The sequence below is a fragment of the Saccharopolyspora sp. NPDC000995 genome (assembly GCF_053599315.1).
Genome location: NZ_JBSFLZ010000009.1, coordinates 1 through 57,671, shown reverse-complemented (window position 1 = coordinate 57,671; position 57,671 = coordinate 1). Strand labels below are relative to the sequence as shown.

The 57,671-nt window shown below is 69.7% G+C and carries 50 protein-coding genes and 3 pseudogenes (1 of these 53 running past the window's edge); 17 read left to right on the top strand and 36 right to left on the bottom strand.

What is annotated here, in order from left to right; all coding sequences use genetic code 11:
• From ACWDKQ_RS05415 to ACWDKQ_RS05395, 5 genes and pseudogenes are all read left to right on the top strand, one after another.
• Nucleotides 1-1,052, top strand: partial view of a LuxR C-terminal-related transcriptional regulator gene (locus tag ACWDKQ_RS05415; protein WP_450137525.1) — the final stretch only. It extends 1,282 nt beyond the left edge of the window; 1,052 of the gene's 2,334 nt are visible here — the last part of the coding sequence; its start codon lies beyond the left edge, outside the window; its stop codon occupies nt 1,050-1,052.
• 116 nt (nt 1,053-1,168) lie between these two features.
• Complete coding sequence (locus ACWDKQ_RS05410) at nt 1,169-1,963, top strand: transglycosylase SLT domain-containing protein (RefSeq protein WP_450137524.1); 795 nt, start codon at nt 1,169-1,171, stop codon at nt 1,961-1,963.
• A 151-nt stretch (nt 1,964-2,114) separates the two neighbouring features.
• Nucleotides 2,115-2,696: pseudogene (locus tag ACWDKQ_RS05405) on the top strand (GntT/GntP/DsdX family permease); the annotation flags it as partial.
• A gap of 143 nt (nt 2,697-2,839) precedes the next feature.
• Entirely contained in the window at nt 2,840-5,128 is a 2,289-nt protein-coding gene (locus ACWDKQ_RS05400; RefSeq protein ID WP_450137523.1) for a HelD family protein, read from the top strand.
• 259 nt (nt 5,129-5,387) lie between these two features.
• Nucleotides 5,388-7,805, top strand: coding sequence for a helicase-associated domain-containing protein (locus ACWDKQ_RS05395; RefSeq protein ID WP_450137522.1), 2,418 nt, complete (start codon nt 5,388-5,390; stop codon nt 7,803-7,805).
• Between the two features lie 120 nt (nt 7,806-7,925).
• On the opposite strand, the gene ACWDKQ_RS05390 is transcribed toward ACWDKQ_RS05395, so the two are convergent.
• Nucleotides 7,926-9,428: a glutamate synthase subunit beta gene (locus ACWDKQ_RS05390; RefSeq protein WP_450137521.1), complete on the bottom strand. Its 1,503-nt coding sequence runs from the start codon at nt 9,426-9,428 to the stop codon at nt 7,926-7,928.
• The gene (gene gltB, locus ACWDKQ_RS05385) at nt 9,421-13,971 is read right to left on the bottom strand and encodes a glutamate synthase large subunit (protein WP_450137575.1); all 4,551 of its coding nucleotides are present in this window, start codon (nt 13,969-13,971) and stop codon (nt 9,421-9,423) included. The genes ACWDKQ_RS05390 and gltB overlap by 8 nt, the downstream gene beginning before the upstream one ends.
• Nucleotides 13,972-14,434: 463 nt before the next feature.
• On the opposite strand from gltB, the gene ACWDKQ_RS05380 reads away from it, so the two are divergent.
• Genes ACWDKQ_RS05380 through ACWDKQ_RS05370 form a run of 3 tightly spaced genes read left to right on the top strand, consistent with a single transcriptional unit; the run spans nt 14,435 to nt 17,336 of the window.
• Nucleotides 14,435-15,538 (top strand): ABC transporter substrate-binding protein, encoded by a 1,104-nt coding sequence (locus tag ACWDKQ_RS05380; RefSeq protein WP_450137520.1) that lies wholly within the window; start codon nt 14,435-14,437, stop codon nt 15,536-15,538.
• Nucleotides 15,535-16,566, top strand: a complete 1,032-nt coding sequence (locus ACWDKQ_RS05375; RefSeq protein ID WP_450137519.1) for a FecCD family ABC transporter permease — start codon at nt 15,535-15,537, stop codon at nt 16,564-16,566. Before ACWDKQ_RS05380 ends, ACWDKQ_RS05375 begins: the two co-directional genes overlap by 4 nt.
• The gene (locus ACWDKQ_RS05370; RefSeq protein WP_450137518.1) at nt 16,563-17,336 is read left to right on the top strand and encodes an ABC transporter ATP-binding protein; all 774 of its coding nucleotides are present in this window, start codon (nt 16,563-16,565) and stop codon (nt 17,334-17,336) included. The genes ACWDKQ_RS05375 and ACWDKQ_RS05370 overlap by 4 nt, the downstream gene beginning before the upstream one ends.
• A 140-nt stretch (nt 17,337-17,476) precedes the next feature.
• On the opposite strand, the gene lgt is transcribed toward ACWDKQ_RS05370, so the two are convergent.
• The 6 genes from lgt to ACWDKQ_RS05340 form a co-directional block, all read right to left on the bottom strand.
• Complete coding sequence (lgt, locus tag ACWDKQ_RS05365) at nt 17,477-18,562, bottom strand: prolipoprotein diacylglyceryl transferase (protein WP_450137517.1); 1,086 nt, start codon at nt 18,560-18,562, stop codon at nt 17,477-17,479.
• Between the two features lie 147 nt (nt 18,563-18,709).
• A complete protein-coding gene (gene trpA, locus ACWDKQ_RS05360) occupies nt 18,710-19,504 on the bottom strand; it encodes a tryptophan synthase subunit alpha (RefSeq protein WP_450137516.1) in 795 nt (264 codons plus the stop codon).
• Nucleotides 19,501-20,769, bottom strand: a complete 1,269-nt coding sequence (gene trpB, locus ACWDKQ_RS05355; protein ID WP_450137515.1) for a tryptophan synthase subunit beta — start codon at nt 20,767-20,769, stop codon at nt 19,501-19,503. The genes trpA and trpB overlap by 4 nt, the downstream gene beginning before the upstream one ends.
• A gap of 51 nt (nt 20,770-20,820) precedes the next feature.
• Nucleotides 20,821-21,630 (bottom strand): indole-3-glycerol phosphate synthase TrpC, encoded by an 810-nt coding sequence (gene trpC / locus ACWDKQ_RS05350; RefSeq protein ID WP_450137514.1) that lies wholly within the window; start codon nt 21,628-21,630, stop codon nt 20,821-20,823.
• 276 nt (nt 21,631-21,906) lie between these two features.
• Nucleotides 21,907-22,527 (bottom strand): Trp biosynthesis-associated membrane protein, encoded by a 621-nt coding sequence (locus tag ACWDKQ_RS05345; RefSeq protein ID WP_450137513.1) that lies wholly within the window; start codon nt 22,525-22,527, stop codon nt 21,907-21,909.
• On the bottom strand, nt 22,505-24,082 hold the full coding sequence (locus ACWDKQ_RS05340; protein WP_450137512.1) for an anthranilate synthase component I: 1,578 nt from the start codon (nt 24,080-24,082) through the stop codon (nt 22,505-22,507). The genes ACWDKQ_RS05345 and ACWDKQ_RS05340 overlap by 23 nt, the downstream gene beginning before the upstream one ends.
• A gap of 89 nt (nt 24,083-24,171) precedes the next feature.
• Here ACWDKQ_RS05340 and ACWDKQ_RS05335 point away from each other — a divergent pair, with 89 nt between their 5' ends.
• Nucleotides 24,172-24,795, top strand: a complete 624-nt coding sequence (locus tag ACWDKQ_RS05335) for a TetR/AcrR family transcriptional regulator (protein WP_450137511.1) — start codon at nt 24,172-24,174, stop codon at nt 24,793-24,795.
• 3 nt (nt 24,796-24,798) lie between these two features.
• Here ACWDKQ_RS05335 and hisI read toward each other — a convergent pair whose 3' ends face one another.
• The 7 genes from hisI to ACWDKQ_RS05300 are packed head-to-tail and all read right to left on the bottom strand — an operon-like array spanning nt 24,799 to nt 29,254.
• Nucleotides 24,799-25,149 (bottom strand): phosphoribosyl-AMP cyclohydrolase, encoded by a 351-nt coding sequence (gene hisI, locus ACWDKQ_RS05330; RefSeq protein ID WP_450137510.1) that lies wholly within the window; start codon nt 25,147-25,149, stop codon nt 24,799-24,801.
• The gene (gene hisF / locus ACWDKQ_RS05325) at nt 25,146-25,919 is read right to left on the bottom strand and encodes an imidazole glycerol phosphate synthase subunit HisF (protein ID WP_450137509.1); all 774 of its coding nucleotides are present in this window, start codon (nt 25,917-25,919) and stop codon (nt 25,146-25,148) included. The genes hisI and hisF overlap by 4 nt, the downstream gene beginning before the upstream one ends.
• A gap of 55 nt (nt 25,920-25,974) precedes the next feature.
• Nucleotides 25,975-26,706 carry a bifunctional 1-(5-phosphoribosyl)-5-((5-phosphoribosylamino)methylideneamino)imidazole-4-carboxamide isomerase/phosphoribosylanthranilate isomerase PriA gene (gene priA / locus ACWDKQ_RS05320; protein ID WP_450137508.1) on the bottom strand — a complete coding sequence of 244 codons (732 nt, stop codon included), beginning with the start codon at nt 26,704-26,706 and terminating at the stop codon, nt 25,975-25,977.
• Nucleotides 26,707-26,738: 32 nt separating this feature from the next.
• Nucleotides 26,739-26,939, bottom strand: a complete 201-nt coding sequence (locus ACWDKQ_RS05315) for a hypothetical protein (RefSeq protein ID WP_450137507.1) — start codon at nt 26,937-26,939, stop codon at nt 26,739-26,741.
• On the bottom strand, nt 26,936-27,592 hold the full coding sequence (gene hisH / locus ACWDKQ_RS05310) for an imidazole glycerol phosphate synthase subunit HisH (protein ID WP_450137506.1): 657 nt from the start codon (nt 27,590-27,592) through the stop codon (nt 26,936-26,938). Before hisH ends, ACWDKQ_RS05315 begins: the two co-directional genes overlap by 4 nt.
• Before the next feature lie 25 nt (nt 27,593-27,617).
• Nucleotides 27,618-28,550, bottom strand: a complete 933-nt coding sequence (locus ACWDKQ_RS05305; protein WP_450137505.1) for a transketolase family protein — start codon at nt 28,548-28,550, stop codon at nt 27,618-27,620.
• Nucleotides 28,547-29,254: a transketolase gene (locus ACWDKQ_RS05300; protein WP_450137504.1), complete on the bottom strand. Its 708-nt coding sequence runs from the start codon at nt 29,252-29,254 to the stop codon at nt 28,547-28,549. The genes ACWDKQ_RS05305 and ACWDKQ_RS05300 overlap by 4 nt, the downstream gene beginning before the upstream one ends.
• Before the next feature lie 64 nt (nt 29,255-29,318).
• On the opposite strand from ACWDKQ_RS05300, the gene soxR reads away from it, so the two are divergent.
• Entirely contained in the window at nt 29,319-29,807 is a 489-nt protein-coding gene (gene soxR / locus ACWDKQ_RS05295; protein WP_450137503.1) for a redox-sensitive transcriptional activator SoxR, read from the top strand.
• A gap of 80 nt (nt 29,808-29,887) precedes the next feature.
• On the opposite strand, the gene ACWDKQ_RS05290 is transcribed toward soxR, so the two are convergent.
• Together ACWDKQ_RS05290 and ACWDKQ_RS05285 are read right to left on the bottom strand one after the other, a co-directional pair.
• On the bottom strand, nt 29,888-30,568 hold the full coding sequence (locus tag ACWDKQ_RS05290) for a response regulator (RefSeq protein WP_450137502.1): 681 nt from the start codon (nt 30,566-30,568) through the stop codon (nt 29,888-29,890).
• Complete coding sequence (locus ACWDKQ_RS05285; protein ID WP_450137501.1) at nt 30,565-32,184, bottom strand: sensor histidine kinase; 1,620 nt, start codon at nt 32,182-32,184, stop codon at nt 30,565-30,567. The genes ACWDKQ_RS05290 and ACWDKQ_RS05285 overlap by 4 nt, the downstream gene beginning before the upstream one ends.
• A 142-nt stretch (nt 32,185-32,326) precedes the next feature.
• On the opposite strand from ACWDKQ_RS05285, the gene ACWDKQ_RS05280 reads away from it, so the two are divergent.
• Nucleotides 32,327-33,697, top strand: coding sequence for a cation:dicarboxylate symporter family transporter (locus tag ACWDKQ_RS05280; RefSeq protein WP_450137500.1), 1,371 nt, complete (start codon nt 32,327-32,329; stop codon nt 33,695-33,697).
• 476 nt (nt 33,698-34,173) lie between these two features.
• Here ACWDKQ_RS05280 and ACWDKQ_RS05275 read toward each other — a convergent pair whose 3' ends face one another.
• From ACWDKQ_RS05275 to ACWDKQ_RS05255, 5 genes are all read right to left on the bottom strand, one after another.
• Nucleotides 34,174-36,264 carry a phosphocholine-specific phospholipase C gene (locus tag ACWDKQ_RS05275; RefSeq protein ID WP_450137499.1) on the bottom strand — a complete coding sequence of 697 codons (2,091 nt, stop codon included), beginning with the start codon at nt 36,262-36,264 and terminating at the stop codon, nt 34,174-34,176.
• A 135-nt stretch (nt 36,265-36,399) separates the two neighbouring features.
• On the bottom strand, nt 36,400-36,801 hold the full coding sequence (locus tag ACWDKQ_RS05270) for an Imm1 family immunity protein (RefSeq protein WP_450137498.1): 402 nt from the start codon (nt 36,799-36,801) through the stop codon (nt 36,400-36,402).
• A 20-nt stretch (nt 36,802-36,821) separates the two neighbouring features.
• Complete coding sequence (locus ACWDKQ_RS05265; RefSeq protein ID WP_450137497.1) at nt 36,822-37,361, bottom strand: DddA-like double-stranded DNA deaminase toxin; 540 nt, start codon at nt 37,359-37,361, stop codon at nt 36,822-36,824.
• A 359-nt stretch (nt 37,362-37,720) separates the two neighbouring features.
• Nucleotides 37,721-37,897: a DUF397 domain-containing protein gene (locus ACWDKQ_RS05260; RefSeq protein WP_450137496.1), complete on the bottom strand. Its 177-nt coding sequence runs from the start codon at nt 37,895-37,897 to the stop codon at nt 37,721-37,723.
• A complete protein-coding gene (locus ACWDKQ_RS05255) occupies nt 37,894-38,763 on the bottom strand; it encodes a helix-turn-helix domain-containing protein (RefSeq protein WP_450137495.1) in 870 nt (289 codons plus the stop codon). Before ACWDKQ_RS05255 ends, ACWDKQ_RS05260 begins: the two co-directional genes overlap by 4 nt.
• Nucleotides 38,764-38,917: 154 nt before the next feature.
• Between ACWDKQ_RS05255 and ACWDKQ_RS05250 the strand changes: the two genes are divergently transcribed.
• Nucleotides 38,918-39,130, top strand: coding sequence for a hypothetical protein (locus ACWDKQ_RS05250; RefSeq protein ID WP_190822402.1), 213 nt, complete (start codon nt 38,918-38,920; stop codon nt 39,128-39,130).
• A gap of 58 nt (nt 39,131-39,188) precedes the next feature.
• On the opposite strand, the gene hisB is transcribed toward ACWDKQ_RS05250, so the two are convergent.
• Genes hisB through hisD form a run of 3 tightly spaced genes read right to left on the bottom strand, consistent with a single transcriptional unit; the run spans nt 39,189 to nt 42,266 of the window.
• The gene (gene hisB, locus ACWDKQ_RS05245; RefSeq protein WP_450137494.1) at nt 39,189-39,806 is read right to left on the bottom strand and encodes an imidazoleglycerol-phosphate dehydratase HisB; all 618 of its coding nucleotides are present in this window, start codon (nt 39,804-39,806) and stop codon (nt 39,189-39,191) included.
• Nucleotides 39,803-40,921: a histidinol-phosphate transaminase gene (locus tag ACWDKQ_RS05240; RefSeq protein ID WP_450137493.1), complete on the bottom strand. Its 1,119-nt coding sequence runs from the start codon at nt 40,919-40,921 to the stop codon at nt 39,803-39,805. Before ACWDKQ_RS05240 ends, hisB begins: the two co-directional genes overlap by 4 nt.
• Nucleotides 40,922-40,949: 28 nt before the next feature.
• On the bottom strand, nt 40,950-42,266 hold the full coding sequence (gene hisD / locus ACWDKQ_RS05235) for a histidinol dehydrogenase (protein WP_450137492.1): 1,317 nt from the start codon (nt 42,264-42,266) through the stop codon (nt 40,950-40,952).
• A 205-nt stretch (nt 42,267-42,471) separates the two neighbouring features.
• On the opposite strand from hisD, the gene ACWDKQ_RS05230 reads away from it, so the two are divergent.
• Together ACWDKQ_RS05230 and ACWDKQ_RS05225 are read left to right on the top strand one after the other, a co-directional pair.
• On the top strand, nt 42,472-43,737 hold the full coding sequence (locus tag ACWDKQ_RS05230; protein ID WP_450137491.1) for a M14 family metallopeptidase: 1,266 nt from the start codon (nt 42,472-42,474) through the stop codon (nt 43,735-43,737).
• Nucleotides 43,738-43,855: 118 nt separating this feature from the next.
• Entirely contained in the window at nt 43,856-44,539 is a 684-nt protein-coding gene (locus ACWDKQ_RS05225) for a YqeB family protein (RefSeq protein ID WP_450137490.1), read from the top strand.
• Between the two features lie 183 nt (nt 44,540-44,722).
• Here the strand turns inward: ACWDKQ_RS05225 and ACWDKQ_RS05220 are convergent.
• Nucleotides 44,723-44,998, bottom strand: a pseudogene (locus ACWDKQ_RS05220) (VOC family protein); the annotation flags it as partial.
• Between the two features lie 131 nt (nt 44,999-45,129).
• Between ACWDKQ_RS05220 and ACWDKQ_RS05215 the strand changes: the two are divergent.
• A complete protein-coding gene (locus ACWDKQ_RS05215) occupies nt 45,130-46,422 on the top strand; it encodes a hemolysin family protein (RefSeq protein WP_450137489.1) in 1,293 nt (430 codons plus the stop codon).
• 146 nt (nt 46,423-46,568) lie between these two features.
• Here ACWDKQ_RS05215 and ACWDKQ_RS05210 read toward each other — a convergent pair whose 3' ends face one another.
• The 7 genes from ACWDKQ_RS05210 to ACWDKQ_RS05180 all read right to left on the bottom strand — a co-directional run bounded on the left by ACWDKQ_RS05210 (nt 46,569) and on the right by ACWDKQ_RS05180 (nt 52,834).
• Nucleotides 46,569-46,727, bottom strand: a complete 159-nt coding sequence (locus tag ACWDKQ_RS05210) for a hypothetical protein (RefSeq protein ID WP_450137488.1) — start codon at nt 46,725-46,727, stop codon at nt 46,569-46,571.
• 67 nt (nt 46,728-46,794) lie between these two features.
• Nucleotides 46,795-47,436: an ABC transporter ATP-binding protein gene (locus ACWDKQ_RS05205; RefSeq protein WP_450137487.1), complete on the bottom strand. Its 642-nt coding sequence runs from the start codon at nt 47,434-47,436 to the stop codon at nt 46,795-46,797.
• Nucleotides 47,430-48,374, bottom strand: a complete 945-nt coding sequence (locus ACWDKQ_RS05200; RefSeq protein WP_450137486.1) for an ABC transporter ATP-binding protein — start codon at nt 48,372-48,374, stop codon at nt 47,430-47,432. The genes ACWDKQ_RS05205 and ACWDKQ_RS05200 overlap by 7 nt, the downstream gene beginning before the upstream one ends.
• Nucleotides 48,371-49,288: an ABC transporter permease gene (locus ACWDKQ_RS05195; protein ID WP_450137485.1), complete on the bottom strand. Its 918-nt coding sequence runs from the start codon at nt 49,286-49,288 to the stop codon at nt 48,371-48,373. The genes ACWDKQ_RS05200 and ACWDKQ_RS05195 overlap by 4 nt, the downstream gene beginning before the upstream one ends.
• 154 nt (nt 49,289-49,442) lie before the next feature.
• The gene (locus tag ACWDKQ_RS05190) at nt 49,443-50,417 is read right to left on the bottom strand and encodes an ABC transporter permease (RefSeq protein WP_450137484.1); all 975 of its coding nucleotides are present in this window, start codon (nt 50,415-50,417) and stop codon (nt 49,443-49,445) included.
• A complete protein-coding gene (locus ACWDKQ_RS05185; RefSeq protein ID WP_450137483.1) occupies nt 50,414-52,003 on the bottom strand; it encodes an ABC transporter substrate-binding protein in 1,590 nt (529 codons plus the stop codon). Before ACWDKQ_RS05185 ends, ACWDKQ_RS05190 begins: the two co-directional genes overlap by 4 nt.
• A 153-nt stretch (nt 52,004-52,156) precedes the next feature.
• Nucleotides 52,157-52,834, bottom strand: a complete 678-nt coding sequence (locus tag ACWDKQ_RS05180; protein WP_450137574.1) for a DUF2848 domain-containing protein — start codon at nt 52,832-52,834, stop codon at nt 52,157-52,159.
• 107 nt (nt 52,835-52,941) lie between these two features.
• Here ACWDKQ_RS05180 and ACWDKQ_RS05175 point away from each other — a divergent pair, with 107 nt between their 5' ends.
• Nucleotides 52,942-54,231 (top strand): MFS transporter, encoded by a 1,290-nt coding sequence (locus tag ACWDKQ_RS05175; RefSeq protein ID WP_450137482.1) that lies wholly within the window; start codon nt 52,942-52,944, stop codon nt 54,229-54,231.
• Nucleotides 54,232-54,293: 62 nt separating this feature from the next.
• On the opposite strand, the gene ACWDKQ_RS05170 is transcribed toward ACWDKQ_RS05175, so the two are convergent.
• Nucleotides 54,294-54,920 (bottom strand): GntR family transcriptional regulator, encoded by a 627-nt coding sequence (locus ACWDKQ_RS05170; RefSeq protein WP_450137481.1) that lies wholly within the window; start codon nt 54,918-54,920, stop codon nt 54,294-54,296.
• A 218-nt stretch (nt 54,921-55,138) separates the two neighbouring features.
• Here ACWDKQ_RS05170 and ACWDKQ_RS05165 point away from each other — a divergent pair, with 218 nt between their 5' ends.
• A complete protein-coding gene (locus tag ACWDKQ_RS05165) occupies nt 55,139-55,930 on the top strand; it encodes a carbon-nitrogen hydrolase family protein (RefSeq protein WP_450137480.1) in 792 nt (263 codons plus the stop codon).
• A 99-nt stretch (nt 55,931-56,029) separates the two neighbouring features.
• Here the strand turns inward: ACWDKQ_RS05165 and ACWDKQ_RS05160 are convergent, their stop codons facing one another.
• Nucleotides 56,030-56,773, bottom strand: coding sequence for a tyrosine-type recombinase/integrase (locus ACWDKQ_RS05160; RefSeq protein WP_450137479.1), 744 nt, complete (start codon nt 56,771-56,773; stop codon nt 56,030-56,032).
• A 22-nt stretch (nt 56,774-56,795) separates the two neighbouring features.
• Nucleotides 56,796-57,095: pseudogene (locus ACWDKQ_RS05155) on the bottom strand (replication initiator); the annotation flags it as partial.
• Nucleotides 57,096-57,671: the final 576 nt, after the last annotated feature.

The window sequence follows — 57,671 nt, the reverse complement described above, 5'->3', positions numbered from 1 at the left end:
CCCGGCACTGGCTCGACCAGGCGTTGGCCATCGCGCCCACTGAAGTGCCCGAGAGGGTGCGGGCGTTGTGGGTCAGTGCGTGGTTCGCCCTGCTGCAGGGCGATCTCGACAAGGTCTTGCCGACGGCGGAGCAGGCCACGGTGCTGGCCGCCCAGCGAGGCGAGGAGACGGAGAAGGCCTACCTGGCGCTGGTGCGCGGGCTGGCGGCGTTCTTCCTGAACGACTCGCCGCGCGCCGCCGAGCTGGCGGAGGACGCGCTCAGCCGGTTCCGCAAGCACGACGTGCTCGTCGGCGAGCTGTTCGCCCTGTTCGGGCTCGGCCTGATCAAGGGCTTGGGCGGAGATCACGAGTCCGGTCTGGAGCTGCTCTCGGAAGCCATCCGGTCGTCGACCGAGCTCGGCGAGCTGTACTGGCGCTCCTACTCGCTGTGGGCCTCGGCGCAGGTCGAGGTGCGGCGGGGCGAACCGGAGCGGGCCGAGGCCGCGGCGAAGGAGGCGCTACGGCTGCAGCGCGAGCTCGACAACCGGCTGGGCATGGCTTTCAACATCGACACCCTCGCCTGGATCGCGAAGCAGCAGGGCAGGAATGACCGCGCCGCCCGGCTGTTCGGTGCGGCCTCGGCGGTGTGGGACGCCGTGCGGGCGGCACCCGGGTTCTGGGCGAGGTTCGCCGGAGACCACGACGAGCACGAGGGGCAGATCCGATCCGCGCTCGGGGATTCGGCCTTCCAGTCGGCGTTCGACCGCGGCCGCCAGCTGTCGTTGGCGGACACCATCGACTTCGCGTTGGAGGTCAAGCGGCACGCGCGGCCGCGCACCGACGACAACGTGCACCCGATGCCGTTGACGCGGCGCGAGCGGCAGATCGCGGAGCTGGTCGCGCAGGGCAACACGAACAAGGAGATCGCCGAGAGCTTGGTGATCGCGCAGCGCACCGTCGAGGGCCATGTGCAGAACATCCTGACGAAGCTCGACTTCTCGTCGCGGGCGCAGGTCGCAGGCTGGGTGGCCGCGCAGAAGACGAGTGACACGAGCGACACCATTTCCAGGTAATCTCACTTTAAGTAGTCGATGCGGCTCGAATCGTCGCCCAATTGGTCGAACCTAGGTACCGGTCTACGTACAAACCTCGGTGCGCATCCACTCTCCGTCCCGGATTCTCGGTTCTCGTGACCCCCGACCAACCGAACATCCCCGACCAGAACACCCCCGACCGAAGTACCCGCCCCGCCGACCGGCACCGCTGGGAGAGGGCAGTGCCGCAGGCGGCGAGCTGGATCCGCGCCGCGTTCGTCGGCGACTCGGCGAACCGGCAGCACCGCGTCCCCCCGAAGTCGCGGTCCCTGCAGCTCGGTGTCGCCGTGGTCGCGTTCGGCGTGATCGGCGTGTTCACCTCCGCCGCGGGCACGAAGACCGAGAACCCCCCGGTGCAGGCCGCCGCGCAGGTCACCCCGCTGGCCGCTGAGCAGCCCCCCGTCCTGGCGGCGCCCGCACAAGCCCCCGCCCTTGAGGCCGCCCCCGCTCCCGCCGCGCAGCCCGCCCCCGAAGCTGCCCCCGAACCGGCGAAGCAGGAGCTGCCCGCCGAGCAGGTGGTCGAGAAGCCCAAGGACCAGATCGGCGGCTGGATCGACGAGGCGATCGCCGTTCTGGAGAACAACGGCGTCCCGCGCGACCAGATCGACGGCGATGCGATCCGCACGATCATCATGCACGAATCCAACGGAAACCCGAACGCCACCAACAACTGGGACTCCAACGCGGCGGCCGGCACCCCGTCGATCGGTCTGATGCAGACCATCGAGCCGACCTTCCAGTCCTACGCGCTGCCCGGCCACGGCGACATCTACAACCCGGTCGACAACATCATCGCGGGCACCCGGTATGCGATCACGACCTACGGCTCGGTCGGCGACGTCCCCGGTGTCGCAGGCCTGAGGTCCGGCGGCAGCTACTCGGGCTACTGAGCCCGCGCCGGCTACTACGGCGGCGGCCAACCCTGACGAGGTTCCCTCCAGCGCTTCGGCGACCAGCTCAACGCCTCGGCGGGTGCTGCGGCATCACTCCGTGCCCGGCGCGCCAGCGCAGCAACTATTCGACGACCTCGTGCAGCTGCGGATCGGCATCCCCGCGCTGGCCTGGCTGTCGATCCTGCACGGCCTGGTGCCGCCGCACTCCGGCCCGCTGGCCGCCGTCGACGCGCTGCACGTCGACATGGGGATCACCCTCGCGCGGTCCAGCCGCAACCGGTTGTCCGACGTGGTCGGTAGCTCGCTGCCTGCGATCGCCGGGATCATCCTCATCGTCGGGGCCGGCGGCGGCTTCAAGCAGACCCTGGTCGACCCCGGCGTCAACAACATGATCACCGACGTCGCCAGCGGGGCGAACCTCTCGCCACTGGTGCTGGGCTGGCTGATCGCGGTCGGCATCCGGGTGGCGACCGGCTCGGCTACGGTGGCCACCATCTCGGCGGCAGGCACGGTCGCACCACTGGGCATCGGGCTCCCGCCCGCGCAGGGCGCGCTGGCCATCGGCTCCGGCTCACTGTTCCTGCCACACGTCAACGACGCCGGGTTCTGGCTGGTCAAGGAGTACTTTGGGATGACCTTCGGGCAGACCCTGAAGACCTGGTCGGCGATGGAAACGCTACTGTCGGTGACTTCCTTCGTCGTGATCCTGGGCCTGTCCGTGGTGCTGTGACCCGGGCATGTGCGAAGACAGGCTCCAACCGGTTTTCGCGCCCACGACCGCCCACGCCGGGCACGGTATATTGGCAGGTCGGGTCTGCGCGCAGATCGCAGAACCGTCCCCCCAACGAACCCGCCCAGGCACGAGGTGGCGAATTGTCCAACGCCCGAGTAGATCGGGACACCGTCCGCGCCCAAGAGATCGCAGCCGAGCAGCAGTACCTCTCGATGCTGTACGCGAAGCTCGACGCCCTGCGGCAGGAAACCACGCGGCGGCTGAAGGAAACGCTGCGGGACAGCGGCGGCCCGCCGCAGGCCCGAACCGAACGCGACATCTCCACCCGGATGTACACCGACAAGCTGACCCAGCTGAGCGCGGTGGAGCACGGGATGTGCTTCGGGAGGCTGGACCTCGACAGCGGCGAGACCTTCCACGTGGGACGGCTCGGGTTGTTCGACGAGGACCACGAGTACGAGCCGCTGCTAGTGGACTGGCGGGCCCCGGCGGCCCGGCCGTTCTACCTGGCCACCGCGGCAGCGCGGGACGGTGTGCGCCGCCGGCGGCACCTGCGCACCAGCTGGCGGAAGGTGCTGGACTACGAGGACGAGGTACTCGACCTCGACGCCGCCGAGCAGGGCAGCGACCTGGGGCTGGCCGGGGAGGCCACGCTGCTGGCCCGGCTCGACGCCCGCCGAACCGGGCAGATGCAGGACATCGTCGCCACCATCCAGGGCGAGCAGGACCGGATCATCCGCGCCGGGATGAACGGTGTGCTGGTGGTGCAGGGCGGCCCCGGCACCGGCAAGACCGCCGTCGCGCTGCACCGCGCCGCCTACCTGCTGTACACCTTCCGCGAGCAGCTGTCCAAGCGCGGCGTGCTCGTGGTCGGGCCGAACCCGACGTTCCTGCGCTACATCGGGCAGGTCCTGCCGTCGCTGGGCGAAACTGGCGTCCTCCTGTCCACTGTGGGCGGTCTGTACCCGGGGATCACTGCCACCGGCGAGGAATCCGCGCGGGCGGCGGAGATCAAGGGCCGCGCGAGCATGGTCGACGTGCTCGCCGCCGCGGTCCGCGACCGGCAGCAGGTGCCCGCGGACTACACCGAGCTCACCTTCGACCGCGAGGCGCTGCGCATCGACCGGCGCACCGCGACCCAGGCTCGGACCCGCGCCCGCCGGTCCCGCCGGCCGCACAACCTGGCCCGGCGGATCTTCCGCAACGAGATGTTCTCGGAACTGACTCTGCAGGTCGCCGACCGACTGGGCCGCGACCTGCTGGACCGACGTGACCTCGACGACATCAACCGCGAACTGCGCGCCGATGTGGTGGTCAGCAAGGCGCTGGACGAGCTGTGGCCGGAGATCACCCCACAGAAGCTGCTGGACGACCTGCTGTGCTCCCCCGACCGGTTGGCCACCGCAACCCGCAAGCACCTTGACGACAACGAGCGCGACGAGCTCCTGCGCCCGCCGGACACGCCGTGGACGCCCGCCGACGTGCCCTTGCTGGACGAGTTCGCCGAGCTCCTCGGCGAGGACGACGCCCAGGAGCGGGCCGAGCGCGAACGCCAGCAGCGCGAGGAACTCGCCTACGCGGAAGGCGTTCTGCACATCATGGAGCAGGACGAGGAGCTCGCCGACGAGGAACGGCTGCGGGTCTCCGACGTGCTGGACGCCGAGCTGCTGGCCGAGCGGTTCCGCGCCACCAGCGATCTGACCGCCGCCGAACGCGCGGCCGAAGACCGCACCTGGACCTTCGGCCACGTCATCGTCGACGAGGCGCAGGAGCTGTCCCCGATGGCGTGGCGGGTGCTGATGCGGCGCTGTCCGAGCCGGTCGATGACGCTGGTCGGCGACGTCGCCCAGACCGGCGCGCTGGCCGGGGCCAACTCCTGGCACGACGTGCTGCAACCGTACGTGCAGGACCGCTGGAAACTGGTCGAGCTGACCGTCAACTACCGCACCCCGGCCGAGATCATGGCCATCGCCGCCGACGTGCTGTCCGAAATGGACACCGACTTGGTGGTGCCGCGCTCGGTGCGCACCAGCGGGCACCAGCCGTGGACCCGCCGACTGACCACTAACGGGCTCGCCACCGAGCTGCCCGCGGTGATCACCGACGAGCTGCACCAGGTCGGCGACGGCCGCCTAGCGGTGCTGATGCCGCCGGAGCTGCTCGCCGGAATCGGGCCGCGGCTGGCGCAATCCCTTACGGACGCGGTGATCGGCACCCGCCCGGACGACCTGGAATCGCCGTGCGTGCTGCTGACCGTCGACCAGGCCAAGGGCCTGGAGTTCGACTCGGCCCTGGTGGTCGACCCGGCGGCGATCGTGGCGGGATCCGAGCGCGGGCTCAACGACCTCTACGTGGCGCTGACCCGAGCCACCCAGCGCCTCGGCGTGGTCCACCCCGACGAGCTCCCGGCGGTGCTGCGCGGCATGTGAGCCGGCGGTCTGGCACCGACCGCCGGATGAGAACCTGTCGGCGAATGCCGTCCACGCGGCTGCAAGCGGCGCAGCCGCTTGCAGCCACCCTGCCAAGACGACCATCGGCGGGTTCTGAGAGGTTTCCTGGCGAGGACGGCCCTCCGCCGCGTATTGGACACATAAGGAGGGGCACCCACAGTCCGGAGACTCTCTCAGGCTCCGCTAAGCGACCACCCACTCAGACCATTCACCAATATCCTCTGAGAGACTCGACCGGGTGGAATCCGATTTTGTCCAGTGGCTCCGCGACCTCGGCCAAGACGGCTTGGCAGCAGTCCTGAAGAACCGCCCCGAGTCAGCCGCCCGGTCACTGCCCCACCTGGCAGCCGTGCTCGACTCCCCTGGCGCTGTGCAGCGCGCGCTGGAGCGGCTCGACGCCGGATCCAGTGCCGTACTCGAAGCGCTCTGCATCCTCGGGGACGGCTGCACCCGCGGTGCGATCGAGGAGTTGCTCGGCAACGATCCCGAACTCGATCGCGCACTGCGGGTGCTGCAGGAACGTGCCCTCATCCGGTCTAGTTCGCGGGGAGCGTTCCAGCTTGCCGTACCGCTGCGCGATGCTCGCACTGCGGGGCTGGGCCGCCCGGTCGCGACGCTCCTCCACCCTCATGCGTCCAGTACCGTCCGTGGGATCGCCGAGGCGCTGGGATTGGCGCCCGCCAAGCGGAAGGCCGACACGGTACAGCGGATCGAAGAGTTCCTGCGGGATTCGGCGAGGGTGTCCGCTGAGCTTGCGAAAGCACCCGGCCCGACCGTTGAGCTCGCCACGCAGTTGGCCTGCGATGATTCGGTACTCGGTTACGCCTTTGGCGGCATGTCGCCGCAGCGTCCGGAGGTGCGTTGGCTGATCGACCGGGGCTTCCTGATCGGCCGGAACCAGTACGCCGGCGATGGCGGCCCGTTCGAGATGCCCCGCGAGGTCGGACTCGCACTGCGCGAATCCGGCGATCAACCGGCGCTTCGGCCCGAACCCGCGATGCCGGCGCTTCACCCGGTCGACCCCATCGAGACCGACAAGGCGGCGTTGCTGGCCGCGACCGGGTTCGTCGCCGGGGTGGCTCGACTGCTCGAATACTGCGCCGCCAACCCGCTGACGCAGCTGCAGAACGGCGGTATCGGCCTCCGGGTGCTCAAGCAGGTCGCCAAGACCCTGCGAACAGACCAGCATGAGGTTCGGCTCTGGTTGGAGACCGCCGCCGCAGCCGAGCTGCTCAGCATCGACGGAGCAGGCTGCATTGTTCCGTCGAACCTCGCCGATGACTGGCAGCAGGCATCCCCCGCACGACGCTACGTCAAGCTGGTGCGCGCCTGGTGGAAGCAGCCGGCCGCGGCCATGTTCAGCAAGGTCACGGACAAGCCTGACCCAGCGCTGCTCCCACGATCCAGCGCGTTCGACCGGCTGCTGCGCATGGACCTGCTGGCCGAGATTTCCCGTTGGGAAACCGGTTCTGCGTTGGGCGAGCCGAACCTGATCGGTGAGAGGCTGGCCTGGAAGCGACCAGTGAACTACTGCTGCGCGGACTGCCTGGTCGATCCCATCCAAATCAACTGGTCCGAGGCCGAAGCCGTCGGCGCGATCGCCCACGCAGCGCTGTCCGCGTTGGGCCGATGCGTGGACGACGAGGAAGCGCTGCTGTCGGCCGCCGCGAAACTGCTGCCCAACGCGCAGGAAACCGCACTGCTGCAGGCGGACCTGACCGCGGTGGTGGCGGGTACGCCCAGCGGCCAGCTCGCTGCAACGCTGAACCTGCTGGCCGACACCGAAGGCAGGGACACTGCCTCGACCTGGCGGTTCAGCCCCAAATCCGTCCGGCGAGCAATGGATCAGGGCTACACCGCAGAGGACTTGCTTGGCAAGCTCACCTCGATAGCCCACACAAGCGTGCCGCAACCGCTGGAATACCTGATCAAGGACGTCGGACGGCGATTCGGCCAACTTCAGGTCCGGAACGTGCGCTGCTGCGTGCTCGGCGAGGAGACCCTCCTGCTGGAACTCAGCGGAAACCGTTCGTTGCGCGAGCTGTCGTTGCACGCCTTGGCACCGACCGTGCTCGCATCGAACAAACCGGCGAAGGAGACCTTGGCCGCGCTGCGGAAGGCGGGATACGCCCCAGTGCAGCAGAAGATCGACGGCACTGTGACAGTCGAACGCACCGTCGTCGACCGCCCGCCGCTGCTCGTGGAGCAGCCTTACTACCGGGCTGTGCCGCAACCGCCGTCGCAAGCCGAACTCCGCGAACTCGCCGAGCACCTGCTAGCCCAACCGGACAAGGCTCCGTCCGGCGTTGCACTGCCTGATAATCCCTGGATCGACATCCGGATCATGCAGCCGGGCTTGCTGGAGGAAATGACGGATCCGTTCGATGACCTGGTTCCCTTCCTCGCCGAACGGACCGCGCTGACGGACCCCGAACTCGAACTCCTCGCGGAGGCACTGGAAGCAGGCACCGACGTGGAGATCGAATACCGGGACCACAACGGCCGTTGCACGTCGCGTGTCATCACGCCGGACGACGTAGACGATGTCTACCTGGACGCCTTCTGTCACCTACGCGAAGACGACCACCAGTTCAGCCTGGACCGAATCCGCTCCGTCGCCAAAGTGAAACGCCGCCGCACGAAAGGTGGAGCGTGAAGGCCCGCATCGTTGCCCGTTGGCAGCTCCTCTGACCGGCACATGATCACCCGATCGATATGAGGTGAGGGCACCCTCGAGCAACTAGGCCGCTCAAGGATGCCCCTCACCTCGGAAAAATCACACCGCCAGGGGAAGCGCGGTGGGGTGGACCGGGGACGGGAGGCGGGAGTCGCCGGTGAGGTGGGCGTCGACCGCGTTGGCCACCGAACGGCCCTCCGCGATCGCCCACACCACCAGGGACGCGCCGCGGTGCGCGTCGCCGCAGACGAACACCCCCGGCGCCGTGGTCTCCCAGTTCGAGCCGCAGCCGATGGTGCCGCGCTTGGTCAGCTCGATGCCCAGGCCGTCCAGCAGCCGCATGCGCTCGACGCCCTCGAAGCCGATGGCCAGCAGCGCCAGGTCGCAGGGCAGCTCCTGGATCTCGTCGGACACGGGCACAATCTGCCGACGGCCCTCCGCGTCGCGCTGCACCTTCACCTCGCGCAGTCGCACCGCGCGCACGTTGCCCTCGTCGTCGCCGACGAACGACTCGATCGCCACCGCGAACTTCCGCTCCCCGGCCTCTTCGTGCGCCGGGTAGGTGCGCAGGATGTACGGCCAGGTCGGCCACGGCGACCGGTCGTCGTCGCGGGACGTCGGCGGCTGCGGGTAGTTGTCCAGCTGCGTCACCGAAAGCGCGCCCTGCCGGGTCGCGGTGCCGTAGCAGTCCGCGCCGGTGTCGCCGCCACCGAGGATGATGACGTGCTTGCCCTGCGCCGAGATCGGCGTCGGGCCGTCACCCTCGCACTCCTTGTTCGCCGGCACCAGGTGCTCCATGGCCAGATGCACGCCCTTGAGGTGCCGCCCCGGGATCGTGGTGTCGTCGCGGCCGCGCAGCGCGCCCACCGCCAGCACCACGGCGTCGTAACCGGCGCGCAGTTCCTCGACGGTCAGGTCGACGCCGACCTCGCAGCCGGTGATGAACCTGGTGCCCTCGGCGCGCATCTGCGCCAATCGCCGGTCCAGGACGGACTTCTCCATCTTGAACTCGGGGATGCCGTAGCGCAGCAGCCCGCCGATGCGGTCGTCGCGCTCGTAAACGGTCACCTCGTGCCCGGCGCGGGTCAGCTGCTGAGCCGCGGCGAGCCCGCCCGGCCCGGAACCGACCACGGCCACCCGCTTGCCGGTGTGCGCCTCCGTCACCTGCGCGGTGACGTACTCGTTCTTCCAGCTGACCTCGGCGATGGTCTCCTCGACGCGCTTGATGGCCACCGCGCCGCCGGCCGCCGGCGAGATCGCCAGCACGCAGCCGGCCTCGCACGGGGCGGGGCACAACTTGCCGGTGAACTCCGGGAAGTTGTTGGTGGCGTGCAGCCGCTCGCTGGCGTCCTGCCACTGGCCGCGGCGGACCATGTTGTTCCACTCCGGGATCAGGTTGCCCAACGGGCAACCGGCCGAACCGGAGTGGCAGAACGGGATGCCGCAGTCCATGCACCGCGCGGCCTGCGTGGCAGTTTCCGCCTTGCGGTCCTCGGCGGACAGCGTGGCGTAGACCTCGTGCCAGTCGCCCAGCCGCTCGTCGACGAGGCGCTTGGGGGCGTCGGCCCGCGCGTGCTTCAGAAATCCCCTCGGGTCAGCCACGGGAAGCCTCCATGATCGCCTCGTCCACGTCCCGGCCTTCGATCTTGGCCATCCGCGTGGCATCCAGGACTCGCTGGTAGTCGCGCGGCATCACCTTGGTGAACGCCGCAGAGCGCCGCGGCCAGTCGCCGAGCAGCGAGGCCGCCACCGCCGAACCCGTCCGGTCGCGGTGCTGCTGCACGACCTCGTGCAGCCACTTCAGTTCCTTGGCGCTGGGCCGCTGCAGGTCCACCATCGCGGTGTTCACCCGCACCGGGTCCAGGTCGAGCACGTAGGCGATGCCGCCGGACATACCGGCGCCGACGTTGCGGCCGGTGCCGCCGAGCACCACCGCGCGACCCCCGGTCATGTACTCGAAGGCGTGGTCACCGGCGCCCTCGGCGACCGCGAGCGCGCCGGAGTTGCGCACGCAGAACCGCTCGCCGACCTTGCCACGCAAGAAGATCTCGCCGCTGGTCGCGCCGTAGCCGATCACGTTGCCCGCGATCACCTGGTCTTCGGCGGCGAACGCCGAATCCGGGTGCGGGCGCACGACGATCCGCCCGCCGGAGAGGCCCTTGCCGACGTAGTCGTTGGCGTCGCCGACCATGTCCAGCGTGATGCCCGGCGGCAGGAACGCACCCAGCGACTGCCCGGCCGAACCCTCCAGTTCCACGTGGATGGTGTCCGCCGGCAGGCCTTCGCCGCCGTAACGGCGGCTGACCTCGGCACCCAGCAGCGTGCCGACGGTGCGGTTGACGTTGCGCACCGGCAGCTCCAGCCGCACCGGGCGGGCGTCTTCCAGCGCCGCCTCGGCGAGCTGGATGAGCGTGCGGTCCAGCGCGTGGTCCAGGCCGTGGTCCTGCTCGCGGACCCGGCGCCGCACCTGCGAGTACGGGGTCTGCGGCTCGGTGAACACCGGGGTCAGGTCGAGGCCGCGCGCCTTCCAGTGCGCCATCGCCTCGTCCTTGCCCAGCGTCGAGACCTGGCCGATGGCCTCGTCCAGGGTGCGGAACCCGAGCTCCGCCAAGTACTCGCGGACCTCGTGCGCGATGAACTCGAAGAAGTTCACCACGTGGTCGACCTGGCCGGTGTAGCGCTTGCGCAGCTCCGGGTTCTGGGTGGCGACCCCGACCGGGCAGGTGTCGAGGTGGCACACGCGCATCATCACGCAACCCTCGACCACCAGCGGCGCGGTGGCGAAGCCGTACTCCTCGGCACCCAGCAGCGCGGCGACGACCACGTCACGGCCGGTCTTGAAGCCGCCGTCGACCTGGACCGTGATCCGGTCGCGCAGGCCGTTGAGCAGCAATGTCTGCTGCGTCTCGGCCAAGCCGACCTCCCACGGCGTGCCGGCGTGCTTCAGCGACGTCAGCGGCGCCGCACCGGTGCCGCCGTCGTGGCCGGAGATCAGCACCACGTCGGCGTGCGCCTTGGAGACGCCCGCGGCGACGGTGCCGACACCGATCTCGGAGACCAGCTTGACGTGGACCCGGGCGTGCTCGTTGGCGTTCTTCAGGTCGTGGATGAGCTGCGCCAGGTCCTCGATCGAGTAGATGTCGTGGTGTGGCGGCGGGGAGATCAGCCCCACGCCCGGCGTGGAGTGCCGTGTCTTCGCGATCCACGGGTACACCTTGTGCGCGGGCAACTGCCCGCCCTCGCCGGGCTTGGCACCCTGCGCCATCTTGATCTGGATGTCGGTGGCGTTGACCAGGTATTCGCTGGTCACGCCGAACCGGCCGCTGGCGACCTGCTTCACGGCCGAACGACGCTGCGGGTCGTAGAGCCGGTCGACGTCCTCGCCGCCCTCACCGGAGTTGGACTTGCCGCCGATCCGGTTCATCGCGATGGCCAGCGTCTCGTGCGCCTCCGCGGAGATCGCGCCGTAGCTCATGGCTCCGGTGGAGAACCGCTTCATGATCTCCGAGATCGGCTCGACCTCGTCGATGTCGATCGGCGCCCGGCCGCTGTCCAGTTTGAACAGGCCGCGCAGCGTGCCGCCCTCGGCCGCGAGCCGGTCGCACTCCGCCGTGTACTTGCGGAACACGTCGTACTTGCCGGTCTTGGTGGAGTGCTGCAGCAGGAACACCGTCTCCGGGGTGAACAGGTGCAGTTCGCCTTCGCGCCGGTAGGCGTAGTCGCCGCCGATCTCCAGCTTGCGGTGAACCCGCTCGGTCGGGTTGTCCGGGTGGGCCCGGCGGTGCCGCTGCGCGACCTCCTCGGCCAGCACGTCCAGCCCGACGCCGCCGAGCTTCGAGGTGGTGCCCTCGAAGTACTCGTCGACGATCTCGCCGGACAGGCCGACGGCCTCGAAGACCTGGGCGGCGGTGTAGGCGCCGACGGTGGAGATGCCCATCTTGGACATCACCTTCAGCACTCCCTTGACCAGCGCCTGCACGTAGTTGCGGATCGCCACCTTCGCCCGCGTGCCGGTGATCTGGCCGGTGGCGATCATGTCCTCGATGGTCTCGAACGCCAGGTACGGGTTGACCGCTGCGGCGCCGTAGCCGAGCAGCGTGGCGATGTGGTGCACCTCGCGGGCGTCACCGCTCTCCACCACCAGCGCGACCCGCAGCCGTTCCTTGGTGCGCACGAGGTGCTGGTGGACTGCCGAGACCAGCAGCAGCGACGGGATCGGCGCCATCTTGTGGTCGGAGTCGCGGTCGGAAAGCACTAGCACGCGCGCCCCGGCGGCGATCGCCTCGGACGCCTCCTGACGCACCCGCTCGATGGCCTCGGCCAGCGCCTCGCCGCCACCATCCACCTCGTAGAGGCCGGAGAGCACGGCGGAGGCGAAACCGGGCAGGTCACCGTCGTCGTTGACGTGGATGAGCTTGGCCAGCTCGTCGTTGTCGATCACCGGGTTGGGCAGCACGATGTGCCGGCAGGACGCGGCAGAGGGGGCCAGCAGGTTCTGCTCCGGGCCCATCACGCGGGCTACCGAGGTGACGATCTCCTCCCGGATGGCGTCCAACGGCGGGTTCGTGACCTGCGCGAACTGCTGCACGAAGTAGTCGTAGAGCATCCGCGAGCGCTGCGACATCGGCGCCGTCGGTGTGTCCGAGCCCATCGAGCCCAGCGGCTCGCCGCCGCCGGTGGCCATCGGCGCCAGCAGCAGGCTGAGCTCCTCCTCGGTGTAGCCAAAGGACAGCTGGCGGCGCACCACCGACTCGTGGGTGTGCACCACGTGCTCGCGGTCCGGCAGCTCGTCGAGGTTGAGCAGCCCGGAGTGCAGCCACTCGTCGTAGGCGTGCTCCCCGGCGAGACCGGCCTTGACCTCCTCGTCATCGACGATGCGGCCCTGCGCGGTGTCGATCAGGAACATCCGGCCCGGCTGCAGCCGGCCCTTGGCCACCACCTCTTCGGGCTTGAGGCTGAGCACGCCGGTCTCGCTGGCCAGCACCACCCTGTCGTCGGCGGTCCGCCACCAGCGGGCCGGGCGCAGGCCGTTGCGGTCCAGCACCGCGCCGACCAGCGTGCCGTCGGTGAAGGTGACGCACGCCGGGCCGTCCCACGGCTCCATCAGGCTGGCGTGGAACTGGTAGAAGGCCTTGCGCTTGGGGTCCATCTCGGCGTGGTTCTCCCACGCCTCCGGCACCATCATCAGCACCGCGTGCGGCAGGCTGCGGCCGCCCAGGTGCAGCAGTTCCAGCACCTCATCGAAGGAGGCGGAGTCCGAGCCGTCGCCGGTGCAGACCGGGTACAGCCGGGAGAGGTCGCCCGGGATCAGGTCGGAGGCAAGCAACGCCTCGCGGGCCCGCATCCGGTTGCGGTTGCCGCGGATCGTGTTGATCTCGCCGTTGTGCGCGACGTAGCGGAACGGGTGCGCCAGCGGCCAAGACGGGAAGGTGTTCGTGGAGAACCTGCTGTGCACCAGCGCAATCGCGCTGACCAGCCGCTCGTCGGTTAAATCCGGGAAGAAGGCGGGCACCTGCCCGGTGGTCAGCATGCCCTTGTAGACCAGGGTGCGGCTGGACAGTGACGGGAAGTACAGCTCCAGCCCTTCCCGTGCGGCCTCCCGCTCGGCGCGCTTGCGCAGGCAGAACGCCAGCCGATCCAGCTCGACGCCAGCCTCGTCGTGGTACCCGGCGACCAGCAGGATCGCGAAGTGCGGCATGCACTTCACGGCGGTGGTTCCAACGCCGGCCCGCTCCGGGGTCACCGGCACGTCCCGCCAGCCCAGCACCCGCAGGTTCTCCTCGGCGGCGACCCGCGCCACCAGCTCCTCGGCCTGACGACGCTGCTCGGCGTCGGTGGGCAGGAAGGCCATACCGGCCGCGTAGCGGTTCTGGCCGGCCTCGTCGGGCTCCGGCAGCTCGACACCGGCCTCGGCGCGCAGCAGCTCGTCCGGCAGCTGCAGCAGGATGCCAGCTCCGTCGCCGCTGGTCGGTTCGGCACCGGCAGCACCCCTGTGCTCCAGGTTCGCGAGCGCGGTCAGCGCGTCGGCGACGATGCCGTGGGAACGGCGGCCGCGGATGTCGACGACCATGGCGACACCGCAGGAATCCTGTTCCGCAGCCGGGTCGTACAACCCCTGGGCTGCTGGGACGGCGGAGAAGACCACTGCGCAGACCTCCCTCGTCATTTCTCGTGCTGGAAGCCCACGATCAATCGCTGACCTGACTTCATGACTTCTGAGCACGGGACGACGCTGGCCCGCAGACTGGCTACCGGTGACACGACAGATGTTTTCGGGCTTCCTAAAGCCCGCTCGTAACCGGAGCGTTTAAAGAACTTTAACAGCCGCGATACCCGAAAGCAGGATTCTGGACGTGATGCTGACCATCTTGTAGTAACGCACCCGGTTGGGTTACCGCACCTGCGGACGCGCGTCGTCGAACACAGTTCGTCGTCAAATTTAGCCGCTGGGTCGCACCCTGGGTAGCCCCCGTTTGGCAGCCTGGGCAGCCCCCGTGTGGCAGGCCACTTCCGCGCGGCGCGGACGGCCGATCTTCTGCTGATATCTTTCCAGCTCAGAGTGCCCCGCTACGGGTGCTCGCGGGACGCCAGCGCCAAGCGAAACCGGTGTGAACCCGGTGCTGTGCCGCAACTGCGATGGCCCGCTTCGGGCGGGCACGAGCCAGGTCGCCTTGCGCGTGGCGTCGATGTCCGCCACCCCCGGTGCAGGGGTGCGGCGTCGGCTGCCCGGCCACGCCTGCCCCACCGCACCGGCCGAACGTAGGGAAGACATGACCGGGTTCCGCCGACTCGCCGCCCTGCTGCTCGCGATGCTCGCCCTGCTCGCCGGGGTCACCGCGTGCGCCACCCGCCCCCGCTCCGATGCTCCCGCCCCGGCCGATGACCCGGCCTCTGCTTTCCCGGTCAAGGTCGAGCTGCCCGGCGCGCCGCCGGTGACTCTCCCACAGCAGCCGAAGCGGATCATCTCGCTGTCGCCGACGGCCACCGAGACGCTGTACGCGATCGGCGCCGGCGACCAGGTCATCGCGGTGGACCAGTACTCCAACTTCCCGGCGCAGGCGCCGCGCACCGACCTCTCCGGCTTCACCGCGGACGCGGCGGCCGTCGGCGCGCACACCCCCGACCTGGTCATCGCCCCGGACAACGCAGCGAAGCTGGCGGAGGGGCTGAAGGTGGTCAACGTGCCCACACTGCTCACCCCGTCGGCGGCGACGCTGGAGGACGCCTACAAGCAGATCGAGGTCCTCGGGCAGGCCACCGGGCACACCAAGCAGGCCGCGCAGCTGGTCGACCGGATGCGCTCGCAGATCGACGAGATCGTCCGCAACACCCCGCGCCCGCCGCAGCCGTTGAGGTACTTCCACGAGGTCAGCCCGGACTACTACACCGCGACCTCGCAGAGCTTCGTCGGCAGCGTCTACGGCCTGTTCGGGCTGCACAACATCGCCGACCCGGCAGGCGGGAAGTTCCCGCAGCTGTCCGAGGAGCACATCGTGCAGGCCAACCCGAACCTGATCTTCGTCGCGGACACCAAGTGCTGCAAGGTCAACGCGGCGGCGGTGGCGGCCCGGCCCGGCTGGAACACCCTTGACGCGGTCCAGCACGGCCGCATCATCGAACTCGACGACGACATCGCCGGCCGGTGGGGCCCGCGGGTGGTGGACTTGGTTCGCGCGATCGGCGACAGCGTCGCGAAGGCGCAGCACGGGTGACCGAAGCGCTCAGCCCGGGCCGCGCGCCTCTGAGGCAGACCAAGCTGCACCCGCGCCACCTGCTGCTCGCGTTGGTGGTGCTGCTGGCGAGCATCCTGCTGTCGGTGCTGCTCGGCGCCGCCGAACTGGGCTGGCAGCGGGTGCTCGGGGAGATCGTCGCGCAGCTGACCGGCGGCATGTCGCCGCTGTCCGAGCGGGAGGCGGCGATCCTGTGGCAGCTGCGGGTGCCCCGGGTAGTGCTCGGCGTGCTGGTCGGGGCCGCGCTGGCGGTGTCCGGCGCGGCCTTCCAGGGCGTGTTCCGCAACCCGCTGGCCGACCCGTACCTGCTGGGCGCCGCGTCCGGGGCCGGGTTGGGCGCCACCCTGGTGATCACCACCGCGCCGTCGGTCCCGGTGCAGCTCGCGGCGTTCGCCGGCGCGCTCGGCGGCGTGGGCCTGACCTGGCTGGTCGGCCGCTCCGCCGGCCGGGACATCGCGACGCTCGTGCTGGCCGGGGTCGCGGTCGGGGCGTTCCTCACCGCCGGGCAGACGTTCGCGCAGCAGCTGCGCGTGGAGACGCTGGAGCAGGTTTACATGTGGATCCTGGGGCGGCTGACCACCACCGGCTGGCGGGAAGTGCTGGTCGTGCTGCCCTACCTGGCGATCTCGGCGGTCGTGCTCTGCACCTGCGCGCGGCTGCTGGACCTGCTGGGCACCGGCGATGAGGAGGTGGCCGCGCTGGGCGTGCGCCCGGGGCGGGTGCGGCTGCTGGTGCTCGCGGCCGCGTCGCTGGCCACCGCCGCGGCGGTGTCGGTGGCCGGGCTGATCGGGTTCGTCGGCCTCGTAGTGCCGCACCTGGTGCGGCTGGCGGTCGGCGGCAGCTTCCGGATCATCGTGCCGCTGTCGCTGCTGTTCGGCGGGGCGTTCCTGGTCTTCGCGGACATGCTCGCCCGAACCGTGCTGGCCCCGGCCGAGATCCCGATCGGCGTGATCACGGCGTTCACCGGCGCACCGTTCTTCGCGGTCCTGCTGCACCGGAGGCGCGCATGAGCACCCTGGAGGTGCATGAGCTGTCGGCCGGATATCGCCGCAGCACGGTGCTTTCCGACGTTTCGACCACTGTGGACAACGGCGGCTGGCTGGGCATCATCGGGCCCAACGGGTCGGGCAAGTCGACGCTGTTGAAGGCCGTCGCGGGACTGGTGCGGCACCACGGTCGGGTGCTGGTCGACGGCCGCCCGCTGGCCTCGCTGCGCCGCCGCGAACGCGCCCAGGCGGTCGGCTACGCGCCGCAGATCCCCCAGCTGCCGATCGGCCTGACGGTCACCGACTACGTTCTGCTCGGACGCACCCCGCATCTGGGCCTGCTTGGCCGGGAAGGGCCCGCGGACCTGGACGTGGTCGGTTCCCTGCTGGAGCGGCTGGACCTGACGCGTCTCGCAGACCGAGCCCTGTCGACGCTGTCTGGCGGCGAACGCCAACGGGCCGTGCTGGCCCGAGCCCTCGCCCAACGGGCCGGTGTCCTGCTGCTCGACGAGCCGACCACGGGCCTGGACGTCGGACACGCCCAGGCCCTGCTCGACCTGGTCGACGAACTGCGCCGGGAGCTGGGCACGACGGTGGTCATGACGCTGCACGACCTGACCCTCGCGGCCCAGTACGCCGAGCGCCTGCTCCTCCTCGACGAGGGCCGCGTGGTGGCCGAGGGGACCCCGACGGAGGTCCTGACCCCCACGGCCCTGGCGGAGCGCTACACGGCCCGGGTCGCGGTCCTGCACACCGCCGACGGCTCCCCGGTCATCGCCCCGATCCGCGCGTGACGGGCGCCCATCACGCCAAACATCTTCTCGATTGACAGACGAAAAGCTGCCCCTCATATCCCGCGCGGCTTCGAGGCCTTCCTCCGAGCGTTCCCGTCACTGGAATTGATCGGTAGCCCTCCGGTCGCGGGCGAAGCGGGTCAGTCCTTCGCATCCTTGGCGCCGTCGGCGCTTCGTGCTTGCGCGCGCTCGTCATCCGGGCCGTCGTCCTTGCCCTCCGGGCCGTCGTCCTTGCCCTCCGGGCCGTCGTCCTTGCCTGCGTCGGCGTCGGTCGTCGCCGTCGGCTCCTCGGCATTCGCCTGCTCCGGCGTCGCGGCGGCGTCGTCATCGCCGGGCATCGGCTTGCCTCGCAGCAGCTCGGGGTCCTCGCGCTTGCCCCGCACCAGCACTAGGTACAGGACCGCGAGGGCGAAGACGATCAGGGAGGTGAAGACGTTGATTCGGATGCCGAGGATGTGCGTGGCGTCATCGGCGCGCATCATCTCGATCCACAGCCGGCCCGCCGTGTAGCCCGCGACGTAGAGCGCGAACACTCGGCCGTGGCCCATCCGGAACTTGCGGTCCGCCCAGATGACCAGGAGGAAGACACCGAGGTTCCACAGCAGCTCGTACAGGAATGTGGGGTGCACGACCGTGATCGGCGTGCTGTCCATCGCCACACCGGTGATGGGGTCCGCGAGCCCGGTCGCCGGGTCGATGCGCCGGTAGATCTCCAGGCCCCAGGGCAGGTCCGTCGGCGCGCCGTAGAGCTCCTGGTTGAACCAGTTACCGAGGCGGCCGATCGCCTGCGCCAGGATGATGCCGGGCGCGACGGCGTCGGCGAACGCGGACAGCGGCACGCCCCGGCGGCGGCAGCCGATCCAGGCGCCGACCGCGCCGAGCGCCACCGCGCCCCAGATGCCCAGGCCGCCTTCCCACACCTTGAGGGCGTCCAGCGGGTTGCGGTCCGGCCCGAAGTACTTGTACCAGTCGGTCGCGACGTGGTAGAGCCGACCGCCGACCAGCCCGAAGGGCACCGCGAACACCGCGATGTCGATGACCGTGCCCTCGCGTCCGCCGCGCGCCAGCCAGCGGCGGCTACCGATCCAGACGGCCGCGATGATGCCGGCAATGATGCACAGCGCGTAGGCGCGCAGCGGGATGGGGCCGATGAACCAAACCCCCTGCGGCGGGCTGGGGATGTTGGCCAGGAACGGACTCGCCAAGGCTGCAACCGGGGCACTCACGCCGCTAACCGTATCGGTCGCTCGACGAAAGGTGAGCACCACCCGGTCGTCTCAACGAGGTGAAGGTCCGTTCGCTCCACGGGGGAGCGAACGGACCGTTCACACCAGTCCCAAACTGCTCGGTGTTCCCGACGAACGCTCGCCAGATCAGCGCGACCGGACGCCGCAAGCGAGCTCCGCGGCGAGTTCACGGACACCCGCCGGTCCGTCCTGTTCGGCGCGGGTGACGAAGGCGGAGCCGACGATGACGCCGTCGGCGAAGCCCGCCACCTCGGCGACCTGCTCGCCGGAGCGCACCCCGAGCCCGACGCCGATCGGCAGGTCGGTGTGCGCGCGGGTGCGCTGCACCAGTCCGGCCGCGGCAGCGCCGACGCTCTCACGCGCACCCGTCACGCCCATCACGGATGTGGCGTAGACGAAGCCGCTGGTCGCCTTGGCGGTCAGCGCCAGCCGCTCCTCCGTCGACGACGGGGCGACCAGGAAGATCCGGTCCAGGCCGTGCGCGTCGGTCGCGGCGATCCAGTCCTCGCCCTCGTCCGGGATCAGGTCCGGCGTGATCACGCCGAGCCCGCCGGCCGCCTTGAGATCGCGGGCGAACGCGTCCGGGCCGTAGTGGTGCACCGGGTTCCAGTAGGTCATCACCACGGCGTGCCCACCTGCGTCGGCGATCGAGGACACCACGTCGAAGGCGTCCCGCAGCCGGAAGCCGGCGCGCAGCGCCTTGTCGCTGGCCGCCTGGATCGTGGGCCCGTCCATCACCGGGTCGGAGAACGGGATGCCGACCTCGACGATGTCGCAACCGCTCGAGCCGTCGGTACCGGTCAGCATCGCCGAGAACAGTTCCTTGGACTCCTCGACGGTCGGGAACCCGGCCGGCAAGTAGCCGATCAGGGCCGCCCGCTGCTCTTCCCGGCAGGCCTGGAAAACCTCGCGCAGGTTCACCGCGACTCCTCCTTGGTCTCGTCGACGAGCCCGAAGTACTTCGCCGCGGTGTCCATGTCCTTGTCGCCCCGACCGGACAGGTTGACCAGGATGATCGCATCTGGGCCGAGCTCCTGGCCGAGCTTGATCGCGCCGGCCAGCGCGTGCGCCGACTCGATGGCCGGGATGATGCCCTCGGTGCGCGACAGCAGCCGGAACGCCTGCATGGCCTCGTCGTCGGTGATCGAGCGGTACTCGGCGCGCCCGATGTCCTTGAGGTAGGAGTGCTCGGGCCCCACGCCCGGGTAGTCCAGCCCGGCGGAGATCGAGTAGGCCTCGATGACCTGGCCGTCGTCGTCCTGCAGCAGGTACGAGCGGGCCCCGTGCAGCGTGCCGGGGGTGCCCTCGCAGAGGGTGGCGCCGTGTTCGCCGGAGGAGATGCCGTGCCCGCCGGGTTCGAAGCCGACCAGCCGCACGCCCGGGTCGTCGATGAAGCCGTGGAAGATGCCGATGGCGTTGGAGCCGCCGCCGACGCAGGCCGCGACCACGTCGGGCAGCCGACCGGCCAGTTCGAGCACCTGCCGGCGGGCCTCGTCGCCGATGACCTTGTGGAAGTTGCGCACCATCATCGGGAACGGGTGCGAGCCGGCGGCGGTACCCAGCAGGTAGTGGGTGTGGTCGACGTTGGTGACCCAGTCGCGCAGCGCCTCGTTGATGGCGTCCTTGAGGGTCGCCGAGCCGCTGCTGACCGGGATGACCTCGGCGCCCAGCAGCCGCATCCGGGCGACGTTGAGGGCCTGCCGCTCGGTGTCCACCTTGCCCATGTAGATGACGCATTCGAGGTCGAGCAGCGCGCAGGCCGTCGCGGTGGCGACGCCGTGCTGCCCGGCGCCGGTCTCGGCGATGACCCGGCGCTTGCCCATCCGCTTGACCAGCAGCGCCTGACCCAGCACGTTGTTGATCTTGTGCGAGCCGGTGTGGTTGAGGTCCTCGCGCTTGAGCAGGATGCGTGCGCCGCCGGCGTGCTCGGCGAACCGCTTCGCCTCGGTCAGCAGGGACGGCCGCCCGGCGTAGTTGCGCAGCAGGTCGTCGAGTTCGGCGAGGTACTGCGGGTCGCCCTGCGCCTTGGCGTACTCGGCGGCGAGCTCGTCCTGGGCGGCGATCAGCGCCTCGGGCATGAACCGGCCGCCGTAGACCCCGAAGTGCCCGCGCTCGTCCGGGTCGTGTCCCTCCGGCACGGGCTTGCCCGGGCGGTGGGCGCGCGCGGTCTCTGCGCCTACGGTCATTGCCTTACCTCCTGTGCCTCGCTGGCCCCTGAACCCGTGGAACCGGTCCGACTACCGGCTCGGCCGCGGGCACGCGGGATGCGACCCGGCGGTCACCAGCTGGGTGACGGCCGTCTTGGGATTGTCGCTGGTCACCAAACCCTCGCCGACCAGCACCGCATCTGCACCGGACCCCGCGTAGGCCATCAGGTCGCTCGGCCCGCGGACCCCGGACTCGGCGATCTTGAGGATCTCCTGGGGCAGTCCCGGAGCGATCCGGCCGAACACGTCGCGGTCGACTTCGAGCGTATGCAGGTTGCGCGCGTTGATGCCAATTACTTTCGCACCGGCCTCCAGCGCACGGTCGGCTTCCTCGGCGGTGTGCACCTCGACGAGCGCGGTCATGCCCAGGGACTCGACTCGGTCAAGCAGCGCTTCCAGCGCGTTCTGCGCCAGGGCCGCCACGATGAGCAGCACCATGTCCGCGCCGTGCGCCCGGGCCTCGTGCACCTGGTACGGGCTGACGATGAAGTCCTTGCGCAGCAGGGGCGTGTTGACCCTGGCGCGGACCGCGTCGAAGTCGGCCAGCGAGCCGCCGAAGCGGCGCTGCTCGGTGAGCACGCTGATCACGCGCGCACCGGCGGCGGCATAGTCGGCGGCGAGATCGGCCGGCTCGCCGATCTCGGCCAGCTCGCCCTTGGACGGGCTGCGTCGCTTCACCTCCGCGATGACGCCCACGCCCGGCGCCCGCAGCGCGGCAAGCACGTCGTGCGGCGGCGCCGCGGCAGCTGACAACTGCTTGATCTCGTCGAAGGGGATCGCGGATTCGCGAACTGCAAGATCTTCGCGAACGCCTTCGATGATGGATTCCAGAACGGTCACGCGAACACCTCGCCGGCCGTGCCCCGAACACTCGCCTTCACGTCGGTCCGCAAACAACTGGATGCGCAGATGAACTCATTGCGCTCGATCACGACACTCCCCTTCCCGCCGTGCCGTCGCATGGCCGATGCTAAACCTCACCGGCCATGGGTCCCACCAAGGGGGTGGCCCAACGTCCCTGCACAACAAGGACCTTCGGCCCTGACGAATGGTCGGGCACCCGTTCGGAACCGTCCCGAACTGGCTTTTCCACCCTTCGATGAATTTGAAATATTTTCAACGATCCTGGTTGTCAGTTGGATCGCGCCCGTCGTCCAAGTCGTTCCACATCTGGCGGTCCGGATCGTGGGATTTCTGCTTCGCGGCCCCCGGGGCCGAATATTTCGCACCCATCGCAGGCATTCTGCCCGCGCGCAACGCCACCAGCAGCCCGGCGACGAACAGCAGCAGCGCGCCCGCAGCCATCAGCAGCGGCCCGTACGGCCGACTGAGCAGCTCACCGATCGGCGTGCTGCCCGGCGGCACGTCATCGGGCTTCCCGGCCGCGAACCAGCCGGAGGTGTAGAGCTGGACCGCCCGCCAGGCCAGCACGCCGCCCGCGACCGCGATGAGGACGCCCACCACGCGCCTGAAAAACCCGGCGGTCGCCAGCACCGCCGCGACGGCGGCGAGTGCCGCGAGCGCCATCGGCACCAGCTCCGGGCGCAGGTCCTCGCCGGTGAACCCGCCCGTGACCTCGGTGCCCAACGGCGTGCGGTAGCGCTGGCCGACCCAGGTGAGCGCGCTGGCGCCCCACAGCAATCCGGCTGCGACCAGCGCCAGCAGCACCACCGACCACAGCAGCCCCTTCGACCGCGCGGGCGGCGCAGTTGTCTCAGATCCCGGCTCGCTGGTCAACCCGTTCCCCCGTCGCCTGATCGCTGGTCGGCCGCGCCAGCGTCTCCGCCGTCGCCACCGCGTTGAGCACCGCGCGCGCCTTGTTCAGGCACTCCTGGTCCTCGGCCACCGGGTCGGAGTCGGCCACGATGCCGCCGCCGGCCTGCACGTACGCGGTGCCATCGCGCACCAGCGCGGTGCGGATCGCGATCGCGGTGTCGGCGTCGCCAGCGAAATCCAGGTAGCCCACGACGCCGCCGTACTGGGCGCGCCGGGTCGGTTCCAGCTCCTCGATCAGCTCCAGCGCGCGCGGCTTCGGCGCGCCGGAGAGCGTGCCCGCCGGGAAGCACGCGGCGATCGCGTCGAACGCCGTCCGCCCTTCGGCGAGCTGCCCGGTCACGGTGGACACGATGTGCATGACGTGGCTGTAGCGCTCAATGCGGAAGAAGTCGACGACGTGCACCGAACCCGGCTTGCAGACCCGGCCCAGGTCGTTGCGGCCGAGGTCGACGAGCATCAGGTGCTCGGCGCGCTCCTTGTCGTCGTTGATGAGCTCCTTCTCCAGCAGCGCGTCCTCGTCCTCGTCGGCACCCCGCCAGCGGGTCCCGGCGATCGGGTGCGTGGTCGCCTGCCCGTCGCGCACCGTGACCAGCGATTCGGGGCTGGAGCCGACGATGTCGAACGCCGTGCCGCCCCCCGGTGCCTCCAGCCGCAGCAGGTACATGTACGGGCTGGGGTTCGTCGTGCGCAGGACCCGGTAGATGTCGAGGGCGTCCGCGCTGGTCGTCATCTCGAACCGCTGCGAGACCACGACCTGGAACGCCTCGCCGTCCCGGATCGCCTCCTTGGCCTTCTCCACCGCTGCGTAGTGCTCGTCGGGCTGGCGCCGCCGGACGAACTGCGGGCTCGGCCGGGAGAACGAGGCGATCGTGGGCGCGGCCGGGGTGCACAGCCGCTCGGTCATCTCGTCCAGCCGGCGCACCGCGTCGTCGTAGGCCGCGTCCACCCGCTCCGGGCAGTCGTCCCAGTTCACCGCGTTGGCGATGAGCGTGATGGTGCCCTCGTGGTGGTCCAGCGCGGCGAGGTCGGTGGCCAGCAGCATCACCATCTCGGGTATCTGCAGGTCGTCCTCGGTGAGGTTCGGCAGCCGCTCCAGTCGGCGGACCGCGTCGTAGCCGAGGTAGCCGACCATGCCGCCGGTCAGCGGCGGCAGCCCGGGTAGTGGATCGGTGCGCAGCAGCCGGACGGTCTCGCGCAGCGCCTGCAGCGGATCGCCGCCCTCCGGCAGCCCCGTCGGCGGCTTGCCCGTCCAGTGCGCTTGGCCGTCGCGGACGGTCAGCGCGGCGGCGCAGTGCGCACCCACGAAGGACCATCGCGACCAGGAGCGACCGTTTTCGGCGGACTCGAAGAGGAACGTTCCGGGGCGGTCCCCGGCGAGCTTGCGGTACACCCCCAGCGGGGTCTCGCCGTCCGCGAGCAACCGCCGCACCACCGGGATCACCCGGCGGTCCGCCGCCAGGGCGCGGAACTCCTCGCGTCCAGGGCTGATAGTGCCGATTTCACCGTCGCCGACCATGTCGTCATTGTGCCGCCCACCCGTTCTGGTCCGCGCGGGACCTCCTCACCGTTTTGCTCCCGGGCCACGGCGGCGGCCAGGATGGGCGGGTGAGCAGTGGAATCGACCAGAGCGGAACCGAGCCGAAGCGCCGCGGGCGGCGGCGCGGCGGAGCCGACACCAGGGCAGCGCTGCTCGCGGCGGCGCGCGAGGTGTTCACCGAGCAGGGCTACGACTCGGCGACGGTGCGCGCCATCGCGGGCCGGGCCGGGGTCGATCCGGCGATGGTCAACCACTGGTTCGGCGGCAAGGACGGGCTGTTCACCGCGGCGGTGCACATCCCGATCAACCCGGCCGAAGTGGTGCCGGAGCTGCTGGCGGGCGATCTGGAGCAGCTGGCCGAGCGGTTGCTGCGCCGGTTCCTGACCGTGTGGGACAACGCGGAGGGCGGCCAGTTCGCGGCCCTGGTCCGCAGCATCGCGGCCAACGAGAACGCGGTGGCGATGCTCCGGGAGTTCATCCAGAACGTGATGTTCAACCGGCTGATCAAGGTTCTGGGCGTGGACCAGCCGGAGCTGCGCGCGGCGCTGTGCGGGTCGCAGATCATCGGGCTGGGAATGGCCCGCTACGTCGTCCACCTGGAGCCGCTGGCCTCGGCCGACCACGACACCGTCGTGTCAGCGATCGGCCCCAACCTCCAGCGCTACCTCACCGGCGACATCTCCGGCCGGTGACCGTCAGCCTTCCGCTTCGAGCAGCGCGTCCGCGTCGAAGCAGGTGTGGTCGCCGGTGTGGCAGGCCGCGCCTTCCTGGTCGACGACCAGCAGGATCGTGTCGCCGTCGCAGTCCAGGCGGACCTCGTGCACGTACTGGGTGTGGCCGGAGGTCTCGCCCTTGATCCAGTACTGCTGCCGGCTGCGGGAGTAGTAAGTGCCGCGGCGGGTGGTGAGGGTGCGGTGCAGGGCCTCGTCGTCCATCCACGCCATCATCAGCACCTCGCCGGTGCCGCGCTGCTGCGCGACCGCCGCGACGAGCCCGTCCGGGTTGCGCTTGAGCCGGGCCGCGATCGCCGGGTCCAGACTGCTCATCGAACCGTGATCCCTTCCGCCCGCATGGCGTCCTTGACCTCGCCGATCCGCAGCGCTGCGAAGTGGAACACGCTGGCGGCCAGCACCGCGTCGGCCCCGGCCCGCACCGCGGGGGCGAAGTGCTCGACGGCGCCGGCCCCACCGCTGGCGATCAGTGGCACGTCGACGACCTCGCGCACCGCGTGAATCATCTCCAGGTCGAAACCGGCCTTGGTGCCGTCGGCGTCCATCGAGTTCAGCAGGATCTCGCCGACGCCGAGCTGCTGGCCCTTCGCGGCCCACTCCACGGCGCAGATCCCGGTGCCGCGCCGACCGCCGTGCGTGGTGACCTCGTAGCCGGACGGCGTCGGCTGGCCGCCTTCGGGCACGCGCCGCGCGTCGACGGACAGCACGATGCACTGGGCGCCGTAGCGCTGCGAGGCCTCGCTGAGCAGCTCGGGCCGGGCGATCGCCGCCGTGTTCAGGCTGACCTTGTCCGCCCCGGCGCGCAGCAGCCGGTCGATGTCGTCGGTGCTGCGCACGCCGCCGCCGACGGTCAACGGGATGAACACCTGCTCGGCGGTGCGGCGGACCACGTCGAAGGTGGTCTCCCGGTCCGCCGAGGACGCCGTGACGTCGAGGAAGGTGAGCTCATCGGCGCCTTCCGCGTCGTATGCGCGGGCGAGCTCCACCGGATCGCCGGCGTCCCTGAGGTTAGTGAAGTTGACACCTTTGACGACCCGACCCTGATCGACGTCCAGGCAGGGGATCACACGCACCGCAACGGCCATGTCTCCAGGGTAGAGACATCACCGTGCGGTGCGGTGCCCCGGGCTGTCCGGGCGCTCAGCGCACGGCGGCGAGGGCCTCTTCGAGCGTGAAGTTCTGGGCGTAGAGCGCCTTTCCGACGATCGAGCCCTCCAGGCCGACCGGCGCGAGCTTCGACAGCTCCACCAAGTCGTCCACACTGGACACACCGCCGGAGGCGATCACCGGAGCTTCGGTACGGGCGCAGACCTCGCGCAACAGCGCGATGTTCGGCCCCTGCAGCGTGCCGTCCTTGCTGACGTCGGTTACCACGTAGCGGCGGCAACCGGCGGCGTCCAGCCGGGCCAGCACCTCCCACAGGTCGCCGCCGTCCTTGGTCCAGCCGCGCGCGGCCAGCCGGTGGCCCTGCTCAGTGATCCGCACGTCCAGCCCGACCGCGACCCGCTCGCCGTACTCGGCGACCACCCGGTCCGCCCACTCCGGGTTCTCCAGCGCGGCGGTGCCGAGATTCACCCGCGCGCAGCCGGTGGCCAACGCGGCCTCCAGCGAGGCGTCGCCGCGGATGCCGCCGGAGAGCTCCACCTGCACGTCGAGCTTGTCGGTCACCTCGGCCAGCAGCGCCCGGTTCGAGCCCCGGCCGAACGCGGCGTCCAGGTCGACCAGATGGATCCACTCCGCCCCCGCGCGCTGCCAGGCCAGCGCGGCCTCCAGCGGGTCTCCGTAGGAGGTTTCGGTACCGGCGGCGCCCTGCACGAGGCGGACTGCCTGACCGTCGGCAACGTCAACAGCGGGAAGTAGCGTGAAAGTCACGCCCCAACCCTACGACGCCGCACCTGCCCTGCTCAGCGGCGGGTGCGGTCGCCTCGGGTCACGGCGACGACGGGCACCGCAAGCACGATCAGCACCAGCAGCAGCACCGCCCACAGCGGCACCCCCGCCTGCAGCAGGTAGGGCGCGCCGAGACCTGCGATCATCCCCAACGCAAGGACCAGGGCGATCACCCGGACCGCTCGCGGCCCCAGCAGGCCGCACCGCCGCGTCACAGGCTGTCCAGCCAGTTCCGCAGCAGCCGGGCGCCCGCCTCCCCGGACTTTTCCGGGTGGAACTGGGTCGCCATCAGCGGCCCGTTCTCCACTGCGGCGACGAATGGTTCGCCGTGCTCGGCCCAGGTCACCAGCGGCGGCGCGATCGCCTCCGACGGCGGCAGCTGCCACTTGCGGACGCCGAAGGAGTGCACGAAGTAGAACCGGGTGCCCGGCTCTATCCCGGCGAACAGGGTGCTGCCCGCTGGCGGCTGCACCTCGTTCCAGCCCATGTGCGGCAAGATGTCGGCCTGCAGCCGCTCGACGGTGCCCGGCCACTGGCCGCAGCCGTTGGCCTGCATGCCGTGCTCGACGCCCTCGTCGAAGAGCACCTGCATGCCGACGCAGATCCCCAGGACCGGGCGGTCGCCGGCCAGCCGGTGGTCGATGATCTTGTCGCCGCCGACGTGGAGCAGGCCCTCCATGCAGGCGGCGAACGCCCCAACGCCGGGAACGACCAGCCCGTCGGCTTCCATCGCTGCACGATGGTCGGCGGTCACCTCTACGTCGGCCCCGACGCGCTGGAGCGCGCGTTCGGCAGAGCGGAGGTTGCCTGATCCGTAGTCCAAGATGACGACTCGTGCCACGGCCTTAAGGCTACCGGGATCGCGCATCAGGCCACGTCGCGGGCGGCACAGGTCACCTCGCCGCAGCGTCCAGGAAGTTCCGCACCGCCGCGCCGATGCCGGTCGGTCCCAGGCCGTGCGCGGCTTCGTGTTCGTCGGCCGTGCCGTAGGCCCGCAGTTCCACCTCGCGCCGGACGCCCAGCGCCAGCACCCGGTGGGGAGTGTCGGCGAGCGCGTCGTTGACCGCGTGTGTCGACGTGCCGCGCAGGTAGGGCTCCACCAGCACGACCTCGGCGGTCGCCGACCGCACCGCTGCGCGCAGCCCGACGGCGTCGAACGGCCGGATGGTGGCGGTGTAGAGCACGGTCATGTCGAGGGCCGCGGTCGCGGCCAGGACCGGGTCGAGCATCGGGCCCACGGCGAGCACCACGCCCCGGCTGCCGCTGCGGATGGTGCGCCAGCCCGGCCCAGTCACCAGCGGCTCGGCGTTGACCCGCTCAGAAAGTCGCAGGTAGGCGAGATCGTCCCCGGGTAGCGCGGACCGCAGCAGCGCTTCGGCCTCGGCCGGGTGGCCGGGAATGTGCACGGTCCAGCCGGGCAGCGTGTCGATCAGCGCGACGTCGCCCGGCGCCATGTGCGTGCGCCCCGAGGACGGGTAGTCGTAGGAGGCTCCGGTGCTGACCACGAGCGCGCCGACGTCCTGGTGGTTGAGGTCCAGCTTGAGCTGCTCGAAGGGCCGCTCGACGAGGAACGGGGCGATCGTGTGCACCACTGCCCGCAGCCCGGTCAGCGCCAGCCCACCGGCCACGCTCACCAGTGCCTGCTCCCGGATGCCTAGGTTGAGCACCCGCTCGGGGTGGCGGGCGGCGGCGTCGGCGAACCGGTCGCCGGAGATCTCGGCGAGCACGAGGGCCACCCGGGGATCGGTGTCGAGCGCTTCGGTGACGGTGTCGACGAATGCCTGCCGCATCGTCGACTCGGTCGCTTCCGCGGCCAGTGCGGTCATGACAGCTCCTCGGTCTCGACCTCGGCGACCACCGCGAGCGGGCGGTCCGGGTGGGTGTCGGTCAGCGCCTGGTGCAATGCCGCGTGGTCGCGGCCGTCGACGGTGTGCGCGGCCCAGCCCTCGCGGGCGAACCGGTCGGCGATGCCACCGGGCCAGCCGGTGCTGGACGAGCGGTTGTCCACCACGACAGTGGTCAGCCTCCCCAGCCCCCAGCGGCCGGCGACCTGGATGGCCTCGTGGTTGCTGCCTTCGTCGAGCTCGGCATCGCCGACGAGGACGACGACGCGCGGCCGGCCGCGGCCTTGCGCCCGCAGGCCGAGCACCACCCCGAGCCCGAGCGGCAGGCCGTGGCCGAGCGAGCCGCTGCCGATCTCGACGCCGGGCACCATCACGCGGTCCGGGTGAAAACCGAGGCGGGAGTCGAACTCGCCGAAGCGGGGGAGTTCCGCCGGGTCCAGGAAGCCCTTGGCCGCCAGCACGGCGTAGAAGGCCATTGGGCCGTGGCCCTTGGAGAGCAGGAAACGGTCGCGGTCGGGATCGTCGAGGCGCCGCGGGTCGACCGACAGGACCTGGTCGTAGAGCACCCACAGCACGTCGAGCGTGGAGGTGGCGGCGAAGGAGTGCTTGTCGTCGCCCGTCATTTCGCTCATCAGCAGCCGGAGATCGGCGTAGCCGAACCCGGCCGGCGGTGCGGTGATCGCCATGCCCACCAGCGTGGTACTTCAAGCACACTGGAAGTCAAGGCCGCAGAAGGGAAAAACCTGAACCATGCTCGAAGTTTCGGCTAACCTGGCGGACGTGTCCAAGCTACCGAAACTGTTGACCATCGGAGAGGTCTCGCACCGCAGTGGGGTCGCCCAGACCGCGCTGCGCTTCTACGAGCAGCGCGGCCTGATCGCCACCACCCGGACCTCCGGGAACCAGCGCCGCTACGACCGCTCGGTGCTGCGCCGGTTGGCGTTCATCCGCTCCGCGCAACGGGTCGGCCTGAGCCTGGAGCAGATCTCCGAGGCGCTGGCGACGCTGCCCGCGGACCACGCTCCGACCAAAGCGGACTGGGCTCGGCTGTCCCGCCGCTGGCGGGACGAGCTGGACGCACGGATCGACGGCCTGCAACGGCTTCGCGACCGCTTGACCGGCTGCATCGGCTGCGGCTGCCTCTCGCTGCGCACCTGCGCCCTGCACAACGCCGACGACAAGCTGGCGGATTTCGGCCCGGGAGCACCCCTGCTCCGCCCCACCTCCGACCGCCGCTGACCGTTGGGTTAACGCAATTTCAATGGAAATCGAAGGTCTCAACTTCCATTGAAATTGCGGTATCAGGAAAGGGCTTCCGGTCAGGCTTCGCCGATCCAGCGGTAGGCCATCTCGGGGCGGCCGACCGCGCCGTAGAGCGGGCGGCGCTCGGCCATGCCCTTGTTTACCAGGTATTCCAGGTACCGGCGGGCGGTCACCCGGGACACCCCGACGGCTTCGCCGACCGCACCCGCCGGCGCTCCCTCGAGGTTGGCGCGCAGCGAGGAGACGACCGCCGCGAGCGTCTCCTCGCCCATGCCCTTCGGTAACGCCGCCCGGTCGACGCCGCGCAGCGACGAGAACGCCCGGTCGATCTCGGCCTGGCTGCTGACTTCCCGATCGTGCCCCAGGCTGGCCCGGAAGCGCGCGTAGTGCTCCAGCTTCTCCCGCATCGCCGCGAACGTGAACGGCTTGAGCAGGTACTGCACCACACCGCTGGAGACCGCGGCCCGGACCACCTTGAGGTCGCGGGCCGAAGTCACCGCGATCACGTCGGCGTTGCTGCCCGCGGTGCGCAGCGCCCGCGCGACCTGCAGCCCGTCCATGTCGGGCAGCCGCAGGTCGAGCAGCACCAGGTCGACCGAGGTGCGTTCGACGAACCGCAGGGCTTCCTGGCCGGTGCGGACCCGGCCGGCCACCCGGAAGCCGGCAACCCGGTTGACATAGGTCTCGTGCGCCTCACCCACCAGCGGGTCGTCTTCGACGACGAGGACCGATATCACCGAGCCACGTCCGATCCGGCGGGCAACAGGACGGTGAACACCGCGCCGCCCTCGTTGTGCACGTCGATGCTGCCGCGGTAGCGGCGCACGCTCTGCCCGACCAGCGCGAGCCCGAGCCCGCGGCCGTCCTCCTTCGTCGACCAACCGCGCTGGAAGACCCGCTGCGCGCTTCCCGGATCGACCCCCGGCCCGTTGTCGGCGACCTGGATCAGCACACCATCCTCAGTGGACCGGATGGTCACCTCCAGACGCGGGCGCGCGCTTTCCATGGTCGCCTCGACGGAGTTGTCGATCAGGTTCCCGAGGATCGTCACCAAGTCCCGGGAGTCGATGTGTCCCACGTCGATGTCGTCGATCTCGGTGTCGGCGCTCAGCACGACCTCCACGCCGCGCTCCCCCGCCTCGGCGCTCTTGCCCAGCAGCACCGCGGCAAGCACCGACTCGCCGACCGCCCCGACCACCCGATCGGTCAGCTGCTGGGCGAGCTGCAGTTCGGCGGTGGCGAACGCGACGGCCTCCTCGGCGCGGCCCAGCTCGATCAGCGACACCACGGTGTGCAGCCGGTTCGCCGACTCGTGGGCCTGGGAGCGCAGCGACTCGGCGAACCCGCGCATCGAGTCCAGCTCGCCGCTCAACGCCTGCAATTCGGTGTGGTCGCGCAGCGTGACCACGGTGCCCAGGTCGCGCTCACCGCTGCGGATCTGCGACACGTTGACCAGCAGCACGTGGTCGTCGGTCAGGTGGACCTCGTCGCGCACCGCCCGCCCCGTCGCAAGAGTCTCCACAAGGGACTGCGGGAGGCCGAGCTCGGACACGTGCTTGCCTTCGGTTTCGACGGGATCCAGCGAGAGCAACACAGCGGCACCATCGTTGCACAAGGTGATCTGCCCGGACGGCGCCACCAGCAGCAATCCCTCGCGCACCGCGTGCAGGATCGCGTCGTGGTACTCGTACATGCGGCTGAGCTCGGCGGGCCGCAGCCCGTGGGTGTGGCGCCGGATACGGGCGCTGACCAGGTACGTCAGCAGCCCGCCGACCAGCAGCGCCCCCACCGCGACCACGACCAGCGCGGTCACCTGATCGCGCAGCTCGGCGGTGAGCATCAGCACCGTGATGCCGTCCGACACCAGTCCGACCAGCCGGTGCGCGTCGTCGTAGACCGGCACCACCGCGCGCACCGACGGGCCGAGCGTGCCGGTGTAGGTCTCGGTGAAAACCTGCCCGGCGACGGCCTGCTCGATGTGCCCGATGAACGGCTGCCCGATGCGCGTCGGGTCCGGGTGCGTGTAGCGGATGCCGGCCGGGGACATGATCGTGATGAAATCGACGCCGGTCTCGGCCCGGACGCGTTCGGCCAGCGGCTGCAGCGTGGCCGTCGGGTCTGGCGCGGTCAGCCCGTCGCGCACCGCGGGCTGCGCGGCCAGGACGCGGGCCACCGTGACGACCTTGTCCGTGGCCTTCTCCTCGTTGCGCTGCCCCGCGTCGTACCACGCCAGCAGGGCTCCGGTGAGCACCACGACGGCCACGACGACCACTTGGAGCACGAACAGCTGGCGGGCCAGGCTCCAGCGTGGCCGGACGCGGCCGAACCAGTTCCGGTCATCGGCGGAAGGCATGACGAACCCATGTCGAAGAGATGAACACAATGAACAGAAGCGTGACGTAGACGATACCTGGCGCAGATAGTCTCATCCGGCCGGACCGTGACCTGGGACACGGCTGGTACGAGTGACCCGGTATCCCAGTAGGAGTGCAACAGTGGCAAGCAAAGACGCTGCGCAGACACACCGTCGGGATCGAACGCATTACCTGTACATCGCGGTGATCGCCGCAGTCGTGGCAGGGATCGCCGTTGGCTTCCTCGCGCCCGACCTCGGCAAGGCCCTCAAGCCGCTGGGTACCGGGTTCGTCAACCTGATCAAGATGATGATCTCGCCGGTCATCTTCTGCACCATCGTGCTCGGCGTGGGCGGCGTGCGGAAGGCCGCCAAGGTCGGCAAGGTCGGCGGCCTCGCGCTGGCCTACTTCATGGTCATGTCCGTGGTGGCGCTGGTCATCGGCCTGCTGGTGGGCAACGTGCTGCACCCCGGCGAGGGCCTGCACATCACCGACTCGCTGCGGGGCCAGGGTGCCCAGCAGGCCGGTGACGGCGCCGAGAGCACCACCGACTTCCTGCTCGGGATCATTCCCCACACCCTCGTTTCCTCGTTGACCGAGGGACAGGTGCTGCAGACGCTGCTGGTCGCGTTGCTGGCCGGTTTCGCGCTGCAGGCGCTGGGCGACAAGGGCGCACCGGTCCTGCGCGGCATCGAGCACATCCAGCGACTGGTGTTCAAGATGCTGGCGATGGTCATGTGGGCGGCGCCGGTCGGCGCGTTCGGTGCGATCGCCGCGGTCGTCGGTGCGACCGGGGTGCAGGCGCTCAAGGGCCTGGCCGTGATCATGCTGGGCTTCTACACGACCTGCCTGCTGTTCGTGTTCCTGGTGCTGGGCCCGGTCCTGTGGACGTTCGCGCGGGTCAACATCTTCTCGCTGCTGCGCTACCTGGGACGCGAGTTCCTGCTGATCGTGTCCACCTCGTCGTCGGAGGCGGCGCTGCCGCGGCTGATCGCGAAGATGGAGCACCTCGGGGTGAGCAAGCCGGTGGTGGGCATCACGGTGCCGACCGGCTATTCGTTCAACCTGGACGGCACCATGATCTACCTGACCATGGCGTCGCTGTTCATCGCGAGCGCGATGGGTGACCCGCTGGCGCTGGGCGAGCAGGTCGGTCTGCTGCTGTTCATGATGGTCGCCTCGAAGGGCGCGGCGGGCGTCAGCGGCGCCGGGCTGGCCACCCTGGCCGGCGGGCTGCAGTCGCACCGGCCGGAACTGCTGGACGGTGTCGGCCTGATCGTGGGCATCGACCGGTTCATGTCCGAGGCGCGGGCGCTGACCAACTTCGCGGGCAACGCGGTCGCGACCGTCCTCATCGGCGCGTGGACGAAGGAGATCGACCGCGACCAGATGAAGCAGGTGTTCGCGGGCGAGAGCCCGTTCAACGAGCAGTCCTTCGTCGACGATGGCCACGGCGGCGCCACCACGGCCGACGAAGAACCCGAGAAGTCCCCAGTCGCAGCGAAGAGCTGACGCTCCGCAGAAGGGCCCGGTCCTCTCGGCGGGTTCTAGCGATCCCCGCAACACCCTGGATTTCAGGGAGTTGCGGGGATCGTGGTTTCTGGAGAGTTGAGGGCGAGGTTCTTCGAGGCCCTGGAGCGGGAGGACGGCAGTATCTCGGTTGCCGCTCGGGCAGTTGGGGTAAACCGCGCGACGGCGTTCGGGTGGGCGCGCAAGGCCGGTGTCCGTGGTCGTGGGAAGACGGGCACGGCTGGGCATCCGGGTCGGGCGGAGTACGACAGGTTGCGCGCGGGCGGAATGCGGCGGCGGGACGCCGCGGCGCAGGCCGGGGTCCACGAACGCACTGCCAAGGACTGGGACCGCGTTTCGCCTGATCAATCTCGTGGATCGACGATCATGCATTGCGCATATCGGTGTGCATCGCCGGGCCGTGCGTGTTTTCGGGTGCTGTAGCGCCCGAGAACACGCACAGCACCTGACCGGCGGGGTCAGCCGGTGAGGCCCGGTGCGCCGTTCTCGACGCGGCCGGTTGCGCGACGCCGGAACGACTTGTCCTGGGCGGCCGTCACCTCGACGTCGTACCAGCCCTGGTCCGTCGGCCACGCCATGGTCTCCGCGCCACCGGCGGCGAGCCGGACCTCGCGCTGCTCACCGGCAGCGTAGCCCAGGGACCGCAGGCGCAGCGTGACGGCCTCGCCGCCGTTGTTGCGCAGTTCCAGCGCCAGCCCGCCGGAACGGGCGTCGGGGTTCGTCCGCACGTCGATGCCCGCCGCCTTGCCGTTGCGGGAACCGCTGAACTCGAACCAGAGCCGGTTCGGCCCCTGCACCGCGAGCCGGTAGTCCTCGCGCACCGGCACGTCCACCACCTGCTCGCCGCGAACGTCCACATGGGACGGTTCGGGCAGTTCTCCCGCGTACGGGTAGATCGTGAAGTGCGCGGAGGCCGGACCGGCGTTGCCGAGCCGCAGCGCGACCGCTTCCCCGTTCACGGCACCGGAAACCTGCGGCTGGTACGGCAGCGCCCGCGCCGGTCGCCGGCCCTGCTCCTGCACCGGCAGCGCCTGGTCCTCCGGCGGCTTGGGGTGCCAACGCTTGATCGGCTCGGGCACCGGGCCCGGCTCCGCGGGCTTCGGCGCCTTCGCCGCGTTCTCGAAGTCGAACACGGAGATCAGGTCGCCACACGCGGAGCGCCGCCAGGAGCTGATGTTCGGTTCCTGGACACCCGTCCAGCGCTCCAGCAGCCGCAGCACCGACGTGTGGTCGAACACCTCGGAGTTGACGAAACCGCCGATCGTCCACGGCGACACCACGGTCATCGGCACCCGCGGGCCGAGCCCGATCGGCTGCCCCTCGAAGTAGTCATCGCCGTTGCCGGACTCCGGCTTCGGCGGCACCGGCGGCGGCACGTGGTCGAAGAAGCCGTCGTTCTCGTCGAAGTTGAGCAGCAGCGCCGTCTTCGACCAGATCTTCGGGTTGGCGATGGCGTCCAGCACGTCGTAGATCAGGTTCGCGCTGCCGACCGGCGTGGAGCTGCCCGGGTGCTCGGAATCGACAGCGGACGGAACCAGCCAGACCACCTTCGGCAGCCGCTTCGCATTGATGTCGTCACGGAGCCGCTGTACGAGCGTACCCGGCTCGCTGCGGTACATCGCGCGGTCGAACAGGCTGCGCTCGGCGTCGGTCAACGCCGCGCGACCGGCCTCCAGCTGCTTGAGCAGCCGCTGCTGCTCCGCGGCGGGCTTGTCGAACAGCGCGGTGTAGAACTCCTCGGTGGTGCGGAAGTTCCCGTCCACCGAGGCGAGCATCTTGTGGCCGATCGCCTTGAACGTCTTGAAGTATTCGACCGCGTTGTCGGTGAAATTGTCCCACTCCTGGTAGATCTGCCAGGAGAGTCCGGCCTTCTCGAGCCGCTGCGGGTACGTGGTCCACTCGTAGCCGGCGTGGTCGTAGCTGTAGGCGGCGTTGGTGACGGCGCGCTTGGTGCTAGCGGGCTCGTAACCGGTGGTGCCGGTCCACAGGTAGTTGCGGTTCGGGTTGGTGGAGCCGAAAACCGAGCAGTGGTAGGCGTCGCAGATGGTGAACGTGTCGGCCAGCTCGTACTGCAGCGGGATGTCCTGCCGCTCGTAGTACGTCATGGTCGCGGCTGTCTTGGCGGCGATCCAGTCGTTGTTCCAGCCGCGCGCCCACGCCTTGCCGCTGCCGTCCCAGCTGTGGTCGAGGGCGCCGAGGTACTGGATGTCCGACACCGGACGCCCCTCGCGCTCGGCACCCTGCCGCAGCGAGAACGGCAGCACCTCACCACCGACGGTGGGCTGCTGGAACACGGACCGGCCATCGGGCTGCTGCAACGGCTGCCGGTCGCCGTAACCGCGCACGCCGCGAAGCGTGCCGAAGTAGTGGTCGAAGGAACGGTTTTCCTGCGTCAGCACGATGACGTGCTCGATCGCATCCAAGCCGCCTTTGGGAGCCGGCCGCGCCATGGCCTCGTGCAGCGAAGGCGGCAGCAGCGAAGCGGCGGCAGCGCCGCCGACGACCCCGGCGGCACCGGTCAGAACCCGACGTCGAGAAACCTCAGTCACGAGCGGACATCGTCATCGACGAGGGCGAAGCGGCAAAAGACCCATCGTGACGCAACGGCAAACCACCGATGTCATCCAGACGGCGTAACCACCAGCACCCGCCCAACCACGCCGAGCGTCCGCGCGAGGCCGCGTTCACGCATCCAAATCGAACTCACGCCACTGCACATTCGTCGGCCGCTCCCGAGTCTGTAGCCACTCGGTGAGCGCAGCCGTGAATGTGTCCAAGGGGAGCCCGGCCCCAGGCGGAAAGTCGTCGTCTTCGAACTCGCACCCGGGCGACTCCGCTTCGCCCACGGGATACGCCTTGTCATGATCCCTGTCCTGATACGACAGGTAGCCGAAGCCCTCGACCACGGTGGCGTACACGTCATGGTCGAAAAAGCGTTGCTGTTCGTCCCAGAGCGGCCGCTCGCGGTGGATGAGCCGCGCGAGGTCGGCCGCCGGGTCGGCGAGCCGGTCGACTAGCCGGGGCAGAGCGGATTCGTCGGCGACGAGCATGTTCTCCCCTCGCTCCGAGCCGTCGTCGCTGAACACCGACCACCGAGCGTCGATCGTCATCGCTTGCCTTCCTCACCTCGGTACAGCCTGCCCCCGGACGTTCCATCCCTGACCCTAAGCGTGCTGCCAGGGGGCAAGAATCGCGGTAGCTGTTTGTCGCACGTATCGGACAGGTCGTCATCTTTACCCGGCCTTGTCCCGCACACCTGTCGATTGATCTCGATCTCGGCGTGCATGATGCCCTGCTCCCTCATTCGCTCGGCGAACTGGATTTCAACATGCCGGGCAATCGCTGCCTCGGCGTTCGGCCGTCCGTGCGTCAAGCCCAATTCGACAGCACGTCTCCGCGCCGCCTGGTAGTACTCGCCGCCCCGGCCGCTTTCCAACATCACGGAATACCCGTTTGGTGCGAACCAACGACCGTGGGTCTTACCCGGCCGGGGAGGCCGAGGAAGGGCGACCGAACCTGTCCCGCGGACGGCCCGGAGGCGCTGGGAGGGTCGGGCAAGGTTGCCGCCGTCGCCGCATCCGCGCCAACCCCGAGCCGTTCGAGATAACGCTGGATCTCTTGCACCGCCGCCTGTAAGAGCCTCCACGCCTCGGTGAGCTGGTCGGCACTCATCACATGCGAACCCAGCAGGTCCAACGCGTCCGGGGCGTTCGTCCCGTCTAACGCACCTCGGAGCGCCTGCCCGCTTTCCTCCCACAAATCCAGCGCCACCGACAGATGCCCGGCTGCTTCGGTGATCTTCACCTGCACCCCGGCGAGCGCGTCCCGGAGGCCTTTCACACCCGACGCCACACCGCCCCCTTCCGCGACCGTACAGTGCGCGCCGATCATGCCGAGCACCACCAGCCGGGCACTCGATCAACGAGTGGTGAGTACCCCTCGAGCTGTTACAGGTACTCAAAACCCAGCATCTTGTTGATCACTCTGCCGCAGCCGAGGAGCCGTTCAGCGGAGCCGGTTCAGGAATGCACGCCAAGCGGCGTGGCTGACCGTGATGTGGCTAGCCTCCGGGGCCTTCGAGTCCCGTACCGCCACAGCCTGGTCGGTTAATCGGACCTCGACACATGTATTGCTCGCGGCGGCACTGCGACTGCTCTTGAACCAGCCGGTGTCATAGCTCAATGCCCAAGCCCCTTCAGCTTGTCGATCAGCAGGTTGCGGGTCTGCTCCAAGTCCAACGCAAGATCTTGCACTCGCTCGAAGGCACGGAACATGGGCCCAGTATCATCTTCTTGATCGTGATAGATACCTGACCCATAGATCACCGAGACGAAGGCGATCTGCGGCGCTGCGCCCCCAAAGTCAAGAGTGATCAAGCCTCCGCCCAGCAACGGGTTGTTCCACACATTGTTCGGCAACACCTGAACCATGACGTTCGGACGCTCACCGAGTTGAAGCAGATGCAGGATTTGCCCACGCAACACGGAAATGCTGCCGACAGGCTGGTCCACCGCCGCCTCAGCCAGAACGAGGAAGACGTCCTTCGGGTCGCTGGCTTCCAGGACCCGGCGCTGCTGCTCCAGGCGAAACGCTACGCGCTTTTCCACCTCGTCCTCCGAGGAATCCCACCAGACGCCGTCACCTGACTCGATAACCGCACGAACGTAGTCGGCGGACTGGGCCAAGCCCGGCACAACGCCAGCTTCGTAGAACCCGATCGACTCGGCGTCGGCCTGGAGGTCGGCCAGGCGCTCGAACGCGAGCGGCAGTTGGTCGGCGTAAATGGGGCCGCGCTGGCGCTTCCTCGCCTGCACACCGAGGTCAAGGACCGTCTGCCGCTCAGTTGCGTTGACCCCGTAGAAGTCCAGAAGCCCGTTCAACTCCTCCGGGCTGAAGGAGCCTTTGGCCGTTTCGACCTGGCTGATGCGGGCCGTATTACGGCCGATCGCCTGGGCTGCCTGCTGCTGGGTTTTGCCCGCTCGGTCGCGGAAACGACGGAGCATCAGACCCAGTTGGCGGCGTTCCACGGTTTGACGTCCGGCTGGCACAGGATCCTCCCTCGTCGGATGATCACCCAATTCGGGCAATGTCAAAGCTCGCTAACAATCCTTATCCTCATCACAAGGCTATTGCATGAGCCTTGAAGTTTCCGTCCACTGAACCTTATCTAGTTTGGGTCTTGTGCCCGGAGGGGAGTCGGCTGTGTACCGAGGGCAAGGAGTTGAGACCGCCACGCTGGCCTGGATCTCGGAGACCGTCGAGGTCACGCACGAGTACGACGAGGGCGTCGACGAGGTGAACCTGATCTTCCGCGGTAACGACGAGCTCGTGCTCAGCTGCACGCGTCGCGGCTTTGCCGCGCTCAGCGACGCGGTCGACGCCGTCAACCGGGATCTGGTTACCCGACCGGTTTGAGGTGAGGCGTCGTGAGGGCGAAAACCGGCTATAACCGGTTTTCGCCCTCACGACCTCGCTACAGGGCGCCCTTCGTGGACGGGACCACGCCGGCGAAGCGGGGGTCGGGTTCGACCGCCGCTCGCAGGGCTCGGGCAATCGCCTTGTACTGGGCCTCGGCGATGTGGTGCGGGTCGCGGCCGTGGATCACCCTTGCGTGCAGGTTGATCTGAGAGTGGAACGCCAGCGACTCGAACACATGGCGGTTCAAGACGAACGGGTAGTTGCCGCCGATCGTGAAGCTGTTGAACTGCTCCGGTTCGCCCGTCATCACGCAGTACGAGCGGCCCGAGACGTCCACCGCCGCGTGCGCGAGGGTCTCGTCCATCGGGATCCAGGCGTCACCGAAGCGGCGGATGCCCTTCTTGTCGCCGAGCGCCTGGCGCAGCGCCTGGCCGAGCACGATCGCGGTGTCCTCCACCGTGTGGTGCGCGTCGATGTGGATGTCGCCGGTCGACTTCACCTTCAGGTCGAAGGCCGCGTGGGTGCCCAGCGCGGTGAGCATGTGGTCGTAGAACGGCACCGTCGTGTCGATGTCGACCTGCCCCGTGCCGTCGAGGTCGAGCTCGACCAGCACCGAGGATTCCTTGGTGGTGCGTTCGACCCGGCCGACCCGGGTCCCGGGCTGGAATGTCACTTGCTGATCTCCTCGCTCACGACCTTGCTCGCCGCCAGGAAGGCGTCGTTCTCCTCCGGCGTGCCGATGGTGACCCGCAGGTGGCCGGGGATCCCGACGTCGCGGATCAGCACGTCGGCGTCCAGGTAGCGCTGCCACGCGCGGTGCGCGTTCGCGAACCGTCCGAAGAGGACGAAGTTGGCGTCGCTGGGCACCGGCGAGAAACCCTGCTCCCGCAATGCTTCCACGACCCGCCCTCGCTCGTCGACTAGCGCCTGCACCGAACCGAGGGTGGCCTCGGCGTGCCGCAGGGCGGCCCGCGCGGCGGCCTGGGTGACCACCGACAGGTGGTACGGCAGGCGCACCAGCAGCAGGGCGTCGATCACGGCCGGGGCCGCCGCCAGGTAGCCGAGCCGGCCGCCGGCGAACGCGAACGCCTTGCTCATCGTGCGGCTGACGATCACCTTCGCCGGGTACTGCCGGATCAGCTCGATCGCGCTGGGCCGGGCGGAGAACTCGGCGTACGCCTCATCCACCACGACCACGCCGGGGGCGGCGTCCAGGATCGCGCGCAGGTCGTCCTGCGACACCGACTGCCCGGTGGGGTTGTTCGGGCTGGTCACGAACACCACGCTGGGCTGCTTCTCCGCGACGATGCCGGCGGCTTGCGCGCCGTCCAGGCTGAAGTCGTCGCGTCGCGGCGCGGGCACCCAGTCGGTGCGGGTGCCCGCCGACAGGATCGGGTGCATCGAGTACGACGGCACGAAGCCGAGCGCGGTGCGGCCGGGCCCGCCGAAGGCCTGCAGGATCTGCTGCAGGACCTCGTTGGAACCGTTGGCCGCCCACAAGTTCTCGGCCGCCAGCCGCACGCCGGTGGCCCCGGTCAGGTACGCGGCGAGGTCCGCGCGCAGCGCCGTGGCGTCGCGGTCCGGGTAGCGGTGCAGCGCCGTGGCGGCTTCCTGCACGGCGGCGGTCAAGTCGTCGACGAGTTCTTGCGGCGGCGGGTAGGGGTTCTCGTTGGTGTTGAGCCGCACCGAGACGTCCAGCTGCGGCGCGCCGTAGGGGCTGCGGCCACGCAGATCGTCTCGAAGCGGCAGATCGGCCAGCGTCGTGTCGGCGCCGAGCACGTCACTCATGGGTTCTACCTTCGGTTGTTCCGGGCGGTCAGCGGGAGAAGCGGGCGGTGACCGCCTGACCGTGCGCGGGCAGGTCCTCGGCGTTGGCCAGCGCCACCACCCGGTCCGCGACGTCGCGGAGTGCCTGCTCGCTGTAGGAGATCACGTGGATGCCGCGCAGGAAGCTCTGCACGCTCAGGCCGGACGAGTGCCGCGCACAGCCGCCGGTGGGCAGCACGTGGTTGGAGCCCGCGCAGTAGTCGCCCAGCGACACCGGCGCGTACGGGCCGACGAAGATCGCGCCCGCGTTGCGCACCCGCGCGGCGACCGCTTCGGCGTCCGCGGTCTGGATCTCCAGGTGCTCGGCGGCGTACGCGTCCACCACCCGGAGGCCGTCGGCCACAGTGGACACCAAGATGCAGCCGGACTGCTCGCCGGCCAGCGCGGTGCTGATCCGCTCGACGTGCTTGGTCTGCGCCACCTGGCGCTCGAGCTCGGCGTCGACCGCGTCGGCCAGCTCGACCGAGGTGGTCACCAGCACGCTCGCCGCGAGGGGGTCGTGCTCGGCCTGGCTGATCAGGTCGGCGGCCACGTGCGCCGCGTCGGCCGTCTCGTCGGCCAGCACCGCGATCTCGGTCGGCCCGGCCTCCGAGTCGATGCCGATCAGGCTGCGCAGGTGCCGCTTGGCGGCGGTCACGTAGACGTTGCCCGGGCCGGTCACCATGTCCACCGGTGCCAGCTCGGCGCCGTCGGTGTCGCGCCCGCCGTAGGCCAGCAGCGCCACCGCCTGCGCGCCACCGACCGCCCACACCTCCTCGACGCCGAGCAGCTGCGCGGCGGCCAGGATCGTCGGGTGCGGTAGGCCGCCGAACTCCGCCTGCGGTGGGCTGCACACCACCAGCGACTCCACCCCGGCCGCCTGCGCCGGGACCACGTTCATCACCACGCTGGACGGGTAGACCGCCAGCCCGCCCGGCGCGTACAGGCCGACGCGGGCGACCGGCACCCAGCGCTCGGTGACCGTGCCACCGGGCACGACCTGCGTCGTCGTGTCGATGCGCCGCTGATCGTCGTGCACCTTGCGGGCGCGGGCGATCGACTCTTCAAGGGCCGCGCGCACCGCCGGGTCTAGCTCGTCGAGGGCCTTCCGCAGCTCACCGGCCGCCACCCTCACCCGTTCCGGTCGGACGGAATCGAACTTCTCGGTGAATTCGAGGGCGGCTTCCACCCCGCGGTCACGGATCGCTTCGATCACCGGCCGGACCCGATGCAGCACGTGCTCGACGTCCATCTCGGCGCGCGGGAGCGTCGCGCGCAGCTCGACGGTGGACGGAACGCGACCGCGCAGGTCGGTACGGGTGAGCATGTGCGTCCTTCCAATACCCGGGGGCTTCACCAACCAGGGTAATCGCCGCGGGGCGCGGCCGTCCTCGAACCCGGCCGCAGGTCACCCCCGGACGAGCGCCGGGATGGGAAAAACCAACGGAAGGCCATTGTTCGCCAGTGGCTTGCCAACATCGGGCGGCTCCTAGAACCTGCCAACATCACCCCACTGATCGATCGGAGACCCGATGTTCAGCTCACGGCGCAAGGCAGTGACCGTGGCGGCCGCCGCGTGCCTGGTACTGCTGGCCCCGATCCAGGCCAGCGTGTCCGCGGAGCCGACCGGGGCGACCGCCGCCCAGGACTTGGCCACCTACACCGTTGCCAACACCGACAGCAAGACCCGAACCGAGATCAACCGCACCGGCGCCCAGGTCATCGCGGTGTCCGGCGCGGTGGCCACCGTGGAGGCCACCCCGGCGCAGGCCGAGCAGCTGCGCGCTGCCGGGTTCGTGCTCAACGACGAGACCAAGGTCGTCGACTCGCTCAAGCGGATCAATCCGGCGCAGCGGGTGCCGGGCGACTTCCCGCCCGGGTACGAGGGCTACCACAACCTCGACGAGATGAACGCCGAGCTCGACGCCGTGGTGAAGGACCACCCGGACATCGCGGCGAAGTCCAGCATCGGCAAGTCCTTCGAAGGCCGCGACATCCCGGTGCTCAAGATCAGCGACAACGTCAGGCAGGACGAGGGCGAGCCGGAGGTGCTCTTCGACTGCAACCAGCACGCCCGCGAGCACCTGACCACCGAGATGTGCCTGCGCATCGCCAACCGGCTCACCGACGGCTACGCCGACGACCGAGCGATCAAGAACTCGGTCGACAACCGGGAAATCTGGATCATCCCGGTGGTCAACCCGGACGGCTCGTCCTACGACGTGGAATCCGGCGAATTCCAGGGGTGGCGCAAGAACCGGCAGAACGCCGGCACCGACCTCAACCGCAACTGGGGTTACAAGTGGGGCTGCTGCGGCGGCTCCGACGACGACCCGAACGGCGAGACCTACCGGGGCCCGGCCGCGTGGTCGGCGCCGGAGACCGCGGCGATGCGCGACTTCATCGACTCCCGGGTGGTCGAAGGCGTGCAGCAGATCAAGGCCGCGATCGACTTCCACACCTACTCCGAGCTCGTGCTGTGGCCCTTCGGGCACACCAACGACGACGTCACCGAGGGCATGACGCAGGAGGAATACGACCGGTTCGCACGGGTCGGCGGCGAGATGGCCAAGACCAACGGCTACACCCCGCAGCAGTCCAGCGACCTCTACATCACCGACGGCGACAGCCTGGACTGGATGTGGGGCCAGCACAAGATTCTGGCCTACACCTTCGAGATGTACCCGGCCAACGGCGGCGGCATCGACGGCTTCTACCCGCCCGACGGCGTCATCGAGAAGGAGACCGCGCGAAACGACGCCGCGGTCGACATCCTGCTCCGGGAGGCAGGAGCCTGATCCGGCGGGAGAGGAGGAACGGGCCTGGGTGCTTAGGCACCCGGGCAGACCAGCCTCGACCGCACCAGCGGCCCCAGCTGCCGGCCGGTGGCGATAATCCGGTGGCGATAATGGCGGCATGGCTGCAGAACCCGCCGCGACGACCGTCACCGAGCACCGCCTGGTCCGGCACGGTTCGTGGATCGTCTGCCCGTTGCTGGCAGCGCTGGTCGTCTGGTTGTTGCGACTGGCGTCCGCGTGGGTCGCCGGGTTGCCGTGGGCGCCGTTCCAGGGCGTGTTCCAGCTCGCCGCGTCGGTGCCCGACCCGTGGGGCATGGTCGGCGCCATCGCCATCGGCGCGATACTCGGGCTCGGCTTCGCCGGGCTGATGGCGCAGGAGCGGCTGACGGTCACCGTCGAACCGGAGCAGGTGGTGCTGACCGTCGGGCGGTCGCAACAGCACATCGCGCGCGCCGAGATCGGTTACGTGTACGTCGACGGCAAGAACCTCTTGGTGCTGGACGAATCCGGCGGCGAGCACATCCGGCAACCGTCCGATTTGGACAAGTTCGCGCTGCGCCGCGCCTTCACCGAGCACGGCTACCCGTGGCGGGACAAGGACCCGTTCACCGGCTCCTACAGCCTGTGGGTCGAGGACACGCCGGAGCTGTCGCTGCGGATCAACTCGCTGATGGCGGCCCGCGAACGCGCACTGCGCAAGCGCGCCGGGAAGGAAGCGGCGCTGCTGCGCACCGAACTGGTCAAGCACAAAATCCTCGTGCGCGACGAGAAGAAGCGGCAGTACTGGCGAACCACCGACTGAGCGCAGTCGCGGAATTCGAGCACCTCCACCGCCCGCGCCGCCACGCAGAACGAGCCTGGGGACGCTTTCTAATCGGGGCGTTGTTGGAGGGTGAAGCGGTTGCCCTCGCTGTCGAGGAACGCCGACCACCAGCCCCACGGTTTCCGGACCGGTGGCTTTCGGGAACTCGACGCCCTTCGCCGACAGGTCCCGGTGGGTCTGCTCGATGTCGTCGGCGTACAGGAAGAAGGTGGCCGACGGGACGCCGTCGTAGACCGGGAAGACCGCCTGGTCCGTTGCGCTGGTGCTCAGGATCAGCGTGGAGATGCCGTTGGGCGCCGTGACTTCGACCCAGCGGTTGCCCTCGTCGTCGTACGGGGCGTCGGTGGTGACGGGGAACCCCAGGGTCTCGGTCCAGAACTGCTTCGCGCGCTGCTGGTCCCGCACGGGGACGACCTTGCTGACGCCTTCGACGGCCATTGAAGATCCTTTCCCCTGATCGCGCCCCTCATGGCCGCCCGTCCGGGCGACCGCAGCGAGATTTCGCGGAAACCACCTCCGGACTGTGGCGGTGGAGGGCTCGCGAACGCCGGGAATGGAACAATCAGAAGATGGACGGCGTCGCTTGGAACATCGCGCTGGTGCTGCTGTTCGTGCTGCTCGGCGGCTACTTCGCCGCCGCGGAGATCGCGCTGGTGTCGCTGCGCGAGAGCCAGGTCCGCAAGCTCGCCGAACAGGACCGCCGCGGCGCGCGGGTGGCCAAGCTGCGCGCCGACTCCAACCGGTTCCTCTCCGCGGTGCAGATCGGCGTCACCTTCGCCGGGTTCTTCGCCTCCAGCTACGGCGGCGCGACGATCGCGGTGCGCCTCGAGCCGGTGCTGGCCGGCTGGGGCCTGCCGATCGGCGTGGCCGCGTCGGTGGCCCTGGTGCTGGTGACGCTGTTCGTGTCGTACCTGTCGCTGGTGTTCGGCGAGCTCGCCCCCAAGCGGCTGGCGCTGCAGAAGTCCGAGCGCGTCGCGATGATCACCGCCGGGGTGCTGGACGGGCTGGCGACGCTGTCGCGGCCGTTGATCTGGTTTCTGTCGAAGTCCACCAACGCGGTGGTCCGGTTGCTCGGTATCGATCCGCGCGCCGGCGAGGACAAGGTCAGCGAGGAAGAGCTGCGGGACATGGTGCGCACCAACGAGCAGCTGACCATCGAGGAGCGGCGGCTGCTAAGCGACGCGTTCCGGGCCACCGACCGGGTGCTCGGCGAGGTCATGGTGCCGCGCACCGAGGTCGATTTCCTGGACCGCACCACGCCCCTGCCCGAGGCGATCGCCGAGGTCGCCGGCAAGCCGCACTCGCGGTACCCGGTCATCCAGGGCACCGCCGACGACATCGTCGGTTTCATCCACGTCCGAGACCTGCTCGCAACGACTCACGGCGGACGCGAGGGGGCGCGCACGGTCGGCGACCTGACCCGGCCGGTCACCGCCCTGCCGGCGAGCAAGCCGGTGCTGGCGGCGCTGTCGCAGATGCGGCGGCGAGGCGGGCACCTGGCGGTGGTGGTCGACGAGTACGGCGGGACCGCGGGCATCGTCACCGTCGAGGACCTGGTGGAGGAAGTCGTCGGCGAGATCTGGGACGAGTACGACCCGAGCACGGCCCCGGTGCGCCCCAAGGGCAACGGCAGCTTCGAGACCGACGGTCTGCTGCACCGCGCCGAGTTCGAGCAGCAGACCGGGATCGCGCTACCCGACGGTCCCTACGACACGGTGGCGGGATTCGTGGTCAGCCGGTTCGGGCGCGTCCCGGCGGAGGGAGATTCGCTGGAGGCCCTGGGCCACCGCTTCACGGTCCGCGCGATGGACGGTCACCGCGTGTCCCGCCTGCTGGTCACCAAGCTCCCCGCCCAGCGGTGACCCGTCCCGGGTTCGATCACCGCGGTTTCAATGGAAATTGCGGACCTCCGGCGTGTCGGACCGCGACACGCCGGAGACTGTCGACAACTTCCCCAATTCAATGGGAAGCGGACATCCGATTTCCATTGAAATCGCGGACGACCGCATCAGGACAGCAGCAGGATCACGGATCCTACGATGATTCCGACGAGCACCACGACCGCCGCGGTGATCATGACCGCCCGCGTCTTGGGCCCGTCGTCGCGAACCTCGGTCTGGGCCCGCTCCCGCCACTGCATGAAGGTGGTGCCTTCGCCCTCGCTCAACGTCGACTCCTCGGGTCCGTCGTCAGTACCGAGCGGTCCCCCGCGACCGCGTTTCGGCCCCACCATGTCATACCGACCCGCCGAGGCGAACCACGTGCACCGCCCAATACCGCAGCAGGTCCTCGTCGTGGCTGATCGCGAGGACCCCCGTGCCGTGCTCGTTCACCCGCCGGTCCACGACCTTCACCAGCGTCGCCGTGGTGGACGCGTCCAGCATCGCGGTCATCTCGTCGCAGATCAGATAGCTCGGCCGCAACGCCAATGCCCGTGCCAGGCAGGCCCGTTGCAGTTGTCCGTCGCTGACCTCGTGCGGCCGCCGCGACAGCAGCTCCGCGGTCAGCCCCACCTCGTCGGCCAGCTCGTCGACGTCCCCGGCGGCTCCGGTGGCCCGCAGCGGTTCGGCGACGATCTCGCGGAGCGTGAAGCGCGGGTCGACGGCGGGTCGCGGCTGCTGGAAGACCATGCCGATCGCCTTGCGTTGCTCTCGCGGCGTCGCGTGCCGGAAGCCGCTGACCGGCTCGCCCTCGAGCGACACCTGCCCGGACCACGGCTCGTGCAGCAGCCCGAGCACCCTGGCCAATGTGGACTTCCCGCACCCGCTCGGTCCGGCCAGCCCGACCACGGCACCGCCCGGGACGTCCAGGGCGACCCCGTCGAGCACCGGTTCGCCGCGCCGGTAGCCGGCGACCAGGCCGGTCGCGCTCAGCACGGCGGGTGCGCGGCGACCCACCGGTCGCCGAGGTCGAGCAGTTCCGGATCTCCCGTGCACGGCCCGAATCCGGGCACGTCCGGGCAGCGTTGGCAGAACACGCAACCCCATTCCTGTTCGATGCGGGCGAGTTCGGTGAGGGGCGGCGGGTGGCCGGGGATCGGCCGGAAACCGCCGTCGGGCAGCGCCGCGAGCAGCCCCGCGGTGTACGGGTGCCAGGGGTCGGCGAGCACCTGCTCGGCCGGCCCGGCCTCGACGATCCGGCTGGCGTACATCACCGCGATGTCGGTGGCCACCCGGCGGGCGGCGGCCAGGTCGTGGGTGATCATCAGCACCGCGCGGTCGTCGGTGGCGGCTTCGGCGAGCAGGTCGACGGTGCGGTGCACCAGCGGCCGGTCCAGCCCGGTGGTCGGCTCGTCGGCGAGGATGATCTGCGGGTTGCCAGCCAGCGCCAGCGCCACCCCGACCCGCTGGGCCATCCCGCCAGAGAGCTCGTGCGGGTAGCGATCGAGGTCGGCCGGGTCCAGCCCGACGCGTTCGGCGAGCTCGTCCGGCCCGGCGGCGCCGCCCAGCGCCCGGATCGCCTCGACGAGCTGGCTGCGCGCGGTCCGCACCGGCGTCAGGTGGGTGCTCGCGGACTGCGGCACCAGGCCGACGAGCCGGCCGCGGACCTGCCCGGCCAACACCGGCTCCGGCGCCGACAGCACCTCGATGCCGCCGCGCAGCACGGCTTCGCCGCGAACCTGAGCGTTCCCGGGCAGCAGCCCCAGCAGCGCCGAAGCCAGCACCGACTTGCCGCAGCCGGACTCCCCGACCAGCGCGAGCATCCGGCCCGGCCGCAGTTGCAGCGTCGCGTCGGTCACCGCCCGCACTTCGGCGCCGCGCCCCAGCAGGAAGCGCACCGAGAGCCGGTCCAGTTCGAGCAGCGGTTCGCTCACAGCGCCAACTCCGATCGCCGTCGCGGCACGACCCGATCGCGCCAGGTCGCGGCCAGTCCGGACACCGCCAGCGTCGTCGCCACCAGCAGCACCGACGGGAACAGCACGATCCACCAAGCGTCGAGCAGCACCGCTTCCCGGCCGTCGCCGAGGATGTTCCCGATGCTGGCCAGGTGCGGCGGCAAGCCGAGGCCGAGGAAGCTCAGCGCGGTCTCGTGCCACACCGCGTGCGGCACGAGCAGCACTGCCGAGAGCGCCGCCTGCGGCACGATCGCGGGCAACAGGTGCCGCAGCAGGATCCGCCACCGCGACGAACCGCCCGCGATCGCCGCGTCGATGTAGGGCCGCTGGCGCAGCGATAGGACCTCGGAGCGCACGATGCGTGCCACGGTCGTCCAGTGCGTGAGGGCGATGGACAGGATCACCGCGACCAGGCTGCCCCGGTACAACGCGACGATCACGATACCCAGCAGCAGGTGCGGCACCGAGTTGATGGTATCGACCAGCCGCATCAGCAGCCGGTCCGGCCAGCCGCCGACGCCGCCCGCGACGGCGCCCACCAACGAACCGAGCACAGTGGACACCACCGCGCTGAAACCGGCCACCAGCAAGGAGATCCGCAGACCGGATAGAGACTGCACGAACAGGTCCCGCCCGCCGGAGTCGGTGCCGAACAGGTGCGCCGGGCCCGGCGCGAGCCGGATCGAGTCGTAGCGCACCGATTCGCTGCCGAACAGCGCGGGCACCGCGATCGCGGCCAGCGCCAGGGCCGCGAGGCCGCTCATTGACACCCACAGCCGCGCCCGGGTCCGCGCCGCCCCGGCGCGCTTGCGGCCGGCGAATCGCCACGGTCCGACCGATGTGGACTCGTTGGAGGTCTTTAAAAAGCGGCGAAGCCGCTTGCGGTGAGGCACGCCACTTGCACCGCCGCGGGTTCTCAGAGGTCGCCTCGCGAGGACAGCCCCGATGCCGTGTATTGGACATACATAAGTCGGGGATCCCGGAGTCGAGGCGGCGTCTGAGGTTCCGCCACCGGCACCGCTACGCAAATCACGTTGCGTATCTTCTTCAGCCATCGGTCGCCACCCTCGGGTCTAGCACGATCGCCGCGATGTCGGCGAACAGCGAGCCGATCAGCACCGCGGCGGTGGCCACGAGCGTCAGGACCGCCAGCAGCGGGTAGTCGACCGCCGTCGCGGCGGTGACGACGGCGGCGGCCAGGCCTGGCCAGGAGAAGACCTCCTCGACCAGCACCGCCCCGGTGACCAGCTCCGGAACCCGCGCGCCGATCAGCGTGACGAACGGCAGCAGCGCGGTCGGCAGCGCGTGCCGCAGCACGACGACGCTTTCCGCGAGGCCGCGCGCCCGCGCCCCGGTCACGTGATCCTCGGACAGCGATGTCAGCATCGACTGACGGACGTGCAGCACCAGCCACGGCGACTGGGAGATGCCCAGCACCAGCGCGGGCAGCGCCAGGTGCTCGGCGACCTGCCCGAAGGAGACTGAAGCGCCCGCGTCGGTCAGCCCCGCCACCGGCAGCCAGCCGAGCCCCAGCGAGAACACCGCGATCGACAGCAGTGCCAGCACGAACGGCGGCACGCCCTCAAGCGCGTGGCCGATAGCGGTGACGAACCGGTCGATCCAGCCGCCCTGCCGCCAGGCCGCAACGGTGCCCAGCACCAGCGCGATCACCACGGCCAGCGCGAGCCCGGTCGCGGTCAGCAGGAGCGTCCACGGCAGCCGTTGCGCGACGACCTGCGCGACGGGCTGCCGGAACGACCGCGACACCCCGAGGTCGCCGCCGAACACGCCGGTCGCCCAGTGCCAGAACTGCACCAGCACGGGGTCGTCGAACCCCAACCGGGCCCGCACCTGCGCGACGTCGGCCGCGGACGCCCCGAAAAGCTCCACGCCGTAGTACTGGTGGACCGGGTCGAACGGGGACGCCGCGGCCAGCAGGAACACCCCGAACGCCACGACCACCAGCACCGGGACCGCGAAGCCGATCCGCCGCAGCACCAACCGGCCGATCGCGCGGCTCATGCCTGCGGTTTCCAGGCCTCGACGTTCCACCACGGGCCCCAGGTGGTCCCGTGCACGTGCGGCTCGACCGGCGGCCGATAGCCGGACCACTTGCCGTCGCGCATCACGTAGCTGTGGTCGATGAACGCCAGGTACACCAGGCCCGGGTCGGCGACGTAGGCGCGCTGCGCCTGCTTGTAGAACTCCGCCCGCTTACGCGGGTCCACCTCCTGCCGGCCGCCGTCGAGCGCGGCGTCGACCTCGGCGTTGCGGTACTGGCCCGGGTTGTTGTAGGTGCCGGTGCCGATGACCGAGGAGTGCAGGCTCGCGTAGACCTGCGGGTCGGGGTCGATGGGGTTGCCGCCGCCGAGCACGAGCCCGTCGGTCGCCAGCCGAGCGGGCACGGCCGAGCGGTCCACCCCGGCGAGCTCGACCTGGATGCCGATCGCCTTGGCGTCGGAGGCGAACGCGCGGGCGAGATCCTTGCGGAGGCTGTCGTCGGCGAAGTACATCACGGTGAACTGGGCTCGGACGCCGCCCCGCTCCCGGATGCCGTCGCCGCCAACCCGCCAACCGGCCTCGTCCAGGACCTTCTTCGCGTGCTCGGGGTCGAAGTCGAAGCGGGCCGTGGGCTCGAAGTTGGCGCCCATCGACTCCGGGATCGGCGCGTAGGCCGGTTTTCCGTGCCCGCCCAGCAATGCCTGGATCATGCCCTCGCGGTTGACCGCGAGGTTCAGCGCCAGCCGCACGGCTCGGTCGCCGGCGACCGGGTGCGTGTTGGGCAGCGCGATGCTGCGGAAGTCAGCGGTGCGGTGGTGCACCGTCCGGTAGCCGTTGCGGCCGACGGTCTCGGCCAGCACCGGCGGCAGCACGGTGCCGTCGAACTCGCCGGAGGACAGGCGCTGCGCGCGGGTGTTGTCGTCCTTGGCGAAGACGACGGTGACCTTGCCGACGGTGGGCGCACCGGCCCAGTAGTCGGGGTTGGCCTCCCAGGTCATCTGGTCGCCCTGGCGCCATTCGACGAGCCTGTAGGGCCCGGTGCCGACCGGCTTGGTGTTGAGCGGGGAGCTCTCCTGCGATTTCGGCTCGGCGAGCCGCTCGTTCGCCATGATGGCGAGCACCAGCTTCGACGGCCAGGCGGCGTAGGGGATCTTGAGGTCGAACCGCACGGTGTGCGAGTCGAGCGCGCGGACGTCGGCGAGCATGTCGAAGTCCGCGGACACCGTCGAGGCGTAGGCAGGGTCGATCGCGGACTTGTAGGTGGCGACGACGTCTTCGGCGTCGAAGGGCGTGCCGTCGTGGAAGCGAACGCCGTCGCGGAGCTTGACCGTCCAGGTCTTGGCGTCGGGCGTGGATTGCGGCGCCTCGCTGGCCAGCGCGGGGCGCAGCGCGGACTGGCCATCGAAGGCCAGCAGGCCGTCGTAGAACTTCGCGGCACCCTCCACGCCGTAGCCCAGCAGCGGGTTCAGGCTCTCCGGCTCATAGCCGTCGGCCAGCAGCATCGACCCGGGGTCATCGGTGCCCGGCGCCGACGGCGCGGCGCACCCCACCCCGAGCAGGCCCAGGGCGGCCGGAACAGCGACGAACAAAGCGCGACGATTCAGCACCCCTGAACAATAGGTGCTATTGCAAGACTTTCTCAATAAGTTGAGATCTTGCTCGCCAGTGCCTCGCAGCGGCGCCGGTTCGTGACCGCTTTGGGCCGCTGCCTGCGGCGACCCAAAACGCTCACGAGAACCGACCAGTGGGAACCCGCCGGTTCACTCCACCGGCTCGGGCATGCTGCGGACCTGGTACTCGCAGGCGATGACGTCGCCGGTCTTCGGGTCGCCGAGTTCGACCCGCCAGGAGTCGGCGAACTGGTCCACCGCGGCGTCCATCGGGATAGTGCCGGACAGCAGCACGGTGCCCGGCTGCAGCAGGCCGCGTTCGCGCAGGTCGTCGAGCCAGAACTGCGGGGTGAGCAGCTCCGCCAGGGTGCCCCGCTGGATCACCTCGCCGCCCGCCCAGGCGGTCAGCGTCAGCTCGTCGAGCCGGTCGGCGACCTCGACCAACCGCCAGGCCTTGCGCCCCAGCACGTCCGGCGCGGCCTGCTTGCTCCACGCGACGCCGTGCACTTCCAGCTGGCGGTCGGTGTGGTCGCAGGCCACCGTCAGCAGGACGTCTCGTTCCTCCGGCCCGGCGACGATCAGCGCCCACTCGGCCTCGCCGGAGGTGCGGCCGTGCTGCACCGGCACCTCGTCGGGCTGCATCGCGAGGTAGGGCGCCACCGGGTACAGACAGGGCGTCCTGGTCGGCGCGGGCACGCCGAGCTCGGCGAGCTCGGCGACGTGCGCTGCGACGTCCTCCTGACTGCGCCCGGCGTAGCCGCCGTTGAGCAGGGTCGTCACCGGCACCTCGACGAATTCACCGTTGACATCGAAACGCAGCGGAAACAAGATGTCCTCCAAAGTGCGCATACTGGTTGTATACATTTGGTGTACCACAGTACGCCGGTGGTCGGCACACCCGACCGACCGGAAGCCCCGGCAAGAGAAGGACCCCGATGACCCAAGCCTTACCCGCAACGGCCCGGCCGCCCCGCAAGGACCTGATCAAGGCCTTCGTGGCGAGCCTCAGCGGAACTTCCCTGGAGTGGTACGACTTCGCCGCGTACTCGGTGGCTTCGGCGCTGGTGTTCGGCCAGCTGTTCTTCCCGAGCCACGATCCGCTGTCCGGCACGCTGCTCGCGTTCTCCACCTACGCCGTCGGCTACGTCTCACGGCCGCTCGGCGGTTTCGTGTTCGGCCGGCTCGGCGACGTGCTGGGCCGTAAGCAGGTGCTGGTCATCACCCTGCTGATCACCGGCATCTCCACCGTCTTCATCGGGCTGCTGCCGACGCACAGCCAGGTCGGCGCGCTCGGCGCCGTGCTGCTGGTGGTCCTGCGGTTCGCCCAGGGCGTGGGCATCGGCGGCGAGTGGGGCGGCGCGGTCCTGCTGTCCAGCGAGTTCGGCAGCGACAAGCACCGGGGCTTCTGGGCCTCGGCCGCCCAGATCGGCCCACCCGCCGGCAACCTGCTGGCCAACGGCGTGCTTGCGGCGCTCGCGGCGCTGCTCACCCAGGAGCAGTTCATGTCCTGGGGCTGGCGGGTCGCGTTCCTGGTCTCCGCGGTGCTGGTGCTTTTCGGCCTGTGGATCCGGGTGAAGCTGGAGGAGACCCCGGTCTTCAAGGAGCTGCAGGAGAAGGGCGAGCAGGCCGGGGCACCCGTGCGGGAGGTCTTCACCCGCGAGCCCCGCGCGCTGGTGGCGGCGATCCTGTCCCGCGTCGGCCCGGACGTGCTCTACGCGCTGTTCACGGTCTTCGTGCTCACCTACGCCACGCAGCAACTCGACATGCCGAAGAGCTGGGCGGTCACGGGTGTCATGCTGGGCTCGACGCTGCAGTTGGCGCTGATGCCGCTGGCCGGCGCGCTGTCGGACCGTTGGGGCCGGCGGAAGGTCTACGCGGTGGGCGCGATCGGTGCCGGGGTCTGGCCGTTCGTGTTCTTCCCGATGGTCGGCGGAGGCTCGGCTGGGCTGCTGATCGTCGGTGTCGTCGTCGGCCTGATCTGGCACGCGCTCATGTACGGGCCGCAGGCAGCGTTCGTGTCCGAGCAGTTCAGCCCGGCGCTGCGGGCCACCGGATCGTCCCTGGCCTACACGCTGGCGGGTGTCATCGGCGGCGCGCTGGCCCCGCTGCTGTTCACGTACCTGTTCGCGTCGTTCGAGAGCTGGCTGGCCCCGGCGTGCTACCTCGCGGCGACCTGCGTGGTCACCCTGATCGGCCTGTCCCTCGGGCGCTCGAACGCGCGGTGAGGTTCAGATCTCGCCCGGGCCGTGGGGCTTTCCGACCGGAAAACCCCACGGCCCGGGCCGCCTCAGCCCGCCAGCAGGACCTGCTGCGTCGCGGACAGGTGCGCGGTGATCGCCGCAGCCGCGGCCTCCGCGTCGCCCGCGGCGAGCGCAGCCAGGATCGCCTCGTGCTCGACGAGCACCGCCTTGCGCCGCCCGCCGCTGCTGAACAGCGCGACGATGCCCGCGCGGATCTGACGAGCCCGCAACGCGTCATAGGTCTTGCTGAGCATGTCGTTGCCGACCGCGCACACCAGCGCGGCGTGGAACCGGTGGTCGCGGTCGATGAACGCGCGGGCCTGGTGGTCGCCGCTGAGCTCGCGCTGGGCCGCCAGTTCGGCGCGCATCTGCTCCACCGGCACCGCGTCGAGCTCGATGGCGCGACGGGCGGCGTAGCACTCGATCATCGCGCGGATCTCGAACAACTCGCGGATCTCCCGGCCGCCGACCGGGGCGATGTAGGCGCCGCGCTTGGGCACGAGCTGCACCAGTTCCTCGGCGGCCAGCAGCAGCAGGGCCTCTCGGATCGGCGTTCGGGACACCCCGATCTCGTCGGCCAGCGCCTGTTCGTTGACGAACTGCCCCTGCATCGAGGGGTCGCTGAGCACCGTGTCCTTGAGATGGTCGTAAGCCAGTTCTCGTCCCGACGGCAACGAAGACCCCCTGCGTGAATTTAGCTGCGTGAATTTAGCTGTGTGACTCCAGCTGGTGCATATCGCTGGTATACAAACATAGTAACGGGTGAGCGCTAGAGGCTGTTCTTCGTCTTTGAAGCGGCGCAGCCGCTTCGCCCACCCTCGCCACTCGGTTCCGCACTTGCACCGCTGCGCAAACGAGTTTGGAAACAGTCCCCAGAAGGATGGTTGTGGTTATGCGGATCGCTTTGTGCCAGATCGTGTCCGGACCGGACCCCAAGGCAAACCTGGAACTCGTGGCCGACGGCGTCCGGAAGGCCGCCGAGGCTGACGCCGGCCTCGCGGTGTTCCCGGAGGCGACGATGGCCTGCTTCGGGATCAAGCTCGGGCCGCTGGCCGAGCCCCTGGACGGGCCGTGGGCGACCGAACTGCGGCGGCTCGCCGAGGAGGCCGGCATCGCGGTCGTGGCGGGCATGTTCACGCCCACCGAGGACGGCAGGGTGACGAACACGCTGCTGATCACCGGCCGCGGCCTGGACACCTCCTACGACAAGATCCACCTGTACGACGCCTTCGGCTTCGCCGAGTCGAACACCGTCGCGCCGGGCGCGCAGCCCGTGGTGGTGGAGCTCGATGGCACAAAGATCGGCCTGACGACCTGCTACGACGTTCGGTTCCCCGGCCTGTTCACGACGCTTGCCGACCAGGGCGCGTCGGTGATCGTCACCTCGGCATCCTGGGGTTCCGGCGAGGGCAAGCGCGAGCAGTGGGAGCTGCTGGTGCGCGCCCGCGCGCTGGACTCGACGTCGTGGGTGGTGGCTTGTGGCCAGGCCGACCCGCGCAGCATCGGCCTGGAGCCCAGGGGCAAGGCACCGACCGGGATCGGCTACAGCCTCGTCGCGACCCCGCTCGGCCAGGTGCACGCCCAGCTCGCCGACGCCCCCGAGGTCCGGGTGGTCGACATCGACCCGGCGGCCGTCGACCAGGCCCGCCAAGCGGTCCCGGTCCTCGCCAACCGCCGCTTCTGACGCGATCGTCCCGAGATGAAGGGCACCATCTGGGAGCTTATGTGCTCTGACCAGCGGTTTCAGTTGTTTTCGATCTTGCTAGGCCGTCTACAGGCCGTGTCAGGCGGCAATGGGATCACTGGCCGCCAACTCGGCGAAGAACCCGTCGATGGCGGTTCGTGCCCGGGCGTGGGACGAGGGCAGCATATGCGTGTAGACACGCAGGGTGAACCCTGGGTCTTTGTGACCGAGGTAGTCCGCGAGTTCCCGGATGGTGACCGCAGCAGCGAGCATGGTGGAGGCGAAGGTGTGCCGTAGCGCGTGCATGCCGTCGATGCGGGTGCGGTAGTCCAGTCCGGCCGTGGTGAACGCGGGACGCCAGATCTTCGGGTTGTAGTTCTTGCTTTCCCACGCCAGCCCCGGGCCGGGGGCGACCAGCAGGGGCACGGTGACCTTGTGGCCGTTTGAGTCGCCCCAGGGCAGCGTCACCGGGGTTGCCGGATGGTTCTTGGCGTGGTCGGTGATCTGACGCGCCAGCGTGGCCGACAGCGGCACTGTGCGGGTCTTGCCGCACTTGGCCAGGCGGAACACCAGCCGTCCGCCGATCGGCCGCACTTGGCGCTGTACGTGCACGAGGGCACCGTCCGGGGTCCATTCGATGTCCTCGGGTGAGAACCCGAAAATCTCGCCTTGCCGCAGGCCCACACCCGAGCCCAGCGGTACCGCGATGCGTTGCCGGACAGGCAGCGCCGAGGCGATTGCCGAAACCCGCCCGGCGTCCCAGTTCCAGACCCGGGAGCTTCCCGCGCACCCCGTGATCCTCGCGTAACGCCTGGTCGATCTCCGCCAGCGCTTCGCTGACATCGGCCAGATCCTTCTCATTCCCCTCTTGCTTGGCTTCGCGGCCCCGGGCCGTCACATCCGCCCGGTACTTCATCAGCCACACGACCTCGGGATCGGGCTCCGCCGAATCCTCGGGTTCGTCATCGCGATGCCATCCCGATCCGCACTGGTCTTGTGCCGTCCGCAGATACTTCCGCGAACACGGCGGGCACACCGACTCCCACTGACTCCCGCAATCCCTCGGAACCAGCTCCTTGCCCTCGGTCTTGTTATCGATTCGCCACATCAGCATCGGCCGGACACACACGTCCGCAGCCTCAGCCGTCGCCTGCGCGATCTCCACGGCATGCGGACCCTTCAACCGCCGCACCGCCGACTCCTGCCGTGGCTCTTCCGTCTCGTTCGCGACACCATCGGCACATGCCGGAACCTCTATGTCGTTCCCGATGAAATCCCCCAAGCCAGGACAACCCAAGACCACTATGGACAAATAGACAGTCCATAGTGGCTAGTCATGAATAGCCGTACTCAAATTACAGTAAACCCGGCCCCACCCCAGAAGTAGGGGTTGCGCACCGTGACCCCCACCTCCCCACGCAACCGCTACATCCCCCAGCGGACAGGCCGTAACGTGGAAAGGTTGCCCACCAGAAAACACACACTCGCCGAGTTACCGACTGCCGAACTGCGCGCGTCCATTCACCGTCGGCGACCGCGACTCAAGCCATGACACGACGACGCCTCCAGCACCAGCCCAGGGGAAAATGAACACGTCGACGGCTACGCCGCGTTTCCTCTCTCGGCCATCGTCGTGGTGGTTCGAGCTAGTACGGCAGCAGCCATTTGGTTTTTGACCTGCGGGAACGTGTGGTTGGGGGCTGCATTCGATGTAGGGCAGCCGCCTGTTAATCATGTGTTT

Coding starts and splice junctions, on each gene's coding strand:
- soxR (WP_450137503.1), top strand. CDS start 29,319: ATGCTCGAAGTTTCGGCTAACCTGGCGGACGTGTCCAAGCTACCGAAA.
- trpB (WP_450137515.1), bottom strand. CDS start 20,769: ATGACCGTAGGCGCAGAGACCGCGCGCGCCCACCGCCCGGGCAAGCCC.
- ACWDKQ_RS05190 (WP_450137484.1), bottom strand. CDS start 50,417: ATGAGCCGCGCGATCGGCCGGTTGGTGCTGCGGCGGATCGGCTTCGCG.
- hisI (WP_450137510.1), bottom strand. CDS start 25,149: ATGAGCAGTCTGGACCCGGCGATCGCGGCCCGGCTCAAGCGCAACCCG.
- ACWDKQ_RS05305 (WP_450137505.1), bottom strand. CDS start 28,550: ATGACCGCACTGGCCGCGGAAGCGACCGAGTCGACGATGCGGCAGGCA.
- ACWDKQ_RS05300 (WP_450137504.1), bottom strand. CDS start 29,254: ATGGCGATCACCGCACCGCCGGCCGGGTTCGGCTACGCCGATCTCCGG.
- ACWDKQ_RS05340 (WP_450137512.1), bottom strand. CDS start 24,082: ATGGTCGGCGACGGTGAAATCGGCACTATCAGCCCTGGACGCGAGGAG.
- ACWDKQ_RS05230 (WP_450137491.1), top strand. CDS start 42,472: ATGTTCAGCTCACGGCGCAAGGCAGTGACCGTGGCGGCCGCCGCGTGC.
- ACWDKQ_RS05285 (WP_450137501.1), bottom strand. CDS start 32,184: ATGCCTTCCGCCGATGACCGGAACTGGTTCGGCCGCGTCCGGCCACGC.
- ACWDKQ_RS05240 (WP_450137493.1), bottom strand. CDS start 40,921: ATGAGTGACGTGCTCGGCGCCGACACGACGCTGGCCGATCTGCCGCTT.
- ACWDKQ_RS05160 (WP_450137479.1), bottom strand. CDS start 56,773: ATGTCAGCGAAGCGCTGGCGGAGATCGACCAGGCGTTACGCGAGGATC.
- ACWDKQ_RS05175 (WP_450137482.1), top strand. CDS start 52,942: ATGACCCAAGCCTTACCCGCAACGGCCCGGCCGCCCCGCAAGGACCTG.
- hisD (WP_450137492.1), bottom strand. CDS start 42,266: ATGCTCACCCGTACCGACCTGCGCGGTCGCGTTCCGTCCACCGTCGAG.
- hisH (WP_450137506.1), bottom strand. CDS start 27,592: ATGCGCGATCCCGGTAGCCTTAAGGCCGTGGCACGAGTCGTCATCTTG.
- hisF (WP_450137509.1), bottom strand. CDS start 25,919: ATGGCCGTTGCGGTGCGTGTGATCCCCTGCCTGGACGTCGATCAGGGT.
- ACWDKQ_RS05225 (WP_450137490.1), top strand. CDS start 43,856: ATGGCTGCAGAACCCGCCGCGACGACCGTCACCGAGCACCGCCTGGTC.
- ACWDKQ_RS05215 (WP_450137489.1), top strand. CDS start 45,130: ATGGACGGCGTCGCTTGGAACATCGCGCTGGTGCTGCTGTTCGTGCTG.
- ACWDKQ_RS05165 (WP_450137480.1), top strand. CDS start 55,139: ATGCGGATCGCTTTGTGCCAGATCGTGTCCGGACCGGACCCCAAGGCA.
- ACWDKQ_RS05370 (WP_450137518.1), top strand. CDS start 16,563: ATGAGCACCCTGGAGGTGCATGAGCTGTCGGCCGGATATCGCCGCAGC.